43 protein-coding genes (1 of these 43 running past the window's edge) are annotated in these 57,671 nt (G+C 64.1%); 20 read left to right on the plus strand and 23 right to left on the minus strand.

Annotated elements, in window-relative coordinates:
• Nucleotides 1–71 precede the first annotated feature (71 nt).
• From pbpC to tssB, 15 genes are all read right to left on the minus strand, one after another.
• Entirely contained in the window at nt 72–2,354 is a 2,283-nt protein-coding gene (pbpC, locus tag VSR34_RS06295) for a penicillin-binding protein 1C (protein WP_342962124.1), read from the minus strand.
• Nucleotides 2,351–8,404, minus strand: coding sequence for an MG2 domain-containing protein (locus VSR34_RS06300; RefSeq protein WP_342962125.1), 6,054 nt, complete (start codon nt 8,402–8,404; stop codon nt 2,351–2,353). The genes pbpC and VSR34_RS06300 overlap by 4 nt, the downstream gene beginning before the upstream one ends.
• 409 nt (nt 8,405–8,813) lie before the next feature.
• The gene (gene tssJ / locus VSR34_RS06305; protein ID WP_342962126.1) at nt 8,814–9,344 is read right to left on the minus strand and encodes a type VI secretion system lipoprotein TssJ; all 531 of its coding nucleotides are present in this window, start codon (nt 9,342–9,344) and stop codon (nt 8,814–8,816) included.
• 14 nt (nt 9,345–9,358) lie between these two features.
• Nucleotides 9,359–10,483, minus strand: coding sequence for a type VI secretion system baseplate subunit TssG (gene tssG, locus VSR34_RS06310; RefSeq protein ID WP_342962127.1), 1,125 nt, complete (start codon nt 10,481–10,483; stop codon nt 9,359–9,361).
• The gene (gene tssF, locus VSR34_RS06315) at nt 10,480–12,294 is read right to left on the minus strand and encodes a type VI secretion system baseplate subunit TssF (protein ID WP_342962128.1); all 1,815 of its coding nucleotides are present in this window, start codon (nt 12,292–12,294) and stop codon (nt 10,480–10,482) included. The genes tssG and tssF overlap by 4 nt, the downstream gene beginning before the upstream one ends.
• A gap of 11 nt (nt 12,295–12,305) precedes the next feature.
• On the minus strand, nt 12,306–13,892 hold the full coding sequence (tssA, locus tag VSR34_RS06320) for a type VI secretion system protein TssA (protein ID WP_028213784.1): 1,587 nt from the start codon (nt 13,890–13,892) through the stop codon (nt 12,306–12,308).
• On the minus strand, nt 13,889–17,449 hold the full coding sequence (locus VSR34_RS06325) for an ImcF-related family protein (RefSeq protein WP_342962129.1): 3,561 nt from the start codon (nt 17,447–17,449) through the stop codon (nt 13,889–13,891). Before VSR34_RS06325 ends, tssA begins: the two co-directional genes overlap by 4 nt.
• Entirely contained in the window at nt 17,446–18,729 is a 1,284-nt protein-coding gene (locus VSR34_RS06330) for a hypothetical protein (RefSeq protein ID WP_028213786.1), read from the minus strand. Before VSR34_RS06330 ends, VSR34_RS06325 begins: the two co-directional genes overlap by 4 nt.
• A 3-nt stretch (nt 18,730–18,732) precedes the next feature.
• Nucleotides 18,733–18,990, minus strand: coding sequence for a PAAR domain-containing protein (locus VSR34_RS06335; protein ID WP_342962130.1), 258 nt, complete (start codon nt 18,988–18,990; stop codon nt 18,733–18,735).
• A gap of 39 nt (nt 18,991–19,029) precedes the next feature.
• The gene (locus VSR34_RS06340) at nt 19,030–21,303 is read right to left on the minus strand and encodes a DUF2235 domain-containing protein (RefSeq protein WP_342962131.1); all 2,274 of its coding nucleotides are present in this window, start codon (nt 21,301–21,303) and stop codon (nt 19,030–19,032) included.
• On the minus strand, nt 21,296–22,030 hold the full coding sequence (locus VSR34_RS06345; protein WP_238328007.1) for a hypothetical protein: 735 nt from the start codon (nt 22,028–22,030) through the stop codon (nt 21,296–21,298). The genes VSR34_RS06340 and VSR34_RS06345 overlap by 8 nt, the downstream gene beginning before the upstream one ends.
• Before the next feature lie 395 nt (nt 22,031–22,425).
• Nucleotides 22,426–23,391: a DUF4123 domain-containing protein gene (locus VSR34_RS06350; RefSeq protein ID WP_036020148.1), complete on the minus strand. Its 966-nt coding sequence runs from the start codon at nt 23,389–23,391 to the stop codon at nt 22,426–22,428.
• On the minus strand, nt 23,391–25,742 hold the full coding sequence (gene vgrG / locus VSR34_RS06355) for a type VI secretion system tip protein VgrG (RefSeq protein WP_342962250.1): 2,352 nt from the start codon (nt 25,740–25,742) through the stop codon (nt 23,391–23,393). Before vgrG ends, VSR34_RS06350 begins: the two co-directional genes overlap by 1 nt.
• Nucleotides 25,743–25,853: 111 nt before the next feature.
• A complete protein-coding gene (gene tssC / locus VSR34_RS06360) occupies nt 25,854–27,386 on the minus strand; it encodes a type VI secretion system contractile sheath large subunit (RefSeq protein ID WP_342962132.1) in 1,533 nt (510 codons plus the stop codon).
• Between the two features lie 73 nt (nt 27,387–27,459).
• Nucleotides 27,460–27,972 carry a type VI secretion system contractile sheath small subunit gene (gene tssB, locus VSR34_RS06365; RefSeq protein ID WP_342962133.1) on the minus strand — a complete coding sequence of 171 codons (513 nt, stop codon included), beginning with the start codon at nt 27,970–27,972 and terminating at the stop codon, nt 27,460–27,462.
• A gap of 539 nt (nt 27,973–28,511) precedes the next feature.
• On the opposite strand from tssB, the gene tssK reads away from it, so the two are divergent.
• The 6 genes from tssK to tssE all read left to right on the plus strand — a co-directional run bounded on the left by tssK (nt 28,512) and on the right by tssE (nt 36,273).
• Nucleotides 28,512–29,864: a type VI secretion system baseplate subunit TssK gene (gene tssK / locus VSR34_RS06370; protein WP_342962134.1), complete on the plus strand. Its 1,353-nt coding sequence runs from the start codon at nt 28,512–28,514 to the stop codon at nt 29,862–29,864.
• Nucleotides 29,861–30,601 (plus strand): DotU family type IV/VI secretion system protein, encoded by a 741-nt coding sequence (locus VSR34_RS06375; protein WP_081715903.1) that lies wholly within the window; start codon nt 29,861–29,863, stop codon nt 30,599–30,601. The genes tssK and VSR34_RS06375 overlap by 4 nt, the downstream gene beginning before the upstream one ends.
• A gap of 86 nt (nt 30,602–30,687) precedes the next feature.
• Nucleotides 30,688–32,358, plus strand: coding sequence for an OmpA family protein (locus VSR34_RS06380; RefSeq protein ID WP_202905073.1), 1,671 nt, complete (start codon nt 30,688–30,690; stop codon nt 32,356–32,358).
• A 92-nt stretch (nt 32,359–32,450) separates the two neighbouring features.
• A complete protein-coding gene (locus VSR34_RS06385; RefSeq protein ID WP_342962135.1) occupies nt 32,451–32,936 on the plus strand; it encodes an Hcp family type VI secretion system effector in 486 nt (161 codons plus the stop codon).
• 159 nt (nt 32,937–33,095) lie between these two features.
• Nucleotides 33,096–35,828 (plus strand): type VI secretion system ATPase TssH, encoded by a 2,733-nt coding sequence (tssH, locus tag VSR34_RS06390; RefSeq protein ID WP_342962136.1) that lies wholly within the window; start codon nt 33,096–33,098, stop codon nt 35,826–35,828.
• A gap of 13 nt (nt 35,829–35,841) precedes the next feature.
• The gene (gene tssE / locus VSR34_RS06395) at nt 35,842–36,273 is read left to right on the plus strand and encodes a type VI secretion system baseplate subunit TssE (RefSeq protein WP_342962137.1); all 432 of its coding nucleotides are present in this window, start codon (nt 35,842–35,844) and stop codon (nt 36,271–36,273) included.
• Here tssE and VSR34_RS06400 read toward each other — a convergent pair.
• The gene (locus tag VSR34_RS06400; protein ID WP_028230324.1) at nt 36,270–36,602 is read right to left on the minus strand and encodes a DUF4148 domain-containing protein; all 333 of its coding nucleotides are present in this window, start codon (nt 36,600–36,602) and stop codon (nt 36,270–36,272) included. The two genes, tssE and VSR34_RS06400, sit on opposite strands and share 4 nt — an antisense overlap.
• A gap of 260 nt (nt 36,603–36,862) precedes the next feature.
• Here VSR34_RS06400 and VSR34_RS06405 point away from each other — a divergent pair, with 260 nt between their 5' ends.
• On the plus strand, nt 36,863–38,257 hold the full coding sequence (locus VSR34_RS06405; RefSeq protein WP_342962138.1) for a selenium-binding family protein: 1,395 nt from the start codon (nt 36,863–36,865) through the stop codon (nt 38,255–38,257).
• A gap of 13 nt (nt 38,258–38,270) precedes the next feature.
• Nucleotides 38,271–38,903 carry a hypothetical protein gene (locus VSR34_RS06410; RefSeq protein ID WP_342962139.1) on the plus strand — a complete coding sequence of 211 codons (633 nt, stop codon included), beginning with the start codon at nt 38,271–38,273 and terminating at the stop codon, nt 38,901–38,903.
• A 9-nt stretch (nt 38,904–38,912) separates the two neighbouring features.
• Here the strand turns inward: VSR34_RS06410 and VSR34_RS06415 are convergent, their stop codons facing one another.
• Complete coding sequence (locus tag VSR34_RS06415) at nt 38,913–39,773, minus strand: oxidoreductase (protein WP_342962140.1); 861 nt, start codon at nt 39,771–39,773, stop codon at nt 38,913–38,915.
• 213 nt (nt 39,774–39,986) lie between these two features.
• Between VSR34_RS06415 and VSR34_RS06420 the strand changes: the two genes are divergently transcribed.
• The gene (locus VSR34_RS06420; RefSeq protein WP_342962141.1) at nt 39,987–40,844 is read left to right on the plus strand and encodes an NADPH-dependent oxidoreductase; all 858 of its coding nucleotides are present in this window, start codon (nt 39,987–39,989) and stop codon (nt 40,842–40,844) included.
• Nucleotides 40,845–40,908: 64 nt separating this feature from the next.
• Nucleotides 40,909–41,820, plus strand: a complete 912-nt coding sequence (locus tag VSR34_RS06425) for a 2-dehydropantoate 2-reductase (protein WP_028210739.1) — start codon at nt 40,909–40,911, stop codon at nt 41,818–41,820.
• A 21-nt stretch (nt 41,821–41,841) separates the two neighbouring features.
• Here the strand turns inward: VSR34_RS06425 and VSR34_RS06430 are convergent, their stop codons facing one another.
• From VSR34_RS06430 to VSR34_RS06450, 5 genes are all read right to left on the minus strand, one after another.
• Nucleotides 41,842–42,291, minus strand: a complete 450-nt coding sequence (locus tag VSR34_RS06430) for a PaaI family thioesterase (protein ID WP_028210738.1) — start codon at nt 42,289–42,291, stop codon at nt 41,842–41,844.
• A gap of 146 nt (nt 42,292–42,437) precedes the next feature.
• Entirely contained in the window at nt 42,438–43,697 is a 1,260-nt protein-coding gene (boxA, locus tag VSR34_RS06435; protein ID WP_028210737.1) for a benzoyl-CoA 2,3-epoxidase subunit BoxA, read from the minus strand.
• A gap of 54 nt (nt 43,698–43,751) precedes the next feature.
• Nucleotides 43,752–45,179 (minus strand): benzoyl-CoA 2,3-epoxidase subunit BoxB, encoded by a 1,428-nt coding sequence (gene boxB, locus VSR34_RS06440; RefSeq protein ID WP_028210736.1) that lies wholly within the window; start codon nt 45,177–45,179, stop codon nt 43,752–43,754.
• A 48-nt stretch (nt 45,180–45,227) separates the two neighbouring features.
• Entirely contained in the window at nt 45,228–46,901 is a 1,674-nt protein-coding gene (boxC, locus tag VSR34_RS06445; protein WP_342962142.1) for a 2,3-epoxybenzoyl-CoA dihydrolase, read from the minus strand.
• 117 nt (nt 46,902–47,018) lie between these two features.
• On the minus strand, nt 47,019–47,975 hold the full coding sequence (locus tag VSR34_RS06450) for a helix-turn-helix transcriptional regulator (RefSeq protein ID WP_342962143.1): 957 nt from the start codon (nt 47,973–47,975) through the stop codon (nt 47,019–47,021).
• Nucleotides 47,976–48,127: 152 nt separating this feature from the next.
• Here VSR34_RS06450 and VSR34_RS06455 point away from each other — a divergent pair, with 152 nt between their 5' ends.
• The 5 genes from VSR34_RS06455 (at nt 48,128) to VSR34_RS06475 (ending at nt 53,810) form a co-directional block, all read left to right on the plus strand.
• Nucleotides 48,128–48,598 carry a DUF4863 family protein gene (locus tag VSR34_RS06455; protein ID WP_028230315.1) on the plus strand — a complete coding sequence of 157 codons (471 nt, stop codon included), beginning with the start codon at nt 48,128–48,130 and terminating at the stop codon, nt 48,596–48,598.
• Between the two features lie 132 nt (nt 48,599–48,730).
• Nucleotides 48,731–50,320, plus strand: a complete 1,590-nt coding sequence (locus tag VSR34_RS06460; protein WP_342962251.1) for a benzoate-CoA ligase family protein — start codon at nt 48,731–48,733, stop codon at nt 50,318–50,320.
• 16 nt (nt 50,321–50,336) lie between these two features.
• On the plus strand, nt 50,337–51,158 hold the full coding sequence (locus tag VSR34_RS06465; RefSeq protein ID WP_028210731.1) for an alpha/beta fold hydrolase: 822 nt from the start codon (nt 50,337–50,339) through the stop codon (nt 51,156–51,158).
• Nucleotides 51,159–51,426: 268 nt separating this feature from the next.
• Nucleotides 51,427–52,788, plus strand: a complete 1,362-nt coding sequence (locus VSR34_RS06470) for a HAMP domain-containing sensor histidine kinase (protein ID WP_342962144.1) — start codon at nt 51,427–51,429, stop codon at nt 52,786–52,788.
• Nucleotides 52,785–53,810, plus strand: a complete 1,026-nt coding sequence (locus VSR34_RS06475) for a response regulator (protein WP_342962145.1) — start codon at nt 52,785–52,787, stop codon at nt 53,808–53,810. Before VSR34_RS06470 ends, VSR34_RS06475 begins: the two co-directional genes overlap by 4 nt.
• A gap of 113 nt (nt 53,811–53,923) precedes the next feature.
• Here VSR34_RS06475 and cqsA read toward each other — a convergent pair whose 3' ends face one another.
• Complete coding sequence (gene cqsA / locus VSR34_RS06480; RefSeq protein ID WP_342962146.1) at nt 53,924–55,225, minus strand: alpha-hydroxyketone-type quorum-sensing autoinducer synthase; 1,302 nt, start codon at nt 55,223–55,225, stop codon at nt 53,924–53,926.
• 118 nt (nt 55,226–55,343) lie between these two features.
• Here cqsA and VSR34_RS06485 point away from each other — a divergent pair, with 118 nt between their 5' ends.
• The 5 genes from VSR34_RS06485 to VSR34_RS06505 form a co-directional block, all read left to right on the plus strand.
• Entirely contained in the window at nt 55,344–55,616 is a 273-nt protein-coding gene (locus VSR34_RS06485) for a hypothetical protein (RefSeq protein ID WP_342962147.1), read from the plus strand.
• Nucleotides 55,617–56,050: 434 nt separating this feature from the next.
• A complete protein-coding gene (locus VSR34_RS06490; protein WP_342962148.1) occupies nt 56,051–56,326 on the plus strand; it encodes a DUF2795 domain-containing protein in 276 nt (91 codons plus the stop codon).
• Nucleotides 56,327–56,527: 201 nt separating this feature from the next.
• The gene (locus VSR34_RS06495) at nt 56,528–56,734 is read left to right on the plus strand and encodes a hypothetical protein (RefSeq protein WP_028210727.1); all 207 of its coding nucleotides are present in this window, start codon (nt 56,528–56,530) and stop codon (nt 56,732–56,734) included.
• A 123-nt stretch (nt 56,735–56,857) separates the two neighbouring features.
• Nucleotides 56,858–57,367, plus strand: a complete 510-nt coding sequence (locus VSR34_RS06500; RefSeq protein WP_342962149.1) for a PRC-barrel domain-containing protein — start codon at nt 56,858–56,860, stop codon at nt 57,365–57,367.
• Nucleotides 57,368–57,511: 144 nt separating this feature from the next.
• A protein-coding gene (locus VSR34_RS06505; RefSeq protein WP_342962150.1) for an SDR family oxidoreductase crosses the window boundary here: on the plus strand, nt 57,512–57,671 show its 5' portion. Its footprint extends 635 nt past the window's final position; only the first 160 of its 795 coding nucleotides appear in the window; it begins with the start codon at nt 57,512–57,514; its stop codon lies beyond the right edge, outside the window.

The following is a 57,671-nucleotide window of genomic DNA, read 5'->3' on the forward strand; positions in this document are numbered from 1 at the left end:
GAGGGGAACCAGCAGACACCGCAGCAGCAAGGGACGCAAACCGCGCCTGCCGCAGCGGCGGCGCAGCGTAACTAGCGGCGCCCGGGCGACGCGCCATCTCGTGCGGCTTCTACGCGCGCCGACTTCTGCTTCGCGTTCGCGCCGCGCACCTCGAAGCGCACCGTGTCGGTCACTTGCCCGCGCGCATCGACGAGTTCGAGCCGGTGCTTGCCCGGCCAGGGCAGCCATGCCACGCGCGCCGCGCCGCCCAGGGCCTTGCCGTCCAGCCGCCAGCTCACGCGTGTGGTCGAGCCGGTCGCGCGCTCGAACCAGACACGCTGGCGCTGCGCGGGAATGTCGGGATCGAGCGCGAAAATCGTGCCGTCCACGGGACTGCCGATCTGCGCAGGACCGCGTGCGAGATCGGCCGCGTTCGAGGCCAGGCCGACCTGCGGTGTGGCGGTGCCCGCGATGAACCATTCGTTGCGCGAGGGCTCCACCGCGTCGGCGAATTGCACGCGCACCCGTTCGACGCCAGGCGGCGCGGCGGGCGCAACGCTCGGCACGCGCCGATGCAGATAGCCGACGATCGCGGCCCACACGGGCGCCGCGCCGCTCACACCCGATACGTCCCACATCGGCGAGCCATCCGCATTGCCCACCCACACGCCTACCGTGTAGCGCGACGTAAAGCCCACGGTCCAGTTGTCGCGCATGTCCTTGCTCGTGCCCGTCTTGACCGCGGAGAACATGCGCGTGGCGAGCGGGCTGTCGAAGTCGAACGTGCGCGTGCGCGCGTTGTTGTCGGCGAGCACGTCGGTGACGATGAACGCGGACTCGCGGCTGAACACGCGCCGTGACGTGCCGCGCGCTGACGCATTCGCGGGCGGCGGCAGCTCCACGATCGGGCTCGCCATGCCGCCATTGGCCAGCGCGCGATACGCATTCGTGAGCGTGACGAGACTCACATCCGCGCTGCCTAGCGCGAGACTGTAACCGTAGTAGTCGCCCGCTTGCGTGAGCGGCAGGCCGAGCGCCGTGAGCGTCCTCGCGAAGCGATGCGGCGTGACCATCACGAGCGTGCGCACCGCCGGGACGTTCAGCGACGAACCGAGCGCCGTTCGCACGCTTACCCAGCCCTTGAAGCCCTTGTCGTAGTTCTGCGGCATATAGAGCCCGCCGCCCGCCGCGAGATCGAGTGGAGCGTCGTCGAGCAGCGAGGCCGTCGTCACGCGGCGCTCGTCGATGGCTTCCGCGTAGAGAAACGGCTTGAGCGTCGAGCCCGCCTGGCGCAGTGCGAGCGCGGCATCGACTTCGCGCGCCTTCGAAAGGCCTCCTGAGGAACCCACCCATGCGAGCACCTCGCCCGTTGCGTTGTCGAGCACGACGACCGCGCCGTCCTGCACGTTGCGCGGATGCGCGCGTTCATTGAGTTCGATGAGCGTGCGCGTGAGGGTCTCGCGTGCATAGCGTTGCAGGTTCGCGTCGAGCGTCGAGCGCACATGCATGCCGGGCGCGGGATGCACGCCATTCGCGATCTGGCGCGCGAAGTGCGGTGCGAGCTGTGGCGCGTTTTCGCTGCTGCCTTCGATTGACGGGTCCGCGGCCGTGACGGCCGGGCGCGCGAAAGCCATCTGCACGAATGCATCGAGATTCGTGCAGCGAGTGTCGGCGTTCGCGGCGCTCATGTCGCGCAGAATGCGGCACGCGCGCGGCGCGACCTTCGTATAAGGCGCGTTCGGCGCACGGATCAGCGCGGCGGCCACCGCCGATTCTCGTTCGTCGAGACCCGATGGCGCCTTGCCGAACAAGGTCTGAGAAAGCGCCGAAAGGCCCACCGCCTCGCCGCGGAACGGCACGAGGTTCAGATAAGCCTCGAGAATCTGGTCCTTGCGCCAGCTGCGTTCGAGCCGCAGCGCGTCCACCGCCTGCCCCGCCTTTTGTGCGAGCGAGCGCTGCCCGGAGTGCTTCGGATCGTCGTCCAGCAGACCCGTGAGCTGCATGGTGACCGTCGATGCCCCCCGCGTGCGCGTATTCCACAGGTTCGCCCAGGCCGCGGCTGCCGCGCCCCGCCAGTCCACGCCGCTATGCTCGTAAAATCGTTTGTCCTCCGAAACGACGATCGCCTCGCGCAACGCCGGCGAAACATCTGCAAGCGCCACCCAGTCGCCGCGCCGCGCCGTGTGCTCGACACGCGTGCGTTGCAGCGGCGTGCCGTCGCGGGCAAGCAGCACCCAGTCCGAGCTTTGCCACTGGGCGCGCACGTCGTCGAAACCGGGCAGTGCCCAGGCGCGCACCGGCAGCAACGCTACGCAAAGCGCCGCGGCGGCATGTGCCAGCGCAGCGCGACGCCGGGACGCGAACAGGGCGTTCATTGCGCCGCGGCCGTCACGACAATGGGCGCATTCGGCGCGACGCCGAACGTGGCCGGGGCATAGAGCGCCTCGACGCGCGTGGGCGGCAGCCCGAACGTGCCCACGTTGTTCAGACGCACTGTGTACTCCACCGATACCTTGCCCTTGGGCACAAACTCGTAATAGGCGCGGTAGCCGTCGAAGCCGCGTTCGACGAACGCGGGCCAGGGGCCGTTTTCGTCCTGCTTCTCGCCTTGCGTCGCCACAGCCGAGTCGCGCCCGAGGCCCGAGCCCAGGATCGTCGCTCCCGCAGGCACCGGGTCGTTCACGACCACCCACGTCATGTCGGTTTGCGCGTCGATATCGAGGCGCACGCGCACCACGTCGCCGCGCGTGTACACGCCCTTCACGGCAGCGCTCACCGGCGTGATCGTCTTCGTGATGCGATAGCCCGCTGCGAAGGGCGCACGCAGCGCGACGGCGGCCAGGCTCTCCACGGTCGCCCAGGGCTTGCCCGTTCCCGAGTGCGTGAGCGCGAGCGTCGCGCCTGCGTTCTGCTTCGGCCACGGCAGGAGCGTGCCGCGCGCCGGCACGTTACGTGTCGCCGCCGTGGCCCCGCTCGCTACGGCTTGCGCCGCCGCGTTCCAGTCCATCGTGCGGGATGTATCGCCCAGCTGGATCCTCGTCGTTCCCGTGACCGGTTCGTGCTCGAACACGCGCGAGAAGCGCTCGACCGCCAGCGAGCCATACACGTTCGCCGTCGTCGTGCTCCAGGCGCCGTTGCGCTGCAATGCGAGCAGGCCTGTAACGAGCCTCGGCATCTCGTCCTTCCAGGCGGGGTTGTCGACGAAGGCGAGCGCGAGGCGCGCGGCGTTCACCTCCGTGCCCGTCATGAGCCACCACAGATCGTCTCCGGCGGCCGTCGAGAACGTGAGCTGCGTGCCCTGCCACGTGAGACGCGCACGCAGGATCTGCTCGAGCTGCGCCAGTTTCGCCATGCGATCGGGCACGTCGCGCATGCGCGCAAGACTTTCCGCGTAGTCGATCACGGCCGACGTGGGCCACTGGTTCGGCGCAATCTCGATCGACCCGAACAGGCGCGCGTTCGCCGCGCCGTAGCGCGAAAGTGCGTCGATGGCGGCGAGCTTGCGCAGATCGAGGTCGCGGCGCGGCGACCACGGATTGCGCTCGATGCGGCCTTCGACGAAGCGCGTGAGGCCCTCCACCATCTTGCTGCGCAAGGCGTCGGGCAGCGCGAAGCGCGGATCGAGCTTCGACGCCTCGTCGGTGACCGTCAGCAGATAGGCGGTGAGCGCGGTGCTGCCGCGGCTCGCGCTGTCGTCGGCGGGCGGGAAGTAGTTCGCGAGACCGTCGCGGTCCAGATAGACGGGCAGACGCGCGATCACCGTTTGCCAGCGCGCCGGATCGCGCAGGCCGATTGCAACCGACGTCTGCTGTTCGAGGCATGAGAACGGGTAGCGCCCGAACCAGCGGCGCACGCCCGGCAGGCCGTCCGCGAGTTTCGGTTGCAGCGATACCGCTATGCCGCCGCTTACCACGCCCGCCTTCGTCGCGCTCGCGTTCGCGGGCGGCGCGACCGGGATCGAGAGCGTGCCGTCGACCTGCGCGAGCGTCGCCTGCTGCACCGTCACGGGTATCGCCGCGCTCACCTGCTGCGCGAGCTTCACCGCGTCGGCGGCGTGCGCCCCGCCCTGCTCCACCGCGCTCACGTTCCAGGTCAACGCGGGTCGATCCGCGTCGGCGAGATCGTCTGGTACCGCGACCGTCCACGCAATCTCACGCGACGCATTGGGCGCGAGGTCCACGGTTTGTGCGGGGAGCGAAAGCGGCGGCACATTGGGCGTAACCAGCACCTTCATGGCACGCGTGGTCGTATTGCGCAGCGTGAATTGCGCGCGGAACGTATCGCCCTTGCGCACGAGCGGCGGCAGACCCGATATCAGTTGCAGATCCTGCGCGCTCTCGATGCTCGCGCTGCCCGTGCCGAAGCGCGCCACCCCGCTCGCCGCAATCGCGACGATACGAAAACGCGTAATCGAGTCGTTGAGCGGCACGTCGACCTGTGCCGCGCCCTTCGCGTCGAGCGTCACGCGCGGGTTCCAGTAGAGCAATGTATCGAAGAGCTCGCGCGTGGCGGCGTGCCCGCCGCCGCCACCAGCAGGCACCGCCTTGCGCCCGAAGTGACGCCGCCCGACGATTTCCATCTGCGCCGTCGCCGTCTCCACGCCGTAAGCGCGTTGCTGCAGCATGGCGTCGAGCAGGTCCCAGCTGCGGTTGGGCATCAGTTCGAGCAGTGCTTCGTCCACGGCTGCCACGGCGATCTGCGTGCCCGCCGGCACCGGCTGGCCGCCGGGAAGTTGCACGCGCAACTGTACATGCGAGGTCGCGCGTACCGGGTAGCGCTTCGCGTCGGGCGTGACACTTACCGTCAGCCGGTGCGCCGCGTCGCCCACGCGGATTTGCGCGAGACCGTAGCGGAACGCGGGCTTCGAAAGATCGACCAGCGGCGTGGGCGCTTCGTACTGGCGGCCTTCGTACCAGAACGCGCGTGCCCATTCGAGCGGCGCCCTCCAGCCCCAGGTGAAGAACGAATACCACGGCACTTCATGAATGCGCCCGCGCAGCGCGAGCACCGAGACGTACACGTTCGGCCCCCACGTGTCGCTCACTTTCAATTTGACGGTCGGGTCGCGGCCGTCGAGCTTCACCACATGTGTTTCGATGATGCCCTCGCGCTCCACGGCCACGAGCGCCGTCGCGAAGCGAAATGGCATGCGCACCTGGAAGCGTGCGGTCTCGCCCGGCTCGTAGCTCGTCTTCTCGGGCAGCACGTCGATACGGTCCGTGTTCTCGCTGCCGAACCAGAGTTCTTCCTCGCGCGTGACCCATACGGAAGTCGTTGCCGTGGATACGCGGCCGTCACCGTCGCGCGCCGTGGCCACGAGTTCGATGTTGCCCGGCTCCTTGAGCTTCGCGTCGCAGGTGAGCAGGCCGTGGTCGTCGCTCGTGCCGCTGCACAGCGTGCCGAGATCGCGCGTTTCCGTATGGTTGTCGTACGCGTAGAAGCCGCCCACCATGCGCTTGCGCGACGTAGTCGTGATCTTCGCGACCCCACGCACTTCGAGCTTCACCCCCGCGTGCGGCTTGCCCTGCAGATCGAGCGCCAGCGCCGTCACCGGCACCGTCCGGCCCACCGAGACCCAATGCCCCGACTTGATGCCCGCCACCACGGCCGCGGGCCAGAGCGTGGCCGCGCCGCTGATGGTCTGCACTTCGCCGTTCGGGTCCGCGAAGGTCGCTTCGAGCGCGAGGCGCTTTGGTGCGTCCACGCTCGGGAGGTTCTTCAGCACGAGCGTGCCCGAACCATTGCGATCAAGCGTGAGCGGCTCCTTGTCGGCCACGAGCTTCGCGACTTCGGTGTCTTCTCGCGGCCCGTTGTCCTCGTCTTCGGATACGTTGTTCGCTCGCGTCGCGGCCACGTACGGCGCGAAGCTGAAATCGCCATACGTGCTCGCGAATGAAGGCGTGGTTTCCTTCACGAGCGCCGAAACCTGCACGGGAAGACCCGAAGCCGCGCCCCCCGACACGTAATCGATCTGCACCGCCACGCGCGCCTGACTGACCGCGACGAGCGGCGACGTCTTCTCGTTTTGCACGGCGATCGTGCCTTTGAGCACGGGCAAGCGGAAGGCTTCCACGCGGAAGCTGCCGCTTTCGTAGCTAATATGGATCGAGCCGGTGCTGTCGTCTGCGTTGTCGTCCGCGCTGTCGTTGCTTTCGGGTCCCGTAGCGGCGCTCACATCGCCGTCGTCGAGCGAGACGTCGTATTCGCCAAGCTTCGCTTCGGGCGGCAACGCGAAGGTGGAATCGGCCGTGTGGTCGGCCGCCCATTTGAGCGGCAGATGCCACGTCTGCCCGCTTCCGGCATGGCGTATCGTCACGCGCGTGGGATAGTGCTGCGGGAACGCGAAGCCATGCATCGTCTGCGCGCGGATGAAATGCTTCATCGACACTGTCTCGCCCGCGCGCAGCAACGTGCGGTCGAAGACGGTATGCGCGCGCACCGTGGGCTCCACGCTCGTATCGGTCGGCACGTTGAAGCGCCACGATTCGATGCCGCGATTCCAGTCCGACCGCACGAACGCCATGTCCGGGCCGGTCTTCGGGTCATCGATGCGCGCGGAAACGAACAGGCCGCCATAGCTGTTTTCGCCGCATTCCCGCCGGTTGGAAAGTGGACCATCTATGCTCAGCAGTCCGTGTGAATCCGTCTTGCCCGTGGCTAGCGTATCGCCGTTGCAGTCGGATACGTGCACCTGGGCGCCGGCCACGGGTTCGCCCTTGTCGAGCGTCGTGACCCACACCACGCTGTTCTCGCGGCCCTGCTTGAAATGCACGCCGAGGTTGGTGACGAGCACGGTCGTGCGCACGTACATTTGCGCGGGCTTGCCGAGCAACGATGCACCGAGCGACGGCGAAGCAAGCTCGATCACATAGAAGCCGGGTTTCGGCACGGGAATGCCTACCACCTCGAATGGCCGCAGTGTTTTGGGATCGGCCTTTGGCAGCGCGAGCGTCTGTACGCCCGGCTGGCCGTCGAGCAGCGAAAGCGAGCGCACGTCGATGATGCGCTCCTTCGTTTCATCGCCGCTCGTATCGCTGCCCTCGCCCGTTCGCGGAATCACCACGGGCGATTTCGCCCTCGCAAGCAGGCCCGGCATCAGCCTGTCGATCGACGTTTCACTCATGCCGAAACTGTCGAACTGGTCGACGAGACGCATCCAGCGGCGCATGTCGATATCGGACTGCACCGCGAGCTTCGCGAACCTGGCCTCGCCGGCATTGAGCCCTTGCACGTGCAAGTCCGCTTCGACATTGCGCAGCGTGACCGGGACGAGCGGGGGCGTGTCCGGCTCCGCGTAGCGTTCGATGATGCCGAACGTCGAGGACGGGAATTTCGCGAGCGGCGGCATCGGCGCGGTGGCCGTGCGCAGCGGGAACAGGTCAGCGTTCGCGAGCGGGCGCCCGCTCACGTCCTTGAGTCCGGCTGGTGCGGTGACCGCCAGCGTCGTGTGGTCGGGCAAGGGCGCGGCGAACGCGACCGTGCTGACTTCGTTATCCTTGTCGCCCGTCCGGAAGGTGGGCGCGATTTCGCCTTTCGGGCCTTGCAGACGGAACTTCTGCGCGTCGGCGCGGGTGATCGGCGCGCTGAGGTCGATACGCAGGGGCCGCAGCGGCGTGCATGGCGCCTTCGCGTTCTCGCGCTCGCAGCTCATGCTCGCCGTGAACGGCGCGCGCACGGTGAAATCGAAGCGGCGTTCATCGACATTGGGTGTGCCGTTTGGCCCCAGCACGCCCTTGCCGTACACGAGCTGCATCTTCGCGCTGGAGGGCAGCGTCTGCTGGCAGGTGAGCGTGAGCACGCTCGCGCTGTCCTTTTCGAGCCGGAAATGCTTGAGCAGCGCCGCGCGCGTGGGCGCGTCGGCAGACCGAACCGGGATGCGGTTGCCGAGCCCGCCCGACTCGCACCAGACGTGCTCGCGCACGGAATCCGCGGTCGCGGGACCATTGAGCTTGAGCACGAATACCTGGTTTTCCTCAATTTCGCTGCCGCCACCGGGATAGGGCCGCACGCTCACGGGAAACGGGCCACCCGTCGAGAACGTGAAGCGGCGCGCGCCTGTCACCGCCACGCCCGCGCGCGACTTGAGGCCATCGGCGAGCGCGACGCTGCATTGCACGTCCGGCGGCAGGTCGGCGGCGAAATCGTAGGCCCATGTCTTCTCGTCGATCCAGCGGCCCTGGCCCGCGCCGGCCGCCGCGTTACTGCATTGCACGCGTGCGGGATCCTTGGCGTCGGGGGCGCCGAACGCCACCATCGCCTCGTCGAATCTCACCACCACCTGACGCACCTGCGCCACCGTTCCCTGCGGCGACACGCTGACCGTGCGCGCGGCATGGGCGCGCCACGCCCATACCATGCACGCGCCCAGCGCGAGAGCAAGCGCCAACGTCCACCACCCGCCACTGCTTCGTGTTATTCGTTGCATCGACCGGTCCTCGTTTGCGCGCACGCGGCGCGGCCAATGCCGCGCGGCGTGCGGGTGTATGGTACAGCGCGGCGCGGACGCGCGCCCCGGGAATGGCCGCTTGCGCACGCTCAGGCGGGCGCCCCGCTGCGAATGCGGGCGCCGGCGCACAGCATGCCGTGACTGAAGCGCCGGCCATATCGGAAAGTGCTGAATTCTGCGGATGGGACGCGTCGCACGCCGCTTTTTCGTCCAGGGTCTCGTTCTATCCCTGACGGTCTCCGGCGGCCTTACCTGCTGGCTCACCCGCGAAGACTTCCCGCAGACGGGCACGAGCGATCCTGCGGTCCGGCGCATCGAGCCTGTCAAAGGTCCGCCAATGACTTCATCGCCGATGGCGCCTCACCCGAAGACTGTCTTGCCATGGCTGTTACCGGTTTGACTTTGCGCCCACGTCCCCTCCCGCAAGCAGGATCTGGTCAAGCAGCTCGAGCTTCAGTGGCTTGTCCGCGTCGAGCTTCTTTTTCTCGATCACATATTTCCAGCCGTCGCCGCTGCCCGGGTTCCGGTACAGCGCCACGACGGCCACGTACTTCGTATCGGCCTGCATCGGCTGCGAGAGGCTTGCCGACGCGCCGGGATTGAGCACCGCCGCCATGCTGTCCTGCAGATCCTGCGTGAGCACGGTGCGGTCGTTTTTCAGGAGATCGTCGTAGGACGCCTTGTCGAACAGCTTGCGATCCCTGAGCTGGTACACGCGCACGGCGACCGATGTCGGCCGGCCGCTGTCGTCGGCATTCAGGGCATCCCGTGCCGACAGATCGACGTTTAGAACCTTGACCTGTTTGAAGAACACGGCGTGATACGCGCTCGACGACGCATCGGATACGGTCTGCCACGCGCCGCACGCCGGAAGCAACAGCACGGACGCAAGGATGATAAGGGTTGATCGGATAGACATTCGGATTCCATAGGTTATGCGCGTTGAGAACTCAGATAGGGATTGGGCGGCGGCTTCGGGAAGGCCCCGCACACACCGAGAGGAATCCTGATCATGCGCTCGTCTTCGGCCGGCAGCACGGTTGTCCACCCGAGTCGTGGTGCGGGGCCTTCCGCTACCGAACCTATGGACGGCAGGGGCGCGATCCGCGAAGACACCTCCATGCGCAGATGAATATCCGACCGGGTGCCAACATAGAGCGTCACGAAAGCGATCAGTTCGCGATGCAGCCAGGCGCCGGGCAGCAGGTCGTGAGCCTGCCGCGCGTTATGCGGGCACAGCGTCGCCCGGGCGGCCCGGCTGCGATAGGCGAGCCTTCTGCCGAGCACATACCCGCCGCCGAGTCCGCGTCTTGCGCCGCTGCCTGATGTCGATCCGGGTGCCGCTGGCTCCGAGGTGAGCGGGCGCGGTTCTCCTGTACCGGTCATCGCCGGAAAGAATTCGTCGACGCGAACCTCGACGCCCGGAATCGCCAGCGCGATCACACCCGCGAGCCCTTCCGGCGTGCGGGTCTTCTGCGCGAGCAGACCCAGCAGCGCCAGCATGCGGCAATCGGGCAATCCAGCGCGTTCCGGCTTGCCGCCCTGGCCGAATCCGACCAGGGTCAGCAGGTTCCGCGAATGGGCATCGCGCCCCCCCGCGAGGAAGCTTTCCGGGTAGCGGTACTTCTTCCACGCCCGGTACAGCAGCGTGATGAGGCGGTGATCGTACTGGTCGAGAAACCGTTCGACGACCTCATGCCCTTCCTCACGCAGCACGATGTCGTCGATCAGGTGCGGCGGCATGGCCGCATCCACGCCGTACAACCCCATGAAGGTCGTCCGCACGACAGGCGGCGCGGGCGGACCATAGTCGTCGTCGTTGCCGCTGTATTCAACCGCAGCGATTTCACCGGCCGGAAACCCGCTCCGCCGCCACGATCCGAAGCGCACGGGCTCCTGTTCAGCCGTATCGCGCGAGCCGAATCCGGCGCCATCCGTCGTACCCGCCTCGAGCAGGCGGCACAACTGCATGAAGCTCATCTGCGGTGCCCGCGCAAGCAGCGAGGCGACCAGCGGCTCGAGCCTGGCGTTGCCTTCCCCGTTGTGTTCCATTTTCATAGTGGCGAGCGTTCCGCCTTGCTGCGCGGCCAGAGCGTGCGCTTTTGCGATGGCAGGCTCACGATCGAGAGCCTGGTGAACAGGTTGATCTCCGCATACATCGCAAAGAAGCGGTGCAGCATCTCGCCAAAGAGCATCACGTCACCTTCGCCCGCAAACGCCTGTGAATCGAGCGTCACCTCGATCAGGACGCCACGCTCGACCGAGCCGCCCGACACCTCCTCGAGAAGTTCCTCCGATACCCACAGGATGCCGGCCAGGCGCCTGCGGTTCAGCTCGTCATCGGTCCAGTCGTAAAGCGCGAGCGTCCCGCGCAGCACTTCCGCGTTCATCAGCGACAGAAAGTTCGCAGCGAGGTGAGAGAGCACACGCCACTGGTACCGGTCATCGGTGGGTGGATAGAGCGGCAGCGTCGGAGCGACGAGATTGCGCACACCGGTCACGTTCGGGGTGCTCGCCGCAAGCTCGCTCAGGCTGGCTTCGCGCAGGCCCTTGCGCGGCAGCATCCCGTTCGTGCCGGTCACGCGAAGCGACAGACTTTCCTCGGGCAGGTCCTCCATCGTTTCCCAGGCATGGCCGCCGAGGACGATCCAGGTCTCGTGCAGCCCCGATACCCCCGGACGCACGCGCGCATGGAAATACCGCTCGGGCGCTTCGTGACGCAGCATGCCGCCGCGATGCCGGAACGTGGCAAACGGCACGTATTCGTAGCGTTCCGCCGTTTCGTGATCGAACGCGGAGACCGCATCGACCGAGTATGTTTCGACGTGCTCGCCGTGATGGCCCGCGGGCACGACGCGATACTCCGTTTCGTGATGGTTGATCTCGACGGGTTCGGCGTCGAGCTCGAAGAGGTTGATGACCGGCGAACAGAACAGGCGGACATTTTCCCGCGTAAAACGCAGATCCGACGGGTAGGCCTCCTTCAGCACGATTTCCAGCTCGAACCGGGTGGCGCCTGGCGGAAGCTTGGCGACGTCCAGCCCGCAGAGGTCGACGAACAGAAACTTCTCGCGGAACGAAAAGTATTCGAGCAGGAGCTGGTAGCCCGAGAACGCGGCATCGGCTTTGGGCCACAGACGCTCTTCTGTCGAGAATCCGGCGGGCTCGATCGTGATGCCAGGCAGCGGCACGGCTTCGCCATCACGCACTTCCGGGATGCGCCAGAGGATGCTGTCGACCTGGCGCGTGAGGGCAAGATGCATGGCGAATGCCACGGGCAGATCGGCGTTCAGGTGCAGACGCAGCCGCGAGAGATCCGTTTCCTCGCGCCGCGCAGAATGGTGCAGTTCGAAAGCCAGCCGGATTACCGAACGGCCGTCGTGGCGCACAGTGGGCGCTGCGTGCGTAATCGAAACCGGTTGCAGCGTGACGGCCTGCGTGGTGCGGTAAAGGCACTGCACCGAACCCGATGCCGTGCTCCCGGCATCGTCGCCCTGCGGCACATGGATGGGAGCCGAGCGCACCGGCACGCCAACCGGCACCACCTCCGTTCGCTGGAGCTTCTCCCGCAGCGGCACGAGCTCGGCGATCGACAGCGACGGAATCATGCGCAGATAGTGCGGCCACAGCAGGCTCACCAGCCCTTCGGTGAGTTCCGGCAGTTCGTCGTCGAGCTTCTGCTGAAGGCGTCCCGTGAGGAAGGCGAAGCCTTCATGCACGCGTTCGACATACGGATCGCGGTCGCCTACCCGTTCAAGGTTGAGCATGCGTGCCCGGTCAGGATGGGCCCTCGCGAAAGCCTTGCCGGAGTCGCGCAGGTAGCGCATCTCGGCTTCGTAGTAGCGCAGGACTGGATCGTCTTTTTCCATGGGAATCCGTTCTATGAAAGAGTCAGCGCGCGTGCCGGGTCGAGCACCGTGAGTTCGGTCTGAAGCTCGGTGATCCGGCGCACGAGAGCCGGCCTGTCCGCATCCTTGCGGTTGCTGGCCGCCTTCACCGCGCGCAGCAGCTGGAGCTTGACCTCGAACACCAGCGCCGGGTCCCAGCGCGCAAGCGGCAGTGACTTCGCCGCCGTATCCAGTTCGAGCAGCAGCGCCGTGGCCGTATCCGCGCGTTCGGCGTTCTGCGCGAGACGCGCCATCACGAAGCGCTGCAGATAGCGATGCCGCTCCGTCTTCATGCCGGGCAGCCCGTCGAGCCACGCGAAGGCGGCTTCGATACCCTCACGCGCAGCAAGATCCCTGGCCTGCGCCTCGATCTCCGGCCAGTCGCCCACTCCGCCTTCCTCGCTGTCGGCCGATACCGGCAGCGGGGCAACGGTCTCACCGGCTTCGAGATCGCGCACGACCGCGTGCCGGGCGATCCATTCGAGCGTCGCATCATCGGCGAACGCCGTGCCGTCGTTGAACGACAGCCGCTCGATGCCGGGTAGACGTTCGAGGAACAGCGCGAAGTCCGCGCGCAGTTGCTCGCGCCATGTGTCGTATGGCGCACCGGCGTGATCGAGCGCGACGTGCTGGAAATACTGCAGGTCGAACCAGAGATGATTGACGCCCTCCATGAACGCGCCCTCGACACGCTCGAGCAACTCGTGCCACTGCTTCTGCAACACGAGCCGCTTCATCTGCTGGCGCAACTCCGGGCGCGGTGCCGCAAGCCGCGTATGCGAGGCGGTATTCGTCGGCGGCACTTCATGCACGGTGTCCCAGCGAACGCAGCGCACGAGCCGCACGGACGACAGATAGCCCTGCTCCTGATCGCGCAGCCACGCGGCCATCACGCGCGCCTGTTCGAGCAGGTCGCGCGTCGAGGCGATGGCACCGCCTGCCATGCCAGCCGTGGAGGGCGAGGACACCAGGGGCGGCTCGGCATCGCCGCCGCGCACCTCTCCTTCCTTGCGCTCGAACCTCGACACCAGCGGCTGCAGGTTCGGCCGTGCCGCTTCGGGCCATGCGTGCGTGAGCGTCACGAGCACGTCGAGCGCGGCCAGTGCGCGTTCGAGATCGGCCGGCGCGAACGCACCGCGGCTCTCGAGCAGATCGATCACGCGCGTCGTCGCCAGCATTTCGAGCGCGGCCTTCCTGGCCTCGGCGCGGGCGGGCAGCACGGCTTCCCCGAACCGTTCGACGAGGGCCGCGGCAAGCTCCAGCCCGTCGGCCAGGCCCGGGGGCCCATCCTGGCGCAGTCGTGCAAACGCGTAATAACCCGCGAGGCGCAGGTCCTTGCCGGTCTCCTTGAGCAACTGCTCGCAGGAACGTGCGATCAGGCTTTCGTCGATGTCCGAGAGCTTGCCAGCCTCGTCCCGGAGCGTGAAAAAAGCATCCTCGTAACCGGGATCGCGACCTACGCCCGCATCGCCCGAAAGCGGCTGCAGCCACGACGCCCATGCGTCGAGCCGTGCGCGCGCAAGCTCGCCCGTATCCTCGCGTGCGGGAAAGAGGCTTCGAAAAAGTTCACCGAGCTTCATTCGGCCTCCGGGAAGGAACCATGCGGCAACGGGATGGCCGCTTGTTTCGCGGCCGCAATCGCCGCCGGCGGCAAAGGCGGCGGTGTAGCGGAAGAAAGCCCGGGAGCGGACTTCTGACCGCCGGTTGCAAAGATGCGGGTGGGCAACGCGAAGTGGCGCAACTGCAGCACATCTAGCGGCCCCGCGCCCGCGTCACTGCGCAACTGCATTCGCAGCGCGATGCCCGTGCTCGCATCTGGCGCCCACGTGACGAGATAGCGCGCGTTGTCCTGCTGCGAGGTCTTCGCACGCTCGAGCAGACGGATCAGCCCGAACCTTCCCTGCGCGTCCATGGCCGAGCGCAGGCCGCCCTGCTCGGTCTGCCATTCGATATGCGAGCGGTTTTCCAGCGTCTGCCCCGGCCATTCGAACGGCACCCATTCCTCGCGCTGGTTGAAGTAGTGCAGCTCGCTGCCCGGCAGCACCACCCGCATATCGGTGATGCCCGGCGTGGCGACGCCGCGCAGGTCGAACCGCACGTGCGCGTCGCCGGCCGGGAAGATCACGGTCGAAACCCGCATCAGCCGGTTCAGTCCATCGAGAAAGCCGGGTTCGAGCCTGAGCGAGCCACGGTCGGCGCCCTGCGCCGCGACCCAGCGATCGCCCTGACGCTCGACGACGCCAGCCAGCTGCGTCGCGACGAACTGGGCAATCACGCCGTTATCGGGCCGCATGAAGCGCGCCATTTCGGGCAACGAAGCATCGTTCTCCGAATCGGCGAACGGATAGCGGCCACCGAAGGTCCGGTTCCAGTCCGCGAGAATCGAGGTGCGCCAGATATCGTTGAGGCTTGCCGCCGCGGGCTGCACCACGGCCTGCCAGGTCTGGTCGAGCGGCGCCTCGAACAGCTGGCCGAACCCGGCCCACTGCTCGCCGAGGCTCGCGGCCACCCGGCTCGCGTAGTCGCGGCTGTCCGCGATATCCGAACTCCTGCCCTGCAGCACCGACTGCGCCGCCACGCGCGACATCGCATCGGTATCCGGGCTGGCCAGCATCTGCTGGACCTTCAGGCGCATTGCCGTCACGCGTTCGAGGTAGCGCGCAAGGCTCAGGTCACCCGATGCGGCGATCTGCGCAGCAGCCTTGCCGGTCTGCGCCGGTGCCGCCGATGCGAGGTCACTGCCGGCCAGGCGCAGGATCGGGCCGAATGCGCCCGCGAGCGGTGCGGGCGCAGGCTGCGCCTGCTTCGACGGGTCTTTCTGGTCGGCCCCGACCAGCTGCTGCGCCTTGCTGATGAGCGTATCCGAGAGCGACTGTGATGCCGCGCCGGCACCCGCCTGATACACGATCATGTTCATGAGCGCGACCATCGGCGAACGCTGGGGGTCGCCGAGCAGCGAGAGCTGGTCGGCGGTGGCGGACAGGGTCGAAGCGGACTGCCAGCGCAGGCTGTTGAGGAACAGCGCCCACGCCCGCGCGTAATCGTCGAAATAGCGCTGACGCAGTTCGGCTTTCAGCGTCGATGGTGCCGCGTTCGCAGCTGTCGCATCCGAGAGCACCCAGTCGCCCGCGATGTTGCCGTGCTCGCTGGCCTCGTCGATTGCCTTCGAGATGCGTTGCTCCCATGCATCGCGTGTGAATACGCCGGGGATCGTTTGCGTCGTGTTGAACAGGCCGCGGCCGGTGGTGTCGCCAAGCAGCGTGGCGAGAGACACCGGCGGGTATTTCGGCTTCGCATCGTCGAGGATCTGCTGGTAGACCGCATCGGTCGAGTTCTGGATGCCGCGCACGCCGATGATGGTCTGGCGTGTGGACGCGACCAGACTGCCATCCGGGACGATCGCAAGCGATGAGCCGTTCGCCGGCGTCCCACGCCCCAGGTGGTCGGCGAAGAAGGCGATGGTGTGCTGGCGCAGGTCTTCCCACGTGCCGGAGGTCAGCGGTGAATTGAGGGGGCGCGAGGGGACCGTGGTCGCAATCAGTTGCGGCGTCAGAAAGGCGGCGGCGGCGCGCTCCGGTTTTGCGAGCATCAGATAGGCCTTGAGCGTGTCGTAGGCGGCTTGGACCTGGGTGCTGCCGCCGCTTGCGATCTCTTCATCGGACATCGAGGCGAGTTGGCGCAAACGATCTTCCACCTTCTCGCGGATGGGCCCGACGAGAACGCGGCCTGCGGCATTCTGGTAGCCGGGCCAGATTGCGGCGAGCAGGTCGCCGTCGCGGTTCAGGCCGAAGCGCGTTGTCCACGGCGCGCCATCGCGCTGACGTGTTTCGAGCGTGTCGATCTGTTTGTCGAGGCTGTCGAGCGTTTGCATCGCCTGCGTAGGATCCTGGGTGCCCGAGAGCTTTGCGAGCGTGTCGGTTGCGTTGCCGATCGTGGCGCGGTTCGAAAAACCCGATACCGCCATGCCGACGATCCAGAGACCGACGGCGGCCGTTGCAAGCCATGCTGCCGTTGCTGAGAGCGAGAAGCCGACGCGGCGGCCGTGAATCTTGCGGCTGTGATCCGCAATCGTTTGCCACACTGAGCGCTGCTGTTGGGTGATCGGATCAGCACCCCCTTCCGTCTTTGCTTGATCGTCAGGGTTGCCGTCAGCCATCTCTTCGAGTTTCGCCGGTGGAAGTTCGCGGTCCCTGAAAAGCGGTGCGAACAGGAGCCCGTGAACGGACTGGCGCCAGTAACGTGAATTCGCCGTCTTCAGTACCAGTCCCGACAAGGCATCACCGAGCCGCTCGATATGCTGCGAGAGTTCGGCGGGATAGCGGTCGCGATTGTTGCTTGCGAGCCGTGCGACGCCTGTGTCCGCAAGGTTGCGCATCATGCCCTGCAACGATGTCTGGATTTGATCGGCGTTGACCCGCGCGTTCGCCCATGTAAAACCGAATGCTTCATCCGGACCTTGCGGCTCGGTGCCGAAATCCGTCACGTTCAGGAGATACGCGGGTGCGGCCCATCGCAAAACCCTGGCGTGACGTGCCAGACGTTGGGCAAGTGCATCAGCATCGAATGGGGCCTTGCCCGAGATGCTGTTGGCTGTCACAGCCACAATCGCATCGATCGGGCGGCGACGGCGCATCCGGCGAATCTGGTCAAGCCAGTCAACATCGAGGGTGTTGCTGGTCTGCTTCGCATAAAGCAGGACGGTATCGCCGGTGATGGCGTAGCCGGTGTCGGCAAGCCCTGGCGCGAGACGCTTGACCAGAGGCAAATCCCCCGCCACGACGACCCAGCGATCACCGTAACGCCAGCCCCGGCTATGCCGGTCAACGAGCTGTTGCTTTAGTGCTCCAAGTCCGTCAGTCGCTGTATTCGCCTTGCCAGCGCCTGTCGTCAGCCATCGCGGATGGCCGTGCTCCGTTACCCACTGCCTGACTGCCCGCCACGCCATGGCGGGCCGGGACGAGTCGCCGAAGCTGAAAGCAAGCAACAGGACCACGAAGATGGCACACAGCACGGCAATGGCCAGGCCACGGTTCGCAGGGGCGATACCGAACCAGACTGGCCGCAACCAGATGAGCAGTCCTGGCACACCGACGGTAATGATGGCCGACAAAAGATCGAGCTTGAATTTCCGGTTCATGCGGGGCTTGAGACGTGGTTCATTTCTTCGTCGTGCTTTCTCACGACGGCGATTACAGTATGGTCGGCGCAGCGCTGGGTAACGAGTTGAGGCGCTGGTGCCTGCGACGCCGTTTGCACGGCACACGCAACGGCGAGCCAGCCTGCCGCAGGCCCCGCGTTGCCCACGGCACGGTCGAGGTCAAATTCCGGCAGCGTGTCCTTGCGTGGGGTATCCGCGCTCACATGACCCAGTGCCGTGTGGAGCGGTCCGACAGTCTCTCCGTCGAACCCGGTCATCCATGCAGAACCCAGACTCTGCACGCCGGCACTCCCCCACCGAAGCGCACTGGTCATCGGGTGATCCAGATTGTCATTCGCGGAGCGCACCGGGCGGTGTATCGCAGCGATCGGATGCAAGCCATGCCGACTGGCGATCCGGGTGGAAACCATCAGCAATCCTGTCCCTGCCTCGGCTGATCCCTCTGGCGGAACGCCTTCGAGCAGGGCGTTCAGCGAGATGGACACGAGCAGCAGTGCGCCCTTGTCCAGCGGCCCACCCTGATCGTCCAGCCATGAGTCGAGCACCATCGGTCCGGGTGTGTCTGACGCCGGAAAAGCGCGGGCCGAGCGCAGCTTGTGGGCCCGCCATCTGTCGTTCCACAACGTGAGCGCATCAACCTCGCCCCTGTAGCCGGATACCTCGAGCCGGATGTTCAGACCCAGTTCCATCGGGAGTGTGCTGACCGGCCTGGTCAAATCCGTCTGCAGACAGTCATAGAGCCATTCCAGAACCAGTGCGTGGCGCTCGACATCATCGGCTGCAAGCCGTGCCTCCAGTGGCTCGATCCAGCGTGCGGACACCGATTCGTTCTCCTCGTGATCTGACGCCTGGGCATCAAGAGTCAACGTGCCATCGGCGATCTGCCCGACCGCATCCGCTTTGTCGTCCCCCGTTACCTGCAATGCGGAACCCAGCACGAGCACCGGGATGCTTTCGCGACTGAACTCCTCTGCGTTATAGCGCTTGCAGGCCTCGTTCCATTCCAGCGCATCAAGCCGCCGTCCCTCGTACACGCTGTAGCGCCGCAATACCGCGAGCATAGCGATGCCAATGGGAACGACGGTCACGCAGATCCAGAACAACGGGGTACGCGTCGGCTCGTCAGCGGGCCACAGCATCAGGACCGCGAATATGCCAAGAAGCGTGAGCACAAAAAACACCACCGTCCACACAAAACGGGACGGCGGCGTCTCGGGAACCGGCTTTTCGGGTGGAAGCTTCGAGAAGTCAAGCGCCATCGTCTAGCGGCGTCCGCTGTTCGGAAGCGATGAAATCAGCCTGCATCCGCATTCGCACAGGTCATTGTGCTGTGCCACCTCAATGCCGTCGTCGAACGCGCCCGAGGTTGCGGTGCTGATGCGATTGTCTCCATGCTTCGGGCATGGGACCGGATCATGCAGCCGTGCGATCGCACGCCCCATGAAAAAGCGGTCGCTCGAACCGGCCGAGACTTTTCCGCCGCCGGTATGGTCGTCTCCGACACGAATGATTCCTGCCATGATTGTGATCTCCTGTTCCGTAGCAGCCCGCTGGTATGGTCACTGAAGCGCGGGGGATCCCGTGTAGCCACCCAACCGTTGCCGGCTTTGCTGGCTCGCCTGGTCGATGCGTGCCGCCACTGCGTCGTCCTTCTTACGCTGCTTGGCTTCCCCAGCGAAATCGGTCGAGTCGAATACGTCCTTTTCGCGAGTCCTGAAGTAAAGATGCGGGGCGAGAACGTGGTCGTGCCAACTCGTTAGCAGCGTGTCGTGCACGAGCATGTCGAACAACGCATTAACGTCCGGCGGTAGCGGGTGCTTCCCGTCCAGTCCGGCCTTCCACGCCTGAATGAGCTCCATCTGGGCCGGTGGCAGCATGACTGACTCGACAGCGTCCGCGCTGACCTGCTTGTCCGCGTCAGAAATCAGGTCGGTATTCCGGATCAGGTCAACGCTTCGCTTCAGACCGTCCTGAAGAGCGGTCTGACGCAGCATCTTGTCGGATTCGCTTTGCAGACGCGCTGACACGCTGGTGTAGTCATTCGGTGCATTGCCAGCCAGTCCCTGATATCGCTGCTGGGCAGCATCACTCGCGGCCTTCAACTGCCGCAGCTTTGCCTGATCGGCTGGGCTCCGGCTGGAGAGCATGCGCATGTCAACACCCTGTCGCTGCATTTCCCCGTCGAGTCGCGCTTTCGCGGCCTGACGCTGGGCATTCGCCTCAGACATCTGCTGGTGCCAGTCGGTCACTGGTGCGGAAAGCGATTGCTGGAATGCAGGATCCCGATACCGCGTCGCCATCCATTGAAGAAACACCTTCGAATGGGGAAGAAAGTCGACGCCGGGTTGGCGCGGAACGAGCGCGCAGTATGCATCGACCAGCTTTCTGATGCGGTATTGTTTGCCATTCGCACTGATTGGTTGGGCAATGGTGAATTTTTTAAATGTTTCAAATTTGCCAACCTTGAGATCTTCCATTGTATCTATTGCCGTACCTGCCTTTAGTGCTTCCATCAACATGTCGCGCAATGGAATCCGCATTAGTTCTGCGTTGAAACCGAGCGAGCCATTGGACGCACCGCCCACGATGTCGCAACTCGTTCCCGGATAGAGGAACTGCTCGCCACGAGTATTTTCGAGACTGTCGAGTCGTTGATAAAAGCGCATTTCGTGCGCCGCCGCGAAATGCACGCAACGCTGCACGCTCGCCGGAACGGCGAGGTTGCGGTCCTTGTAGTTCGGTTTGATCGCGCCAAGGTACGGCATCATCCCGATCAGTTCTCCTGCCTCTTCCGACATGATCGACGACACTGCATCGAACAGGCCCATGAACTTGATGCGGATCGGTACACCGTCAATGGCCAGATCCTCATCGTCCTTACGCTGGTACGTTTCTGCGAGATCGTTGACAAAAGCACGCGCCAGAACGCAGCCCCGCTCGGCGCCAAACACCGATACTTCGATCATCCGAACCTTGGGCATCTGCTTTTTTACGGCTTGGTACGCGGCCTCAAACTGGTCTTTCGCTGCAATCAGGCGAGTGTCAACGCCAGACCCGAAATATTCGGACATGACCGCGTTGTCACGCACGATCGGCACGTTCTCCACCGCTAGGCCCACGAAAAGGTCGCGGGCAACGACCGCAGCAGTCTTGATCGGGTTGCCCACGATGTGAGTCTTGAGATCGTTCGTGGTCGTTCGCCACAACAAGACCCCCGTGGCCGAAGTCCGCTTCCAGAGCCGTTCAGGCGAAGCGTTCAGCACGTTTGTAATCCGCCTTGCCTGGGCAGGAACGCTCTGGATATCCTTCTTGAAATCCTCAAACGCCTTGGCGATTGGTCGGAAAGAGAATTCCGAGGCAGCCTCTTTCGCCGCACTCTTGAGACGTCCACCGATGTCTGCTTTTTCCAGTGGCGTCTTGACGCGCGCGAACGACTTTCCCACTGACGTGGCTGTGTCGAGTGCCTTTTTACCGCCCATCTTGGCTGCGGCGACACCTGCATTGATCCACTCGTTGGACTTGGCGTCCTCATTGAGTGACGTACCCAGCCCGGAGTAGTAGAAACGATGCCAGAACTGATTTACTGGCCTTCTCCTATCGTCGTTAGCCCGATGCGCCTCCCACAAACGACAGATGTTGGAATACTGGGAACTGGACTTGTCGTCGATATCTCGGTTGCGACCGAAGGCATCGAAAAAAAAGCCCATGCGGATCGTTGCCCCACACGGTATGCAGTCGCCCTTCGGATATATGCTCGCGTCCTGGCAGACCAGTTGCATATAAACAGACATCGGGGTTGCGTCGTCCGGATCAAGTTTAACTCTCTCAGCCATTCTGCTTCTCCTCTCCGCGCGGTGGCGGCAACAAGCCATCGGGAATGGACGGCACAGATACCGCCGTGAAATGGTCGCTTGTCAGTTCAGTCATCACACTTACAGGCAACGCCTGAATTGCCTTGGCGAACGCGCCGGGTTGACCATGGGTCTCCTGAAGGATGCGCTGGACTTCGGGGTATGCATCAAACCGACTGTTAACAAGCAGGTTGAAGTATGCGTACTGCTCAAGGTCGCTCTGATCGGTCAGCCGGTATTTCAGCCAAGCCGCAGCGACAACGCGTGAGATGCGACGATGCGATTGTGCCCAATTGTCGTCATACTTCCTGTCCAGTTCTTTTTGATAGTGATCTGCCATCCACCGCGATACATCAACAACCGGAATGCGCGATTCGTCAAGAAGTTCTCCTGGAAACTGCATCTCGACGTGTCGGTCCGGAAAGAAGTGAACTTCTAGAATCCGCGTGCCAACATTTTCGGGAACTGGCGAGGGGGGCATCACTACCTTGGCCTCGGCGTGAAACATTTGCTCTTTTCCTGCAATCGCTTGGTCCACATCGTAGTAGTCCCACTTGACCGTGAATTCGGTACCCTTGAGCTTGTAGCAGCAAGCCAGACTCCCCCCACCTGCCCCCGGTGGGTCGTCGCCGCCCCCGCTCGCCTTGTTGCCGTAGGCATCGGTTACTGTAAAACCGTTCATGTTATAGGACAGGTAATTTCTGCCCATAGTCGAGATCCCACTGTATGTAGGCACAGACTTGCCACATGCTGCCACTGACAGCACCGACGCAACGACCAACGCGGGTCGCCACAATGCTCGAAAAAAACGGTTGTTGGTTGTGCTTTTCACGTTCTGGTCTCTATATGTTGGTGCGCGGCGGCGGCAACAAGCCATCAGGGATGGACGGAACGGATACTGCCGTAAAGTGACTACCGCTTAGTTCAAACATCGCTCTTGCCGACAACGCCTGCATCGCCTTCGCGGATGCACCGGGCTGACTGTGCGTGTCCTTTACAGAAATCCCACTGTACACAGGCTCGGATTTACCGCACGACGTCACTGCCGCCGCAAGCAGGCAAACCACAGCTGCCCAGACTATGAGGAACGCCAATTGTTTTTCTTTATGCACTTGTACTTTCTTCCCGAATGGCGTCCCAAACATGATCCGACACTGCACTCAACGCTTCGGCAAGTTGAGCTTCCCCCCTGGTCACCGCCAGCAGCCGATCATGAATCTCGGGGTGTTCATCAAAATCCGGTGCGCTCAAGACGCCGCACATGACGTAGGTTAAAAGATCACCCTCCGAACGGATACGGTATGTGCCGGCCCGCTCCAGCAGCCCGCTCACTGAGTGATAGAGCTGGTCTGGCGTGAGGTGATCAAGGCGTACTCCACAGGTGGTCCGAAGATGGAGGGCGAGCTTGTCCGGATATCCGAGTTCGATTAGTTGTTGATGTTGCCCTACCGACAATGACGGTACCGCCTCGCTTGCCTCTGTCCGCACCACGGATTCGTTTGTCCAGGTGACATCTCCAAGCAGCCTGTCCGTGTACCAGATCTCGGCACACGGTTCGATAAATGCTGTTTGCTCCGCAGGTGTCCACACCTCGCGAAGACGCGCGAGGATGCGATTGTCGTAAAAGTGCAGATAAAACTGGCGCCTGTCAGGCAAGGCATACGTGCAATAGCGACGGTAGTGCTCCCCCAGCATCTCAATCGAGAACGGAGACCACATCCACGTCAGCATCCGGTGTGCCGGGTCCTCGCGCCAGAGGCGCCGGATGAGGCGGTGCGGCAACGAGCGCGCATCATCAAGCGCGCCACGCTCAATCGCGAACAGATATGGCGCGACGTCGGAATACGTCTCGATCGCCGAGTCGCGCCACAAGGACGCCCATTGAAGCCCGGGAACCTGCTCCAGCAGCTTGTTGATTCCCGGATTTCCCCGCGAATCAGCAACTACGTATAGATGGCAGGGGCCTTCGCGTTCGTCGTATGTGCGGGCACCACCACGCAGGCGCTCAAGCCATGCCTGCCACGCGCTGTCGCGGTGGTCGAATCGTTCCGCTACTGATATCACGTCCACTACGCGACCTCCGTCATCGACTCAACACCTGCGCGTGCACTCAACAGACATTCCTTGCACGTGCCGATTGGCATTTCAGGCATCGGCAGGGAAAGATTGCCCGGCCCGGTCCAGTGGAAGTTCCCGCATTTGAGCGTGATGTCACCCGGACAGCCGAGTTCGATGTTGCCGTTGTCGATCTTGATATAGGCGCCGCCGCTTGAGAGCATAAGTGCCCCTTTCGAGACTGCGGTGATCGCCCCGCCGGTGCTTGTGAGCTGCATGTCCTTTGAGGAATCGAGGGTCATGCCGCCGGTTCGCGCCTGCGCAACGATGTCCTGCTTTGCCGCAACGAACCGCATACCCTCCGCCTGCGCAAAGAGTGCCACCTGCCTGCCCGCAGCAACAGTGAAACTGCGCATGGTTCCTACGTCAAAATTACCACCCGCCGTCGCGATCAGGTTCTGCTCGGCATTTATGTGAAAATGATCGCCCGACGTCAGACCGATACCCGACGGCCCGCTCATCAGGATCCCGGCCTGCTTCAAGCCATCGAGCGTCTGGGCGTAGAACTCTTTCTGCTTCTGCAACTCGGCCACCGTTGCCTGCGCCGCGCTGACCGCCTCGGTAAGCGATTGCATGTGCTCGATTGCACGCTGCAACTGTTCTTTGGCTGCAGTCATGTCAAGCTGCTTCCCTGATGCACCAGGCTGTGCCTCGGCAGAAACCAGCACGCCCTTCGCCCCGCGAACGGCTATGTGCTCATCCGACCGGAATTCCCCGCCCCGTCCCCTTTCCTTACGCTCCCCATCGACCATATGCCCCAAATTCAGCTCACTGGTCTGAAACGGCGTAGTCAGATGGATATGCTCGATCCCTTCCTTGTCCTCCATCCGCAGCTCATTCTGCGCAGCAGTACGAATGAGATTGCGCGTATGGTTGAGGTTGTTGACAAGATCCGGGTGCAGGCTGTCGTGCATCGCACCGATAATCACGGGACGATTCGGATCCCCCGCCGTAAAATCGAGCGCGACCTCCGCCGAATCGATCAGCGGAAAGTGTTGACCATAGTTGTCGCCGCTATAGGGCTTGGCAAAGCGTACAGGCCGGCTCGTGCCACCCGGACTCCACTCGTCAAGATCGAATGGCAGCTTGATGACATACCAGCCTTGCTCCGTCAGATACGCATATTTGTAGTTTCCGGGCGACGCAATACGGGCCGGCAAAATGCCATCGATCACGGGTTTTTCGATCGTGTCCATCGAAGTTCGCCACACCCGGTCCGACGGAATGCCCTCGAACTTCACCCGATACGACTGGTTGCGCGCGCCATACGAGCGCACGGACGTGATGAAGATCCCGTGCTTCGCATCGACCTGCACCGGGTCGACCTGCATGACCTCGCCGGCTTCGAGCCAGAACGGATTGCCGGTTCCGATAAAAGTGATCTGGCTGGCCAGATACGCCTCGTGCCGCAAGCGCGCAATGTTCTTGCCCTCTTCCGGCGTTTCGTAGTGCTCACCCCAGTGGTAATCGACCGCATCGGTAGTCTTGTCGCCCTTCGCTGTATTTTCCTCGACGAGCAGCGACACATCGGCCTGCCGATGGTTGTAGTCGTGCAGTCTCACTGACTCCGGTACCCGCCGGGTGCGCCGCCGGAGCGTCTTGATCGAGTCGGCGCCGACACTCTCGAGCCCCGAGTCACGACGGTAAGGCACCGTACGCGGCTTGCGCGCATACGCGTCCAGATCGTCGCCGAATACCAGCACCGCGTAATCCTTCTTCTGCTCCCAGCGGAACCAGATGCCCTCTTCCGCGCAAATACGCTGGATGAACGCGAACGTGGTCTCGTGGTATTGCGTGATGTATTCGTGCCGCTTGTACTGGCCACGCAGGTTGAACCTGAAATCGACACCCGCGCGGTAGCCTTCGTGCCGCAGCGTATCGGTGACGATCTCCTGAACCGACTGGTTCTGGAACAGGCGGCTCGTCCGGCCACGGTTGAGGTCGGCCATCGCGGGTTCGAGCGTCGCCCGGTAGCGTGTCTCGTCCGCCGAGCTTTCCAGCTCGTCGAACTTCGTGATGATGCCGTGGATGGTTTGCGCGGGCGGCTTCCTGCTGAACTTCTGTGCGTTCTCGCCGAACATGCGTTGCAGGTGCGCCATGCCCGGGTCGATCGGGTCGATCGTGAATCTCGCCGGGCGCCCCAGCACCTGATCCATCGGCAGACCCGCCGTGGGGCTTGTGAATTCGATCTCGTACCAGTAAAGCTGGCTGATGCGGTCAAGACCACCAAATTTCAGGATCGAGAACGGCGCCGGGTGCGGCGCCAGTTTTAATTCATAAGCCTGCAACGGCATGACCATCGACATGGAGTTCCCCAGGATACGAATAACATCAGCAACGACAGCAAATGCCACCGGAGCGTCCGTAGACGCTCCGGCGGCTGATACAGCTCACGTCAGATCAGTTGGCTGGCTTGATCAGCTCTTGGCCTTCGGCATCTGCGACACGAGCGAGAGCCCGATGTCCATCCCCTCGACCTGGAAGTGAGGGATCACGTACAGCTTGATGCGGAAGAATCCCGGGTTGTCCTCGATGTCCTCCACCGTCACCTTCGCCTCGCGCAGCGGGTGCGAGGCCTGAAGCTCGTCGCCCGGATCCTTCATCTCGGTCACGAGACCCTTGATCCAGTTGTTCAGTTCCAGCTCGAGCAGGCGGCGGTCCTTCGTAGTGCCGATGTTCTCGCGCTGGATCAGCTTCAGGTAGTGCGCGATGCGCGAAAGCAGGAAGATGTACGGCAGGCGCGCATTGATGCGGCTGTTGGCAGTCGCTTCCTTCGTCTCGTACAGCGCGGGCTTCTGCGCCGAGTTCGCCGAGAAGAAGCACGCGAAGTCGTGGTTCTTGTAGAACGAGAGCGGAATGAAGCCCAGGTTCGCGAACTCGAATTCGCGCGTCTCCGGAATCAGCACCTCGGTCGGAATCTTGGCCTGAACACCCGTACCCAGGTCATACAGATGCAGCGGCAGGTCGTCGACCTTGCCACCCGCCTGGGGGCCTCGAATCTGGACACACCACCCGTTGTTCACGAAGCTGCGGCTCATATTGGCCGCAAACGCGAACGAGGCGTTGACCCAGAGATACCGGTCGTGGTCCGGTCCCTTGACCGCTTCCTCATAGTTGAAGGCCCGCACCGGCACCGTGTCCCTGCCATACGGCAGGCGGCCCAGCACGCGCGGCATGACGAGCCCGACGTAGCGGGCATCGTCCGTGTCACGGAAGCTCTTCCACTTGATGTATTCGGCGCGGTCGAAGTAGTTGCCGATATCCTGGATCGCGGCCACTTCCTCCATCGACTGCTTGCCGAAGAACGCGGCGCCCACCGAGCCGATGAACGGCATGTGCGCGGCCGCCGCCACCTTCGAGATGTTGCGCAGCAGGGCGATGTCCATCGGCGAATTCGCGAACTCGAAATCGCTGATCATGGCGCTGACCGGCTGGCCACCCGGTGTGTCGTATTCCTCAATATACGTGAGGCGATAGAGGCCGCTCTGGATCAGCTCCGGCGTGTCCTCGAAGTCCCGCTGCAGCGCTTCTTTCGACACGTCGAGCACTTCGACGCGTGCGTTGCGGCGGAAATCCGTGCGCGAGACGAGCATCTTGAGGCCGCGCCAGCGTCCTTCGAGCGCCTGGAATTCCGGCGAATGCATCACCGCATCGAGCTGACGGCTGATCTGGCGGTCGAGCTGGCCGATATGGAAATCGAGCAGCGACTTGTCGAGACGGTCGACCGGCTGGCTCGATTTTGCGACGAGTTCGAGAAAGGCGCCCATGCCGCGCGCAATGCGCTCATCGGCGGAGGCTTCGGACAGCGTGTCGCTGTCGCGGAAGGCCTCCAGCGGGCGCGCTTCGGCGACGGGCTTCAGGTTGATCTTGTTGCACAGCGATTCGTACACGCTGTCATGTTCCAGCACAACGGTCTGCGTGGTGCCTTGCTGGGATTCGTTCTGGTTCATCGGGTGTCCTGTCTGGTTCTGTAACACTGCCTGGTTGCGAAACGCAGTGAATGCCTGCTTGGGTCGCGACCGTTCAGGCATGGCCTTCCGGCTGCGTGGCTGCCGTCGCCAGTTGGGCCAGCTCGCCGCGCAGCTTGTCAGTCAGACGTTTGTCCTTCAGGATCTTCTCGAACTCGCGACGGAACGTCCCGTTATCGAGCAGGTTCGATTTCAGGTCGCGCAGCAGGTTGCGCATCGCCAGTAGTGCCTGGAGTTCGGGGATCTGGCGGGCCACCTGCTCCGGCTCGAAGTCCTTCATCGAACGGAACGACAGGTTGACCGGCAGTTCCGTGCCGTCGGCGGCCAGCGTGTTTTCTGCCGCGAACTTCAGGTCTGGTGCGTAGTCGGCGAGCACCGAATCGAAGTTGTTCTTGTCGATATTGACCTTCCTGCGTTCGGCCAGCGGCGCCTGCTCGCGGCCCTCACTGAAGTCGCCCGCGACCAGCAGCTTGAGCGGCAGCTCGATCTTCTTCTGTGCGCCACCCGTGTGCAGGTCCAATGTGATTGAGACGCGCGATTTTGGGATTTCTCTCTGAAAGCTGTCCATCCGGATTCCTTCTCAAATGACGTTCGCGATTCCCGCTGAAGTTCCCCGCAGCAATGGGGTATCAACCGCGCCCGCGTGTTCATCCGTCACAGCTTCGACGAGAGAGTCATGCTGACTACGCCCCATTGTGTGGCCTCCGTTCATGCGGCCTTTTACTTCTGCGTAGTAAAACGGATTATTTTCATACCGTCAAAAGAAATCGACGACTGAATGAAAAATCTTACACACATTATCAATATAAGGATTCAGGCTACACAGGACCTGAACTTTTCCGACACATGACCTACCATCATCCGTCTCGGAACTCCACAACGAAATCTTCCTTGATTGAAGGCACTTTCCTGACCAGGATAAGACATCCATTAGCTATACTTGGCAATATTAACGAGATACGCAATTCGCATGAATTCGCAGTCGTTGACGTTATTTAACAGAATTCATCACCATGATTATTTGGGTACGGGGTATACATTCCGCCGATATCGTGTTTAAAATCCGCCGACCGAATTCAGTAAAAAAATGCGCTGGCGACCATACACATGCGAATAGACAAACCCCTGTGGCACGACGGTCTCATCCTCACGCAGCAGCATTTCCAGCAGCAGGACCGGTGGACGGAATTCGCCCTGCAGCAGTTCGCCGCCGCGGCATTTTCCGACCCGTGGGGGATACTTTCCGCCGAAACCGACGAGGAAGCGCTGGCAACGGGGCGGCTGAAGCTCACGCGCCTGAAGGGGCGCTTCCCGGACGGCACGCCGTTCGACACGACGGTGGCTGATGCCCTGCCGGGAGCGCGAGATCTGAACCAGAGCATTCCCGCCGACCGTCAGAGCGTTGTCGTGTTCGCCGCGCTTGCACTGCTCGATGCCAATGGCAACAACTGCCGCTTCGACGAGGCCACGCTCGCGCGGCCAAGGCGCTCTTACCGGGAGTTCACGAAAGTCACGGACCTGAACGGCACGCACGAGGCCGAGATTGCGGCCGAACGTCACGCCATTCGCCTGCTCTTCGATTTCGAGCCGCACGCCGATGACACCGTTTGCGCCATTGCACGACTCACGCGTGCCACCAACGGGCAGTTCCAGATCGATCACCGTTTCGTGCCGCCATGCCTCACGCTGGGCGCACACCCGCTTCATGGTGAACGGATCAATCGCATCGCCGACATTCTGCAGGCGAAGAGCCTGGCGTTGGGCTCGCGTCGCAGCGAACGCCTCGAACAGGTCGCGGAATATGGCGTTGCCGATGTGCAGCTGTTCTGGCTGCTGCACTGTATTCATGCGGCGTGGCCTCAACTGCGGCTCTATGCGTCCCACCCGGCGCGGCCGCCCGAGCAGCTTTACGTCACGCTCGCCCAGCTCGCCAGTTCGCTGATGACGTTCTCTACGGGCGCGCAGCTCACGGATATCCCCCCATACGACCATGCTCGTGCCGATGAGGTCTTCGGCAGGCTCGAGGCGACAATCCGCGGGTTGCTGGACGCCATCATTCCTTCTCGTGTTGTCTCGATCGGACTGACGCGCAGGAGTCCGACGACCTGGACGGGGCAGTTTCTTGACGAACGCATCATCGAGGGGACTGCGGACTGGTATCTGTCGGTCAACTCGGCGGCGCCGGCATTCGAACTCGTCGAGCAGTTTCCGAGGCTGTGCAAGATCGGCTCGCCGGACGATGTAGAACTCATCGTCAATTCTGCACTCCTTGGCATTCCGCTGAAGGCTGTCCCGCGTGTTCCCGGCGCCATTCCGGTGCGCCTCGACAACCAGTATTTCGCGCTGGATGCCACCAGTGAAGCGCACGCCAGAATGCTCGCTGCGCGCGCGTGTCAGATCTATCTCCCGGCGTCGATACCCGACGCCTCGCTTGAACTCTATGCGGTGCTGCGCACATGACGACTCTCGCCCTCCCGCGCAGCCTGCCTGCCGCGACGAATGTCCCGCACGAAGACGATCGCGCGGTCGGCAGTGGTATCCGTGATCTGCTGCGCGACACGGCCCTGCTCGTCACTTCGCTCGGTGAGGGCGGTACGGTGCCGGATGCAAATGCCTTTCGCGAACGCTGCCGCCAGATCATCGCCACCTTCTCGGACGCGCTCACGCGGCGCGGCTATCCTGCAGACGTGCGTCGGGAAGCCCTGGTTGCCCAGTGCGGCCTGCTGGATGAAACGGCGCTGGGCTTTCTGCCGGCTGAAAGCCGTTCGAACTGGGAACTGAAACCGCTGCAGGTCGAATGGTTCACCGTGCATGACGCCGGCGAGCAGGTGATCGACTGTATCGAGGCGCGCCTGCGTGAGACGCCGGCCAATGCCGACCTGCTCGAATGCTACGCCGCCATCCTCGGCATCGGATTCAAGGGTCGTTATGCCCGCGATGGCGAGCCCCAGCGAGCCGCATTGCTTTCAGCGCTCAATGCGCGCCTGGACAAGCTTCGTCCAGCGGCAGGGCAGCCGTTCGTCACGGACCAGGCTGGGCGCAGGCTGTCAGACTGGTTCCACCGACTTTCGCCGTGGGCCGTGGCGGGGCTGCTGTGCATCGTTGCCGCGATCGTCTGGGGTGTGGGCCGTGTGGCACTCGATACCCAGATTGCCCAGATCGTCCCCCTCGCACCCGCGCAGGGCGGTCAGCCGTGAAACCCGATCTGCCTGTGCTGGATCCCAGACCGACCCGCGCGCGGGCGACCCGTCGTCATGAGGGACCAGGCTATCCGTTCCGGCTGATGGTCGTGATGGCCTGCGTACTCGCGCTCGCGGTGATCTGGCTCGTGGCGCAGCCGGGCGCCGCCATGGCCTGGATGCTCATGGGCGCATTCGTCATCGTTTCCGTGCTGCTCGTGGTCTGGCGTACGAGCCGGCTTTCCGTGTCGCGCAGCCAGGGTGCCGATGTGCTTGCCGAACTAGGAGAAGCAACCGCCGAGATCCCGGTCGGGCTGCGCACCCGCATGCCGCTCGTGCTGGTGATGGGTGACGAGTTGCCCGCGCTGTTCAACCGCGACGGGGAGGAGCGCTTCGTCTACGTCGGCGACGGTGCGATCTGGCTGCGTATGGACCGGGCGCACGATGTCCCGCGCCTCGCCGTCGCCGTGAAGCAATGGCGCGATGGCCGGGCACCGGACGCCGTCATGCTGTCGGTCGTACCGGCCCGGTATACCGACGCCGAGGTGCTGATCCAGTCGTTGCGCCTGGCGCGCCAGGCTGTGGCCGATGCCGCCCGACGACTGGGCTCCCGGCCTCTTCCCGGATACGTCGCGGTCTATCAGCGACTCACCGCCGTCCCGGCGGACCTCTCGATCCCGCAGTGGTACGGCGTTTCATCCGCCACGCGTCTGGTCGACGCACAGCGTATCGAGGCTGTCATCCGCGCGGCAGAAGATGAAGTTGGCCGCACCGCCGAAGATAGCCGTGTATCGGCTGCGCGTGCCGCCGCTCTCTCATCGGTCGCAAGCTGGACGCAGCGTGTTGTCTTCCACGCGCTCACGGACGGACAGCAGCCCGCCCGTCCCTGGGCACTGTTCGGTGCCGGCTGGATCGACTGCGGGCCGCAAAGCGGTTCGGGCAATCCGTGGGAACGCGATGCGCGGATGTGGACCCGCGTCGATCGCGCGGCGGCCAGTGCCTCACCGAAGCCGTGGCCGCTCCCCCAGCCGCTGGTCCAGGCTGTGCCCCAGCGATTCTGGATGTCACCGCGCCTTCTTGCATTCGCTCATGCCGTGGCCTTGCTCGCGTGCGCTGGCGCCGTCGCATTCTTTTTCTCGGCCCGCCACAATCAGGCGTTGCTCACGCGCATCGGCGCGGATCTCGGCCGCTATTCGATGATCCGGCCTGACCACGATGCAGCACGCCACGAAGCGTTGAAGGCGCTCGTTGCCGATCGTGACGAACTCGAGCGTTACGCGCGCACCGGCGTGCCGTTGCCGCTTTCGTTCGGCATGTACCGTGGCGCCCGGCTGATCCCGCCACTGAACGATGCAATCGCCTCGTACCAGCCGCCGCCGCCACCGCCCGCGGTGGTGACGCTCGACAGCATGTCGCTGTTCGACAGCGGCAAGGCCCGGCTCAAGGACGGCTCGACGCGGGTCATGGTGAGCGCGCTCGAAATGATCAAGGCCCATCCCGACAAGCGGATTCTCGTCGCGGGCCACACCGACAACGTGGGCAACCCCGACAGCAACCTGAAGCTCTCGACCGCGCGCGCCGAGGCCGTGCGCGACTGGCTAGTCGACGCGTCCGGTATTCCGGCCACGCAGTTCGCGATTCAGGGCTACGGCGACACGCGCCCCATCGCGCGTAACGATACCGACGCCGGGCGTGCAAGAAACCGGCGCGTCGAAATCACGCTCGTGCCCGATGTCGCGCCGCAGACGCCGCTCACAATGGGTCAGCCCGGATAACACGTTTAGGTCCCCGAAGCGCCTGCTTCGGGATTCTGTCGCCCGGGGACCGACTCCGGGCGATTGTCGCTGCAAGAAGAAGGGAGTGGTAAATGGCAATTCCGTCATACATGTGGCTCAAGGACGATGGTGGTGCGGACATCAAAGGCTCGGTCACTGTCCAGGGCCGCGAAGGCAGCATCGAAATCACCTCGTTCGATCACAGCCTGCATATTCCGACCGACGGCAACACAGGCAAGCTGACCGGTACGCGCGTGCATGCGCCGATCACGCTGATCAAGGAAACCGACTCGTCGACGCCCTATCTTTACAAGGCCGTGACGAGCGGCCAGACGCTGAAGTCGGCCGAGATCAAGTGGTACAAGATCGACGACGCGGGCAAGGAAAAGGAATACTTCAACACGAAGCTCGAGAACGTGAAGGTCGTTGCGGTGCGTCCGAAGATGCTCGACATCAAGATCCCCGACTTCGAAAAGCACAACCACCTCGAGGAAGTCGAGCTGCGCTACGAAACGATCACCTGGTCGTACAAGGACGGCAACATCATCCACAAGGACACCTGGACCGAGCGTTCCTGATACCGGTGGTATGAAGGCCGGCCCACCCTCCCTGGCGGGTTTCTCTCCCGGATTCACCGGCCTTCCTTTCCAGTCCGCGCAAGCGAACTGTTTTTTTTACTGCAAGGGGCGGCAACATGCAGCCGGGCCGCCCCCTCCCACACGTGCGAACAGCCGACCATGACCGTGCTCAACGATCGAAACCGCCGCTCCCGTGACACGGGCCAGATCCTCCAGCGGCTCAATTCTCACTGCGCCAGTACGCTTGAAGCCGCGGCGAGCCTGTGCCAGGGACGCCTCTCGGACGAAATCACCGTCGAGCATTGGCTGCTCAAGCTCATCGAGGCCGGTGACGGAGACATTCCGGCCATCATGAGCCACTACGACCTGAACATCGACGCCCTCTGGGATGCGCTGCTCAGGGCCATCGGGCACACGCCCCGCAACCTGCGTGGCCGCCCCAGCCTCTCGCCGCAACTGGCCGCCGTTCTCGAGGATGCCTGGATGCACGCGTCGAACAGCGACACGACCGGTGATCCGGCGATCCGTTCGGGCCATGTCCTGCAGGCCATCATCGACGCACCGCACGTTCTTCGCGCGAACCATGCGTGGCAACTGCTGTCCATCAGCAGCGCACAGATCCCGCGCCTGCTTGCGCGCCTCGGGCCACGAACCTGCGAGAACCCGCAGGAAGAGCCGGAAACGCTGCCCGAACGATCCGATGCTGCAGCGGGTGCCGTTCATCACGCGCCGGACGGGAAAGCGACAGGGCAAGCAATGCAGGCGATCAAACGCAATGTGGAGGGCGACGCCCTCGCACGTTTCGCGATCGACATCACGGCGAAAGCACGCGAGGGCAAGATCGATCCCGTGTTCGGCCGCGATCGCGAGATCCAGCAAATGGTCGACGTGCTCGCGCGCCGACGCAAGAACAATCCGATTCTCGTCGGCGAGCCGGGCGTGGGCAAGACCGCGCTCGTCGAAGGTCTCGCGCTGCGCGTGGCAACGGGCGCGGTACCGAACGTGATCCGCGACGTGCGTATTCTCACGCTCGATCTCGGATTGCTGCAGGCGGGCGCCGGCGTGAAAGGCGAATTCGAGCAGCGCCTGAAGAACGTGATCGATGAGGTGCAGGCATCGAGCGTGCCGATCCTCCTGTTCATCGACGAAGCCCACACGCTGATCGGCGCTGGCAATGCCGCCGGTGGTGCCGATGCGGCCAACCTGCTCAAGCCCGCGCTCGCGCGCGGCGAGTTGCGCACGATCGCCGCGACCACCTGGGCGGAATACAAGGAATACTTCGAGCGCGATGCCACGCTCGAACGCCGCTTCCAGATGATCAAGGTCGACGAGCCCGACGATGCGGCCGCCTGCCTGATGCTGCGGGGCCTCAAGGACCGCTACGCGAAGTACCACAACGTGCACATCCGTGACGAGGCACTCGTGGCCGCGGTCAGACTTTCGCGCCGCTATATCCCGGCACGTCAGTTGCCGGACAAGGCTGTCGATCTGATCGACACGGCAGCCGCGCGCGTGCGCATGGGCCTCGAATCGCCTCCTGCGGAACTGCAGCGCGCCCGCGCTGCAGTCGCGGCGATCGAGCTGGAGCTCACCACGGTTGAAGACGACGAGCGTGCCGGTATCGCGGATGCGGAAGGCCGTCGTGCCGCGCTCGATACCGCGCTCAACGAAGCGCAGGCCCAGATGGAGACGCTGCAGCAACGATACGGACAGGAACTCGCCCTTGTGCAGGCGGTGCTCCAGCAGCGGGACACCATGACGCCTGGCGACGACACCTCACTGGCAAAGACACGTGAAGCCCTCGCGCATGCGCAGGGCAAGACGCCGCTGATCTTCGCCGATGTGGATGCGCAGCCAATCGCTCGCGTGGTGGCCGAGTGGACGGGCGTACCGGTGGGCAACCTCCACGAGGACGAACTACAGGGCTTGCTCACGCTAGAAGCTGAGCTGGCAAAACGCGTTGTCGCGCAGGACGGGGCGCTGGCCGCGCTGGCGGAAAGTCTGCGCACCGCGAAGGCAGGACTGAAGAGCGAACATGCGCCGCTCGGTGTATTCCTGCTCGCGGGACCTTCAGGCGTGGGCAAGACGGAAACCGCACTTGCGCTGGCCGACCTGCTCTTTGGCGGCGAAGCGGCGCTCACGACAATCAACATGTCGGAGTACCAGGAATCGCATACGGTATCGCAGCTCAAGGGATCGCCTCCGGGTTATGTCGGCTACGGCCGCGGTGGCGTGCTGACCGAAGCGGTACGTCAGCGCCCGTACAGCGTCGTTCTGCTCGATGAGGTGGAAAAGGCCCACCGCGACGTGCTCGACATCTTCTACCAGGTGTTCGATCGCGGCACGATGCGTGATGGCGAAGGCCGGGAAATCAATTTCCGCAACTGCGTGATCCTGATGACGTCCAATCTCGGCAGCGCCCGGATTGATGAAGTGACGACAGACAGTCCGGATATCGCGCAGGCAGCGCTGCTCGAAGCCATCCATCCCCAGCTCGTCGCACATTTCCAGGCCGCCCTGCTCGCCCGCTTCCAGACGCTGGTGTACCGGCCGCTCGATGTGGCCGCGCTCGCCGCGATCGTTCGCATGAAGCTCGCGAAGGTTGCCGAGCGCCTGCACCGCCAGCACGATATCGAGCTGGTCTGTGACGACTCGCTCATCGGCGCGTTGGCGGAACTGTGCCTGGCGCGCGAATCCGGAGCACGTAACGTCGATGCCTTCCTGAACCAGCGCATCCTGCCCACGGTTTCGCGTGAGCTTCTCGCGCGCATGGCGGACGGCGCCACGCCGGGCAAGATCGTCCTGTCCAGTTCGGCCGAAGGCAACCTGTCGATCGATTTCGTCGATCATGGCCAGCCCAAGACCGTTACATCGGCGTTACCGGTCGCCTGAGGAGAACGACGTCATGCCTGCCGGACCGTCGCTGTATGACATGCTGCTTGGCCAAATCGATGGCGAGCCGCTCGAAAATCACGATGACAGGACACTCGAAATCCTGAGTGTCCAGGCGAATATCAGGCGGATCCTGAATACGCGGGCCGGCGCACTCAAACACGTCCCCGACTACGGATTGCCGGACCTGACCAACGTCTACCGGAATCTTCCCGCCTCCGTCAATGACCTGCGCAACCAGATGGAAAGTGTGCTGCTCAAGTTCGAACCCCGTCTGCGTTCCATCGAAATCGAGATCAACGAGAATCCGGATCCCGGGTTGCTCGTGAGCTTCACAATGGTCTGCACCCTGAAAAAGGCGGGGCTGGTGAGATTCGGGACATATTTCGAGCCACCCGGACGCATGCGTCTGGAACGGCTCGCCAATCGCCAGCGCGCACCTTAACGCGCGTTATAGATCGGCGGCGAGTAGCTGCTAACCGCACCATCGCTACGCCCGCCGCTTTGCGACGAGCCGCTCGTGGCGGGGCCATAGCCGCTTGTCGGCGCCACGGCTGCGGTTTGCGCGTTCACGCGGGCCTGGGCCTTCTGCAGATCATCGGGGTAATAGAGATCGTTCACGGACGGACGATAGCCGGCCGCTTCGAGTTGCACCAGTTCGTTGCGGACCTGGGCCCGTGTAACGGGTCCGTTGTTGACTTGCGCCTGCGCGAAGGAAACAGCCGGGACAACCAGCACGGCAGCGAGCGCAACAGTCTTGACGAGCGATTTCATGACCAACCTCCAGTAACTTGATCGAATCGGCGCAGCGGCAATCTCTGCATCCGTTGCTTACAAGTCTAGGAAGGTGGGTCGCGCGAATAAACACCGCGAACGCGAATTCACTGTTTTCCCAAAGCAGACAATCATGGCCTGGCGTCATCGCTCGACTGCATAAGCTTCTATCCAGCCGGAATAAGGAACACGCGCGCCACACATCATCGCACTCTGGTGCATGATAGGGTCTCTTCCGAATCTTCGATGAGGGGGCAGCAATGGCGACGTGGCAACCCGATCCGACCTTCTACCCTTCCGCGCGCATGGCGGGCGAAGCTCCGCCGGAAACGCTGGCGTACGTGGCGAGCTTCGATCCCACGCGCAGCGTGCCCGACTCGCTCGATGTGGTCGATCTCGACCCCGGCTCGCCTGACTTCGGGCGCATCGTGCATCGGCTGCCAATGCCCAATGTGGGTGACGAACTCCATCACTTCGGCTGGAATGCCTGCAGTTCCTGCCTGTGCCCAAACGCGCCTCATGCGCATACCGAGCGGCGCTATCTCGTCGTACCCGGGCTACGCTCCTCGCGCATTCATATCGTCGACACGAAGCCCGACCCGCGCCGCCCGCATATCGCGCGCGTCCACGAACCCGAGAGTGTGGCGCAGCGCGCGGGCTATACACGACCTCATACCGTGCATTGCGGGCCGGATGGCATCTACGTGACCTCGCTCGCAAATGCGCGAGGCGAAGCGCCCGGCGGCATCTTCCTGATGGACCACGAGAGCTTCGACATACTCGGCCAATGGGAGATCGACCGCGGGCCGCAGCAGCTGGCCTACGACGGCTGGTGGCACCTTGGTTACGACACGCTCGTGACGAGCGAATGGGGCCTGCCCGCGACGTTCGAAAACGGCCTCGTGCCCGAAGTCCTGCTCGGCGGCCAGTATGGTCACCGTCTGCACTTCTGGGATCTGCACACGCGCCAGCACAAACAGGTGCTCGATTTCGGCGCGGAAAACCAGCTCGTGTTCGAGCTGCGGCCCGCGCACAATCCCACGCGGCCTTATGGTTTCGTGAATTCCGTGATCAGCCTGAAGGACCTCTCGGCCTCGATCTGGCAGTGGTATCGCGATGGCGACGCGTGGGCCGCGCGCAAGATCATCGAGATCCCCGCCGAGCCCGCCGACCCCGAGCATCTGCCGCCCATGCTCAAGGGTTTCGCAGCCGTGCCGCCGCTCGTCACCGATATCGCGCTCTCGCTCGACGATCGCTTCCTTTACGCGGCGTGCTGGGGCACGGGCGATTTGCGCCAGTACGACGTGTCCGACCCGGAGCACGCGAAGCTCACCGGTTGCGTGCGCATAGGCGGCATCGCGGCGCGCGCCGCGCATCCTTTTGCGCCGGCGCGCGCGTTGAATGGCGGTCCGCAAATGGTGGAAGTGAGCCGCGACGGCCGCCGCGTCTATTTCACCAACTCGCTCTATGGCGCGATCGACGGGCAGTTCTATCCGGAAGGCATCGACGGCTGGATGGTCAAGCTCGATGCGGCACCCGATGGCGGCCTGGCGTTCGACGAACGCTTCTTCGTCGAGTGGCCGAAGTCGCATCGGCCGCACCAGATCCGGCTCGAAGGCGGCGACTGTTCGTCTGATTCGTACTGCTATCCATAAGCCGGAGCCTGCCATGGAGGACGTGTTCGGCGCGCATTGGGGCGCGTGGGCAGCCGTCGTGGGCAGCGGCATGTTTCACGGCGTGAACCCGGCGATGGGCTGGCTGTTCGCGACCGCGCTCGGTCTGCAGCGCGGAAGCCGGGCGGCGCTGCTGCTCGCGTTGCCGCCCCTCGCGCTAGGCCATGCTGCGTCGGTTCTGCTGTTCACGAGCTCCACGGCGGCGCTGGGCGCACACTTGCCGGGCGCGGCACTGCATTGGGGGCTGGGTGCGCTGCTGATCGCCTGGGCCGCGTGGCAGCATGCATATGGGCACCGGCACCGCGTTCGCGTGGGCATGACCGTGGGCTTCGTCGGGCTCGCTGCGTGGTCTGCCTTGATGGCGACACTGCATGGCGCGGGGCTCATGCTGATGCCGGCCATGCTGCCGTTGTGCGGCGCCGTGGGGGGTGCCGCGAACCCGCTCGCGCTTTCGCTGGCGTTCACCGCACTGCATACGCTCGCCACGCTTGCCACCACTGGCGCGGTCGCCCTGCTCGCCTACGAGTATCTCGGGCTCGGCGTGCTGCGGCGCGGCTGGATCAATTTCGACTGGCTCTGGCGCGGGGCGCTCGTCGCCACCGGCACCTTGATGATCGCGACGGCATGAACCGCGAGATCAGCTCCCCGCCGGATAATCGGTGCCAAGACTCAACTCACGCCACGCTTCGACATCGGCAAGCGCCGCGCGCAAGCGGTTACTCACCGCCTCCACGCCGAATGCGCCCAGCACGAGATGCCGGGGCGGATTCTCCACTTCGGCGATGCGTATCATCGCCTGCGCCGCGCGCACGGGGTCGCCAGGCTGATGCCCGCTGCCCTCGGCCGTGCGCTTCATGCGTGCGCCGGCCGTTTCGGCGTAGTCGTCGATGCGGCTCGCCGTCTGCACGAGCGAGCGGCCTGCCCAGTCCGTGCGAAACGGCCCCGGCTCCACACATGTCACCTTGATGCCGAGCGGCCCGGCCTCCGCCAGCAACGAATCCGAGAAGCCCTCGACGGCGTGCTTGGAAGCCGCGTAATACCCGGAACCCGGAAAGCCCGCGAGCCCCGCCACCGACGTGATGTTGATGACATGCCCCTTGCGGCGCGCACGCATGCCGGGCAGCACCGCGCGCGTAAGCGCGAAGAGGCCAAATGCATTGGCATCGAACTGTGCGCGGATCTCGCGCTCCTCGCCTTCTTCGATCGAACTCTGATAACCGTAGCCCGCGTTGTTGACGAGGACGTCGATGGCGCCGAACTGCTTTTGCGCGGCCGCGACGGCGGCATCGATCTGCGCGGCGTCGGTTACGTCGAGCGAGACACGCAGCAGGCGCTCGCCGGCCTCGGGCGCGAGATCGTCCAGCGACGCCTTGTTGCGCGCGCTGGCCACGCAACGCCAGCCGCGCGCGAGCACCGCGCGGGCGAGCTCGCGGCCAAAGCCGGTCGAACAACCGGTCACGAACCAGACCGGCGACGCATTCGGGGATTCAACGGACATGGGACAACCTCCTGAAAGAAGGGGCAGACAAGCGTGCAGAAGCCGGGCGCAATTGCAGATAATAGCGGCGGCACGCAAAGTCTGCTGACGAGCCCTTTGGGCGAATCAGTGCGCCAGCGCGGATCGCCCGACCCATGTACCATACGGCGCCTGGCGCCACGACAGACTTGCACGCGCGCCGATTCAACCGCCCTCTGCCGGAGAAGAAATCCGATGTCCACCGCCACCACGCCCGCGTTCCCGGAAACCGACATGACCGCCGCCATGCGCGCCCTCGAAGCGCGCTACGGCACGCCGTGGTCCGAGCCGCTGCCGGCATGGAACGATACGCTCGACACGCTGCTCGCGCATCGCTCGGTGCGCAGCTACGCCGACCGCGCGCTGCCCGACGGCACGCTCGAAACGCTGATCGCCGCGGCGCAGTCGGCCTCGACTTCCTCGAACCTGCAAACGTGGAGTGTGGTCGCCATCGCGAACCCCGAGCGCAAGGCGCGCCTCGCAGAGCTCGCGGGCGGCCAGTCCCACGTTCGCGCAGCGCCACTCTTTCTCGTCTGGCTCGCCGACCTCGCGCGCCTCGAAGCCGCCGGTGCGCGCAGCGGCGCAAGCGTCGAAGGCCTGCATTACATGGAAACGCTGGTCGTCGGCATGATCGACGCCGCGCTGGCCGCGCAAAACGCCGTAGTCGCGCTCGAATCGCTCGGCATGAGCGCCGTGTATATCGGCGGCATCCGCAACCAGCCCGAGCAGGTGGCCGCCGAACTCGGCCTGCCGCCGCGCGTGCTGCCCGTGTTCGGCCTGTGCGTGGGCTATCCTGACGAAACGCGTCCCGCGGATGTCAAGCCGCGTCTGCCGCAGGAAGTCGTGCTCCATCGCGAGCAATACGACGCACCCTCGCAAGTGGCGCCAATTGCGCAGTACGACGAAGTAATGGGCGGCTTCCAGACCGCCCAGGGATTGAGCGCGGCAGGCTGGACCTCGCGTTCGCTCGCACGCTGGCGCAGCCGCGAGTCGCTGCACGGCCGCGACCGCCTGCGCGACGCGCTGAACGCGCTCGGCTTCGAGCTGCGCTGAACGCCGCCGAACACCGCTTGACACCACGAGCGACGAAGTACGACGCCACTCAGGAGGAACGCAAATGAAAGTTGCCGTCATGGGCGCGGGCGCAGTGGGCTGCTTTTTCGGCGGCATGCTGGCACGCGCGGGACACGATGTGGTCTTGATCGGCCGCCCCCAGCATGTCGAGGCCATCGCGCAAGAGGGGCTGCGCATCGAAGCGCGGCAGTTCGACGAGCGCATCGGCGCGCCGCATCTCACCGCCAGCACCGAAGCCTCCGCTGTCGCCGGGGCCGAACTCGTGCTGTTCTGCGTGAAGTCGACCGATACCGAAAGCGCGGGCGCCGCGATCAAGCCGCATCTGCGCGCCGACACGCTCGTGCTCACGCTGCAGAACGGTGCGGATAACGCGGAGCGCCTGCGCACCGTCATCCCCCAAGACGTTGCGGCCGCGGTGGTGTACGTCGCCACCGAAATGGCGGGCCCCGGCCACGTGCGCCATCACGGACGCGGCGAACTCGTGATCGAGCCGTCGCGCGCGAGCGACGCCGCCGCGCGCTCACTCATCGAAGCGGGTGTGCCCACGGAAATCTCGCCCAACGTGCGCGGCGCGCTCTGGGCCAAGCTGATCGTGAACTGTGCGTACAACGCGCTCTCAGCCATCACGCAACTGCCTTACGGGCGCCTCGTTCAGGGCGTGGGCGTGAGCGAGGCGATGCATGACATCGTGGCCGAGTGCGTGGCCGTGGCCCAGGCCGACGGCGTGACGCTGCCACCGGACATCGAAGGCGCAGTCACGCGCATCGCGCAGACCATGCCGGGCCAGTACTCGTCCACGGCGCAGGATCTCGCACGCGGCAAGCGCAGCGAGATCGATCACCTCAACGGTTATGTCGTGCGCCGTGGTGTGGCGAAGGGGGTGCCCACGCCCGCGAACCGCCTGCTGCAAACGCTCGTGCACCTTATCGAGGACAAGGCGCACGCGGCGATCTAGCACCCGTGCACTGACGAGGAATCAGCGATCGAACACGAGCAGCGTGGACGTGGCGGATGCGTAGAGCTTGCCCTGCGCGTCCGTGATGCTGGCCTCCGTAAACGCGGCTCGGCGGCCGATGCTTAGCACGCGACCTTCGGCGCGCACCGGCCCCGTATCGGCCGTCATGGGCCGGTGATACGCGACCTTCAGTTCCAGCGTGGTGTAGGCCTGATTCGGCCCGAGACGCGAGTGTGCGGCGCACCCGCAAGCGGAATCGAGCAGCGTGGCGGCATAGCCGCCGTGCACGGTGCCGATCGGGTTGTAGACGTGAAACCCGGGCGTGCTGGCGAACACGGCCCGGCCCTCTTCGACCTCGACCAGTTCGAATCCGAGCGTTGCGCCAATGGAGGGGCCACGGCCCCCTCGCAGCATGTGCTGCAACTGTTCGAGGCCGGTGAGGCCGGCGGGCATTTCAGCAATGAGGTTCATCGAGGCAGTCTCCGTTCTGACGTCGCGCGTCTGGTCGCGCCTGTGGATACGCCACATCGTAGCGCTTTTAGAACGGTCGTGCTTAAATTATCGCAGCCCTCGATTCAGTCCTCGATTCATTACAACGAGGCGGGGCACCGGACGTTTCAATACGTCTCCAGATGCAGCCGCCCTTCGCGCTTGAGGCGCTCCCACAACGCCTCCCACCCCATCCCGTGGTTCTCCGCGATCTCCTGAAGCGTCTGCAGCACGCCATCCTCCATGCCTTTCAAGCCGCAGACGTAGATATGCGTGTTGCCGTCCTTGAGCAGTTGCGCGACGTCCACGGCGCGCTCGCGCATGGCGTCCTGCACATAGCGCTTTGGCTGGCCAGGCGTGCGCGAGAAGGCCAGATTCGTATCGATGAAGTCCTTCGGCAGATTCATCAGCGGTCCGAAATAAGGCAATTCCTCCTGCGTGCGCGCACCGAAAAACAGCATAAGCTTGCCCGTCGCGCCTTTGAGCCTGCGGCGGCGCCGATATTCGGTCATCGCCCGCATGGGCGCGGAACCCGTGCCGGTGCAGATCATCAGCAGATGCGAGTTCGGATGGTTCGGCATGAGGAAGGTATTGCCGAAGGGGCCGATCACCGTCACCACGTCGCCCTTTTTCAGGTCGCAGAGGTAGTTCGAGCACACGCCGGCCGTCGCGTTGCCGCTGTGATCGCGCGTCACACGCTTCACCGTGAGCGAGACGTTGTTGTAGCCGGGACGCTCGCCGTCGCGCGGGCTCGCGACCGAATACTGCCGCGCGTGGTGCGTGCGCCCCTGGGCGGTCGCGCCGGGCGGCAGGATGCCGATGGACTGACCTTCCAGCACAGGAAACGGCATCGCGCCGAAGTCGAGCACGATGTGATGGATGTCGCTCTGCGTGGCGTCGTTGGTCAGGCGGTAGTTGCCGACCACGGTCGCCGTAGTGGGTGCCTTGTGCGTGTAGAGCTGAACGTATGGCCGCGCCGCCGACCACGGCGGCACGGTCGAGCCGCGCACCATGTCGGAGCCCGCGATCGGTACGTCGGCAGCATTCGGCGCGGCTGGCGCGGCAGACGTTGCGCCGCTTGCCGCCAGGGTTTCCATCGGCGCACCCACCGAGGGATTCTGAGCTGGCAGTTCATCCCACGTGAACTGTTCGTCGATTCCGTACGCCTCGCCCTTGAGCACGTTGCGCCAGTTGTCGATCGCGCCGGTCGGGCATGGCGGCACGCAAGCCATGCAGGCGTTGCAGACATCGGCCTTCACCACATAGTTGGTGCCGTCGTGCGTGATCGCGTCGATGGGACACGTTTCCTCGCAGGTATTGCAGCGTATGCAGATTTCAGGATCGATCAGGTGTTGCCTGAGAATTTCCATGGGGACCGGACCGTTCAAAAGTGTCTCCCGCTGCGGCGCGCGATCCGGATGCCGATCGCCTCGCAGTCGCCTTCAGTTGAAGCGCACGTATTCGAAATCGATCGGCTGCCGGTTGATGCCCATGGCCGGCGGCGCGATCCAGTTGGCGAATTTGCCCGGCTCGACCACGCGGCCCATGAGCGAAGCCACGTAGGCGCGGTCTTCCGCAGTGGGCAGCCAGTTCGCTTCATTCGCAGCCCACTCGGCCTCGCCGATCACGCGACCGTCAGGGGAAACGCGCACGCCCGCGAAGGTGCCGATCTGGCGGTTGAACGCCTTGTGCGGGACGGTGAGCCGATAATCGATGCCGGCCTTTTCCAGCACCTTGTTCCAGCGGTTCACGCCCGCAATCGAGTCCTTGATGTAGTCGTCGCGCAGCACCTCGTTCATCGCGTTGAGCATCGGCACCTCGCGCTCGACCAGTTTGCCATCCTGCACGTCGAGCAAGCGGTATTGCTGGCCTTCGAGCTGGTGATCGTCGTCGCGTTTCGTCTCTTCATAGCGGCCCTTCAGGCCCGAGCTGTAGAAGGTCGCGGCATTCGACGACTGATCGGCGCCGAACAGGTCGATCGTCACCGAGTAGTGGAAATTCAGGTAACGCTGGATCGTTCCGAGGTCGATCACGCCCGCAGCGCGCAAGCGGTTCACGTCATCGGTCTTCAGCTCGTTCATGACCTGCGCGGTGCGCTGCACGACCCGCGAGATGCCCGATTCGCCGACGAACATATGATGCGCTTCCTCGGTCAGCATGAACCTGGTCGTGCGCGCGAGCGGGTCGAAGCCCGATTCGGAAAGCGCCGAGAGCTGGAACTTGCCGTCGCGATCGGTGAAGTACGTGAACATGTAAAACGCCAGCCAGTCGGGCGTTTTCTCGTTGAACGCGCCGAGAATGCGAGGATTGTCGTCGTCGCCGGAGCGCCGCTCGAGCAATGCTTCGGCTTCCTCACGACCGTCGCGGCCGAAGTAGCGGTGCAGCAGATACACCATCGCCCACAGGTGCCGGCCCTCTTCCACGTTCACCTGGAACAGGTTGCGCAGGTCGTAGAGGGAGGGCGCGGTGAGGCCGAGATGACGCTGCTGCTCGACCGAAGCGGGCTCCGTGTCGCCCTGCGTGACGATGATGCGGCGCAGGTTCGCGCGATGCTCGCCGGGCACGTCCTGCCATGCGGCTTCGCCCTTGTGCGCGCCGAAGTGGATCTTGCGGTCGGCTTCGCCCGGCGTGAGGAAGATGCCCCACCGATAGTCGGGCATCTTCACGTGATCGAAATGCGCCCAGCCGCCCGCGTCCACGCTCACCGCCGTGCGCAGGTAGACGTCATAGCCGTGCGACCCGTCCGGACCCATGTCGCCCCACCATGAAAGGAAGTTGGGCTGCCACTGTTCGAGCGCGCGCTGCAGCGCGCGGTCGTCGGCCAGGTTGACGTTGTTCGGGATTTTTTCGCTGTAGTTGATCGTGGACATTTCGGTTCCTTGCGGCGTGTTCGGCCGATGCGGCGGCGAATGCGGATATCAGACGCGGGCGACGTCGAACTGCGCCTTGCTGCCCTTGCCATATACCTTGAGCGCGCCCTTCTCGCCCACGGCGTTGGGCCGGTTGAAAATCCAGTTCTGCCACGCGGAAAGGCGCCCGAAGATGCGCGTCTCCATCGTTTCCGGCCCGTTGAAACGCAGATTGGCTTCGAGGCCCGTGAGGGCATCGGGCGACATTGCGGCACGCTCTTCCAGCGCGAGGCGAATCTCGTCGGGCCAGTCGATGTCGTCTGGCGAGGCCGTCACGAGCCCGATCCGCTCGGCCTCGACCGGCTTGACCGCTTCGCCGATCTTCTCGCGCACTGCCTCGATCGATTCGGCCTCCTCATAGAATCGCCGCGCGAGACGCGATTGATGCGTGACCATCGGATAGAGACCGAAATTCGCTTCGGATAGCGTAATAGACGGCTCCTCCTCTTCGTTCGCGGGCAGCGCGGCCATGTACGAGCGATCGGCGGCAAACGCGAGTTCGGCGAACGTCCCGGCGAAGCACGAGCCGGGCTCGATCAGCGCGAACAACGAGCGCGACGAGACATCGACGCGCGCCAGCGTGCGGCGCAGCATGCCGATGGTTTCGCGCACGAACCAGTGATCGCGGTGCGCGAGGAGCGCGGCGTCGGCGGCCAGTACGTTGCGCGCGTCGCCTTCGGTTTTGAGAATCCACGTGCCGATGTCCAGTTCGTTGGTGCGCATGGAAAGGATCGCGTCGTCCAGCTCGCGCGCGAACTGCAGCGGCCACCAGGATGCGCCGGCGGCAACGATTGCTTCGATATCCGAAACAGGCGCGGTAGCGGGCGCTTTCGCCGTAAACGTCGCAGTGCGTTTCGCGCGGTCGATCGTCACGTCGACGCACGCGTAGCTCAAGCCGTTGACGTGCTCCACGCGCTCGATGGGCGTGAGTGCAATGCCCTTCGCGCCGACCGGACGATCACTCGCCGCGGCCAGTTCGAGCGCACGCGCCTGCACCGCCTGGCCGAACTGGTTCGGCTTCACCACGTCGTCCACGAGGCGCCAGGCCTTCGCACGCTCGCCGCGAATGCCTTCCACCACGGTGCAGAAGATATCGGCGCGATCGTGACGCACCTTGCGCTTGTCGGTGAGGCGCGTGAGGCCGCCCGTGCCGGGCAGGACGCCGAGCAGCGGCACCTCCGGCAGCGCGACCGACGACGAGCGGTCGTCCACGAGCATGATCTCGTCGCAGGCCAGCGCCAGTTCATAGCCGCCGCCGGCACAGGAACCGTTCACGGCGGCAATGAACTTCAGGCCCGAGTGGCGCGACGAGTCTTCCATGCCGTTGCGCGTTTCGTTGGTGAACTTGCAGAAGTTGACCTTCCACGCATGGGTGGAGAGGCCGAGCATGAAGATATTGGCACCCGAGCAGAACACGCGGTCCTTCAGGCTGGTCAGCACGACGGTGCGGACCTCCGGATGTTCGAAGCGGATGCGCTGGAGTGCATCGTGCAGTTCGATGTCGACGCCGAGGTCGTATGAGTTCAGCTTCAGCTTGTAGCCGTCGCGTATGCCCCCGTCCTCGGCGATATCGATGCCGAGCGTCGCGATCGCGCCGTCGAACGTGAGCTTCCAGTGCCGGTATTGCGAGGGATCGGTGCGGTAATCGACCCGCTGGGGGGCGACGGCGACTTCGGCTGACATGAGCGTCTCCTTTCTGCACTTCGTTTCAATGAACGATAGTGCAATCGAAAACTCACGTAAAGCACTTTAATGCACTTTAATGCAGACAGCGGGAAAACCCCGGGGCGTCCCGCCCGCTCAGTCGATGCCCGGTGCCTCGGCCCCGAGCCGGGCAGCCAGACGGTCGCGCAGCTGCAGATAGGCGTCGGCGAGCGTCTTCTCGCTGGTATCGAACGTCATGTCGGCGCGGCCATAGAGTTCGCTGCGGCCGGCCAGGATGCGCTTGAGGTCATCCATCGCCTCCGAATTGCCCGACATGGGCCGCAGGTCGCCCTGTGCCACCACGCGCCGCATATGCTCTTCCGGCGTCGCCTGGAGCCACACGGTGAAGCAGTGCGCGAGCAGCACGTTGAAGGTGGCCGGCTCGGAAACGAGGCCGCCCGGCGAGGCGATGACCGCGCGCGGATGCTCCGCGACCACGGCCTCCAGCGCGCGGTGCTCGTAGCGGCGATATGCGCTCGCGCCGTACAGCGAATGGATCTCGGAAGGCGGGCAGCCCGCCAGCTGCTCGATCACCCTCGTCAGCTCGACGAACGGCACCTTCAGCTCCTGCGCGAGCATGCGCCCGAGCGTGGACTTGCCCGCGCCGCGCAGGCCGACGAGTGCGATCCGCTCGCTGCGGTGCGGGTCGGCACTCGCTTGCGAAAACATCCCGGCAAGGGCAATGCGCGCACGCCGCAAGGCGGCCGGGTCGCGCCCCTGGAGCAGCTCGCGGATCAGCAGCCACTCGGCAGACGAGGTCGTGACATCGCCGATCACCTCGGCGAGCGGGCAGTTCAGCGTGCTCGCGATCTGCCGCAACACCAGCACGGACGCATTCCCCAGACCCGATTCCAGATTCGCCAGATGGCGCTCCGAAAGCCCCGTCTCCGCCGCCAGGGTCTTGCGCGTCATGCCGCGCCGGGCGCGGAGCATCCGGACCCGCTCGCCCATGGCGGTCAGGAACGGATCGCGTTCGGTGCGCTCGCCGCGCGCGGTGTCGTCCGCGGCGCCGGGAGCGCTCGCCGGATGCTCGGCAAGGTAAGTTTGCTTCATCTTAAGGAATCTCTGTAGCCGTGTTTATGTACTATAGTGCTTGACATGCATTTTACTAATGCGCTAATTTTCCGCCAAAAGGTGGATCGACGACAATTCCGGTCGACAGGGCTCACACGCGATGGGTAGCGCTGCCGATAGAGGAGACATGCATGTCACCGCAAGACTTCGAGCGCCTCGTCGCAGGCGTCACCGCGCAGATCAGCACCCGTCCGCTCGATGATGCAATGGACGCATGGCTCAACGCCACCTGGCCAGAAGGCAGCCCGACGTTCGACGCACTTGCGGGGGCCTGCCGCACCGGCGTGGCCGAGGGCTGGCTGTGCAACCGCGAGGCGGGCGGTCTGCGCTACGGACGCATCTTCAAGGCGCTGCCGGCCACGCACGGCTTCTCCGTCGACGTCGTGAGCATGAAAGATATTGCGGGTCCGCATCACATGCATCCGAACGGCGAGATCGACCTCATCATGCCGCTCACCGAAGGCGCGACCTTCGACGGCCGACCGGCAGGATGGTGCGTTTACGGCCCGGGCAGCGCACACCGGCCCACCGTCGCCAACGGTTCGGCGCTGGTGCTCTATCTCTTGCCGCAAGGTGCAATCGAGTTCACGCCTGGGTCGTAACGCTTCCCGCGTCGGTCGCGGCGCACCTTCCAGCCGTCACGCAAACCGTTTCGACTTCCAGCCGATCGAGCCAGACAGAGCGGAGACCACACCGTGCCAATCCAAGCAGTGTCGCCTGACCACGCCGCGGCCATGCCGCCGCCCACGCAATTCAATTTCGCCGCGCATCTGTTCTCGCTCAATGCCGCCCGGGCCGCCAAGCCCGCCTATATCGACGACACGCTCACGCTGAACTACGGCGGGCTCGAAACGCAGGCTCGCCGCTTCGCGACCGCCATGCGCTCGCTCGGGGTCCGCATGGAGGAGCGCATCATTCTGCTCGTGATGCTCGACACCGTCGAGCTGCCCGTCGCGTTTCTCGGCGCCCTGTATGCCGGGATCGTGCCGGTGGTCGTCAATACGCTGCTCACGTCGGCCGACTATGTCTACATGCTCACGCACAGCCGCGCGCGGGTGGTGATTGCGTCGGGCGCGGTGCAGTCCGTCGTGCGTCGAGCGCTGACGGATGCACAATGTGAGGATTGCCATCTAATCGTCTCTCAGCCGCTGGCGAACACCGGCATCGAAACCGGCGCGACCGAACGTCAGCAGGAACCGCAATACGTTCTCGCCGATCTGATCGCGCGCGCCCAGCCCACCGCGCGAGCCGCGCAAACGGGCTGCGACGACATCGCGTTCTGGCTCTACTCCTCCGGTTCGACGGGCAAACCGAAGGGTACGGTGCATACCCACGCCAATCTCTACTGGACCGTCGAAACTTATGCAAAGCCCATCCTCGGCATACGCGAAAGCGACATCGTGTTCTCCGCCGCCAAGCTGTTCTTTGCCTACGGGCTCGGCAACGGCCTCTCGTTTCCGCTCTCGGTAGGCGCGACGACGGTCCTGATGGCAGAGCGCCCCACCGCCAACGCCGTATTCGCGCGTCTCGTGAAGCATCGGCCTACGGTGTTCTATGGCGTGCCTACGCTCTATGCGAGCATGATGGCGTCGCCTGACCGGCCCGCACGCGCCGAGGTCGCATTGCGCGTCTGCACCTCAGCGGGCGAAGCGTTGCCGCGCGAACTGGGCGAGCGCTTCAGGGACCACTTCGGCAGCGACATTCTCGACGGCCTCGGCTCGACGGAAATGCTCCACATCTTCCTCTCCAACCGCCCAGGCCTGGTCGAATACGGCACCACGGGCCGCCCCGTACCCGGCTACGAAATCGAGCTGCGCGACGAGTCCGGCCGTCTCGTGGCCGATGGAGAAATCGGCGACCTCTTCATCCGCGGGCCGAGCGCGGCCGTGATGTACTGGTGCAATCGCGAGAAGTCGCGCGCGACCTTCCTCGGCGACTGGGTGAAAAGCGGCGACAAGTACCGGCGGCTGCCGGGCGGCGCTTATGTCTATGCAGGCCGCAGCGACGACATGCTCAAGGTAAGCGGGCAGTATGTGTCGCCCATCGAAGTGGAAATGGTGCTCATGGAGCATGACGCGGTGCTCGAAGCCGCTGTGATCGGCGTCGATCAGGGCGGGCTCGTGAAGACCTGCGCGTTCGTCGTGCTCAAGGACCCGGCTTTGAATACCTTGCAAGAAACCCTGGTCGAGGAGTTGAAGGCGTTCGTGAAGACGCGGCTAGCGCCGCACAAGTATCCGCGCGACATTTTGTTCGTCGATGACCTGCCGAAGACCGCGACGGGTAAAATCCAGCGCTTCCGCCTGCGTCAGCAGTTTCAGTCGTAATAGCCACCCCGTCACCATGCGCCATAGCGAATTCGCCGACCTGCCCGCCACTGCCACGCGCGATGCGTTGCGCATCGAATACCGCTGGGTCGGCGCCGCAGCCGCAGACGCGCCGCTCGCAGTGTTCCTGCACGAGGGCCTCGGCTCGATCGCGATGTGGAAGGACTGGCCGGGCGCGCTGTGCAAGCGCCTCGGCATGCGCGGGCTCGTCTATTCGCGTCCCGGCTATGGGCGTTCCACACCACGTGCGCACGACGTGAAATGGCCCGTCGATTTCATGGCGCGCCAGGCTCGCGACGTCTTGCCCGCGCTCCTCGATGCACTCGGTACGAGCCCCGCCGAACGCGCGCGCATGTGGCTGATCGGACATAGCGACGGCGCCTCCATCGCCCTGCTCTATGCCGCCGCTTTTCCCGACGCGCTCGCGGGCGCCGTCGCCATTGCGCCGCACGTGTTCGTCGAGGATATCTCGGTCGAAAGCATCGCCGAAACGAAGGTTGCGTACGCAACGACCAGCCTGCGCGAGAAGCTCGCACGTTATCACGACGATGTCGATTCCGCGTTCTACGGCTGGAACGACATCTGGCTCGATCCGGACTTCCGGTCCTGGAATATCGTCGCCGATCTGGCATCGATCCGCGCCCCGTTGCTCGCCGTGCAAGCCACGGACGATCACTACGGCACCATGGCGCAGGTGGAGGCAATCGGCGCCGCCGTGCCGCACGCGCGTGTCCACGCGCTCGCGCAAGGCGGCCACTCTCCGCATCGCGACGCGCCCGGGCCACTCGACGACCTCATCGAACGGTTCATTTCCGCCCAACGCAAGCCTGCGGCCTGAAAGGGGGCGTACCGCCGCACCGCACGCTCCCTTTGCAGGCGCGCCGTTCATGCATCATGCATAACGCAAGCTCGGTCGTGAATCGTCGAAGGCCATCCATGGGCCAAACCAGCCGCATCGCCGCAATCCTTTGGTGATATTGTCTTTCTTTGCCGGCTGCAGACGGGGTCGGACCACACGAGACTGCCGGCAAGGAAACCAAACGGCGCAGGGGACCCAGGGCGAGACAATGGCCAGTCCGGCCGGACCGCGCGCGCCGACCAGAACGATGAGCGATTCCATTCTGATGAACGTTTCGAGAACTTCGGCGCGGCTGAGGAGAGCCTGGGCTTCGATGCGTCCGCGCCTGGTACGCGCGTTCGCGCCCGCGCTACGCAATCTGCAGTACGTGAAGCGCCGCATGCGACCGCTCGCGGTCGTGGCGAGCGTGGGCTTCCCGCTCTACTACTACGTCTGGAAAGACCTGTTTCCGCAGCCTTATGAGAATCTCGCGCTGCGCCTGATCGGCTCCCTTCTTTTCCTGCCGATTCTCGCCTTCGAGCATTGGCCCGCCGCGTTGAAAAAATGGCTGCCATGGTACTGGTATTCCGCCACGCTGTATGCGCTGCCGTTCTTCTTCACGTTCATGCTACTAAAGAACAATGGCAACGAAGTCTGGGTGGAAAGCGCTTTAATCGCCGCGTTCGTGATGGTGCTGCTGCTCGACTGGCTCATGCTCGTGCTGCAATTTCTCGTGGGCATCAGCCTCGCGGTGATCGCGTACTGTCTCACCACCTACCCCATCGTGCTCGGTCCGAGCTACCTCACGCATCTGGCGATCTTCTCGTTTGCCGTAGCGATCGGCGCGCTGGCCAACTACGACCAGGATCGCATCCAGATCGAGCAGGAGCGCGCCATGCTCGCCACGGCGGGCAGCGTGGCGCATGAATTACGCACGCCGCTCGTGGCGATACGCGTAGGCGCCGCGGGCCTCATGCGCTATCTGCCCGCGCTGCTCGAAACCTATCAACTCGCCCAGCGCAACCGTTTGCCCGTACCGAAAATACGCGTGGCGCATCTGCATTCCATGCAAGGCGTGGTCGGCCGCATCGAGCAGGAAGCGCTGCATTCGAACGCCATCATCGACATGCTGCTCGCCACGGCGCGCTTCACGGGCGGCAACATGCAAAATGCAAAGACGTGCTCGATCGTGCATTGCGTCGAAACGGCACTTGCACGTTTTCCGTTTCGCGAAGGCGATCGCCGCAGGGTAATCTGCAACCTGCGCCCCGATTTTGAGTTTCACGGATCCGAGATGCTGACCGTTCATGTGCTCTTCAATCTGCTGAAAAATGCGTTCCGGCATATGGGCAGCATCGACGATGCGCAGATTTCGATTCGTCTTGAATCAGGACAACGGTCCAATCGACTGATTTTCAGCGATACGGGCACCGGTATTTCTCCCGAGGTATTGCCGCACATCTTCACGCGCTTCTATACTTCGACAACCGCCACCGATGACGTGTCGCTCGGAGCAGGAATCGGGCTGGCATTCTGCCGCGATGTTATGCAAGCGATGGGAGGGGCAATCACCTGCTCCTCCGTAAAAGGCGAATACACCGAGTTCGTTTTGACATTCCCAGCGCCATGACGAAAGCCATCCAGCCGTTCTCCTATCCGACCACCGTCGCGTTCGTCGACGACAGTGCCGCGTTCCTCTCGAACCTGAGCCTGCAACTCGACCCCGACCTGGCCTTCCGCCTGTTCAGCTCCCCCACCGAGGCGCTCAAGTTTCTCAATGAACGTGCCGGGTCGGGCTGGGCCGCGGAGCCCATCTTCAGCCCCTATCTCGACCGCACGGAAGAAAACGATGCGCATCAGGTCATTGCCATGCGTGTCGACGCGATACGTAGCCTCGTGCACAACGCTTCCCGCTTCGAGTCGGTTTCGGTCGTGGTGGTCGATTACGACATGCCGGAAATCAACGGCATGGAGTTTTGCCGCCACATCACCGACCCGTCTATCAAGAAGATCGTGCTGACCGGCAAAGCCGACGAGCATGTGGCCGTGAAGAGCTTCAACGAGGGTTTGATCGACCGTTTCATCCGCAAGCATGAAGTCGATGCCGTGGAAACGTTGAATCAGGCAATCGGCGATATGCAGCGCGCCTGGTTCGACCGCTGCTGCAGCACGGTGCTCGATGCGCTCGCGGTATCGGAATATGCCTTTCTCAAGGATCACGCGCTCGCTGCCCACGTAAGAGGCATTGCCGATTCATTGGGCATTGTCGAGCACTATCTCTCGTATCAACCGCACGGACTGCTGATGTTCGACGGCGTCGGCACCGCGTATCTGCTCGTCATCCACACGGACGAATCGCTGCGTGGCGTGCGTGAAATCGCCGTCGAACAGGGTGCGCCCCTGAGTTTCCTGGCGGAGCTGGACAGCCGTCGCAGCCTGCCCTATTTCTGGCGCACGGAAGGCTACTACCCGGCACAGTGCGTAGAATGGCAGCCGTATATGCATCCGGCATCCGAATTTCACGGCGACCGCCGGTACCTGTACGCGATCGTGAAAAAGCCGGCGGGGCTCGCGCTCGATAACGTCGTGCCCTACGACCGGCATCTCGATCAACTGGACCGCGAAATCCAGGCGGCGTGGGACTCGCCCTGATTGATTGATGGCCCCGATCTACGGCGTTATTTCCGCCAGCCGCAATCGGGCCCACATCCGGCACACCCCACGCTATCGCTGTCTCGCTCCATGCCGCCCCGGCTGCGCGATGCTCAAGCCGCCACGGCCACCATTGGCATGTTCACCACCGCCTGAGGCGCGCGCACCCGCGCACGGCCTGCGTTGCGCTCATTGCGGCGCGTGGAAGGCCAGTTCCACATCTGCACCTCGTCGCGAATTTCCGCGCAAACGTCGACAAGGCGCTCGAGTTCCTCGTCGCACAACGCCGCATTGAGCGAGAGCCGCACGAGCGAGCGGTTCTGCGCCGTGGCGGGCGCGCAAAACACGGAACCGAAGATGCCGCGTGCTTCGAGCGCGTCGCGCAGCACGATCGTCTGCGGTTCCGGACCGGCTTCCAGCGCGATGATTTGCGTTTCGCTGCCGTTCAGGTTGTAGCCGAGTTCGGCAAGCCGCGTGCGCACGTAACGCGCGTTGGCCGCGACGCGCGTGCGACGCCAGTCTTCGCGCTCGATCACGTCGAGCGTTGCCGCGAGACCCGCCGTTTCATGCGGCAACAACGTCGAACTGAAGATGGCGGGCAGCGCCTCGCACTTGAAATACTCCTGGAAGCGGCGGGAACAACTGATGATGCCGGCGCGCCCCGCAAATGCCTTCGCAAGGCTCGCCGTGCGGAAATGCACGCGGTCTGTGAGGCCGAGTTCGACCACCATCCCCGCACCATGCGGGCCGTGCGTGCCCAGCGAATGTGATTCGTCGACGACCAGCACGCAGTCGTGCTCCGCGCATACCTCGGCGATCGCGGCAAGCGGCGCCACGCTGCCGTTGGTGCTGTACACCGAATCGACGATCACAATGCCCGCCCCGTAGCGCTGAATGCGCTGCTCCAGGTGATCGACATCGTTGTGGAAGAAACTAATCGCACGCGCGCCGGCGCTGCGTATGCCTTCCCACAGCGACATGTGCGCCATCATGTCGACGTAAACCGGCGTTTGCGCATTGGCGATCGACTGAATAAGACCCGTGTTGGCAGCAAAACCCGACTGGCATAGTACGCTCGCTTCGGCTCGCATGTATGCCGCAAAACGGTCTTCCAGCGTGAGTTGCGGGCAATCGTCGCCGTGCAGGAATACGCCCGACATGAGCAGCCCATTGCCCTCCGAACGGATGCTCATGCACATTGCATCGAGAATCTCGGGGTGACGTGCGATCGAAAGATAATCGTTGCTGGAAAGGTGCAAAGCATCGGCATTCGCAACCCGGCCCTTCATGATGTGCCCCCCGGCCCAGCTTTCCTGCACGCGTTCGGTGTAATAACGGTCTACGCGAGCAGCGAGGAATGCGGGCAATGCCGCGTCGTTGTTGTGTGCGCTACGCCAGTTGCTACCAACTTTCATCTCAGGCTCCTTGTGGTTGAAGACCGCCCCCGGTGGCGACCTGGCTGGTCAGAATGGATCCCGGGGGCGGCCCGTAATGCGCCCGCAGCGGAACGACACGCATAACGAGGCATGACGTGTGCGTTCCGGCAACGGACTTTTGAATGTGGGTGCTGCAAAGGCTGGCGAGCGCGTGAGTCGCGGCGCGCGGCGGGAGACGGGAGACGGCCCCGGCCGGCGGCGCCAGAGCGCGCTTGAGTACGATGCGAATTCCAGCAACTGCGCGGACAACTGCGCAGACAACTGCGCGGACAACCTGAAGGACAACAGCAACGGCACGCGCAAATGCGCGAATCAGTGCGCGCGGCATGCGTTGCCAGTTCGAAAACCAATGCGGGCGCTGAGCGCCTGAAGCAAGCGCCTTCATATCCGTACGAATCCCGCATCGCGTGATCGCCACTGGTTACAAGGGAAGAAACGCCTGCTCGAAAATTATCAAGGCGCGCCACGCAGGCGATCGAGGCCATGCACTTCATGCAGCGAAAGCGCCTTCACGCTGCACATCTGTCGCGCCAGTGATAATTATCGTTTAAAAAACAGGGCTGTTATGCGTTTCGGGCCGCGCAACTATGCGTGGCGCATGGAGATTTCACAAGGTCTGCGGGTTGCCCCGCCGATGGCCGGAAGCGTTCATTCACGACGCATAGCCCGCTTGAAGCGAAACGGCGCATCGCGGCATGCGGCACAACCCGATCGCGCCCGCGTGAGTTGGCGATGCAGGGTGCGGCCAAACGGCGGCAGGCATGGCAAGTGCGCACGATGTCCCGGCCTTTGAAGGAGACGCCGATGAAGCCCGCTCCCGCTAGTGGCGCGATGCAAGCCGAGCCTTCCAATCAAGCTCGCGCCGATGCCGAGGCACTGGCCGAGCGCGTGCGGCACACCCTTGAGCGCGTGAACTGGCCCGCGCATCCCGGTACGCTGATCGAAACCGCTGAACGCAGCGGCGCATCGCGCGACGTAATCGACTCCTTGCGCCGGCTGCCCGACGAAGCGTTCGGCAGCTTTTACGAAGTCTCGGCGTCAATCATCGCGGCGCAACTGCGCGCTCACACACCGCGTTGACGCTGGATTTTTCGGCCTTACCCGATCAATGCGTGTGAGCGCGCCGCCTTTGCTCGATTCGTCATCCTCATCGATTGGCGGTCGTCGCATCTCGTGGCACGAGCAATGCGCCGAAATCGAAGCGGCCGGCCCTCGCGCCGGCAGGGTTCGAACCCTCATCCGCGTCGCATCGGGCGATGCGCTCACCTTACGGAGATCGATATGGGCGAATACGCAGGCCGTTCACACGACGAACGCGTAGCACAACGTAAGCGCGAGAAGCAGCGCGCGCAGGAACCGCCGGGCGGCGATATGGCCGTGAGCGGCACCGAACCGGACGCCACCCATAGCAGCGGCGAAATCTCTCAGCGAGGCAAGGAAGTATGGCGCAAAGGCGCTGGGCTGGACGGCGGCGGCAAGAGCGATTGATTCGCGTTGGCAAGCACCGCCGCGTGGTACTTCGTTGTGACCTCACCCTTATGAAAATCGGCGCGCGCCGTGTGTTGAGTGGACGCATGGCGCTCGCGCCTTTTCACGAACACGGAGAAGATCATGGCCTGGTCGCAGACCCCCAGCCGTTCGGCCGCCCCCAGCGGCAACGGCGCGCGCATCGTCGGCCGCGACCGTTCGGCGTCGGAGGGCCCGGGCCCCGACGTGATGGCGGCCAGCACGCTGGATGGCGACCGCGTGCTGAGTTCCGACGGCGACGAGGTCGGCAAGGTCAAGGAGATCATGCTCGATGTGAAAGCCGGCCGCATTGCCTATATGGTGATGTCGAGCGGCGGCTTTCTCGGCATCGGTGAGAAGCTGTTCGCGGTGCCGTGGAACGCACTCGCGCTTGACGTGGACCGCAAGTGCTTCGTCATCGCGCTCAACGCAGAGCGCATGAGGGACGCACCCGGCTTCGATAAGGAGCACTGGCCCTCGATGGCCGATCCCGCGTGGTCTGGCTCGGTGCACCAGTACTACGGCCGCAAGCCGTACTGGAGCGACGACACCACGAGCCTGCCGCTGGAAGATCCTGGCCGCGAGCCTCCGGAAGCCGCGGGCGTGAAGCTCTGACCAACACGCGAGGCGCGCGCGGCTCGCGCGGCTCGCGCGGCTCGCATGAGCCTCCATTCACTGAATTGACAACACGAGGAAAAGACGCCGGTTTCCCGTGCGAAGTACACTGCCGGTTCACCTCTTCGCCCTCAGGGAGCCAGGATGAAAATCGATCTGACCGGAAAACTCGCGCTCGTCACCGGCTCAGCCGCCGGCATCGGCCTCGCAGCAGCCAGGGGCCTCGCACTCTCGGGCGCCGACGTGATCGTCGGCAGCCGCCATGCACAGAGCGTGCGTGAAGCCGAGGCCACGTTGCGCACCG

Origin of the sequence: Paraburkholderia sp. JHI2823, assembly GCF_038900695.1 — a bacterium.
GTDB classification, from domain to species: domain Bacteria; phylum Pseudomonadota; class Gammaproteobacteria; order Burkholderiales; family Burkholderiaceae; genus Paraburkholderia; species Paraburkholderia mimosarum.

What these genes read in the sequence shown, in the direction of transcription:
- tssJ (WP_342962126.1), bottom strand. Translation starts at nt 9,344, where the DNA reads ATGTCTATCCGATCAACCCTTATCATCCTTGCGTCCGTGCTGTTGCTT.
- cqsA (WP_342962146.1), bottom strand. Translation starts at nt 55,225, where the DNA reads ATGAAAGTTGGTAGCAACTGGCGTAGCGCACACAACAACGACGCGGCA.
- tssH (WP_342962136.1), top strand. Translation starts at nt 33,096, where the DNA reads ATGACCGTGCTCAACGATCGAAACCGCCGCTCCCGTGACACGGGCCAG.
- VSR34_RS06425 (WP_028210739.1), top strand. Translation starts at nt 40,909, where the DNA reads ATGAAAGTTGCCGTCATGGGCGCGGGCGCAGTGGGCTGCTTTTTCGGC.
- VSR34_RS06420 (WP_342962141.1), top strand. Translation starts at nt 39,987, where the DNA reads ATGTCCACCGCCACCACGCCCGCGTTCCCGGAAACCGACATGACCGCC.
- VSR34_RS06335 (WP_342962130.1), bottom strand. Translation starts at nt 18,990, where the DNA reads ATGGCAGGAATCATTCGTGTCGGAGACGACCATACCGGCGGCGGAAAA.
- VSR34_RS06465 (WP_028210731.1), top strand. Translation starts at nt 50,337, where the DNA reads ATGCGCCATAGCGAATTCGCCGACCTGCCCGCCACTGCCACGCGCGAT.
- VSR34_RS06500 (WP_342962149.1), top strand. Translation starts at nt 56,858, where the DNA reads ATGGCCTGGTCGCAGACCCCCAGCCGTTCGGCCGCCCCCAGCGGCAAC.
- VSR34_RS06450 (WP_342962143.1), bottom strand. Translation starts at nt 47,975, where the DNA reads ATGAAGCAAACTTACCTTGCCGAGCATCCGGCGAGCGCTCCCGGCGCC.
- tssF (WP_342962128.1), bottom strand. Translation starts at nt 12,294, where the DNA reads ATGGAAAAAGACGATCCAGTCCTGCGCTACTACGAAGCCGAGATGCGC.
- tssG (WP_342962127.1), bottom strand. Translation starts at nt 10,483, where the DNA reads ATGAAAATGGAACACAACGGGGAAGGCAACGCCAGGCTCGAGCCGCTG.
- VSR34_RS06475 (WP_342962145.1), top strand. Translation starts at nt 52,785, where the DNA reads ATGACGAAAGCCATCCAGCCGTTCTCCTATCCGACCACCGTCGCGTTC.
- vgrG (WP_342962250.1), bottom strand. Translation starts at nt 25,742, where the DNA reads ATGTCGATGGTCATGCCGTTGCAGGCTTATGAATTAAAACTGGCGCCG.
- VSR34_RS06495 (WP_028210727.1), top strand. Translation starts at nt 56,528, where the DNA reads ATGGGCGAATACGCAGGCCGTTCACACGACGAACGCGTAGCACAACGT.
- VSR34_RS06410 (WP_342962139.1), top strand. Translation starts at nt 38,271, where the DNA reads ATGGAGGACGTGTTCGGCGCGCATTGGGGCGCGTGGGCAGCCGTCGTG.
- VSR34_RS06380 (WP_202905073.1), top strand. Translation starts at nt 30,688, where the DNA reads ATGGTCGTGATGGCCTGCGTACTCGCGCTCGCGGTGATCTGGCTCGTG.
- VSR34_RS06490 (WP_342962148.1), top strand. Translation starts at nt 56,051, where the DNA reads ATGAAGCCCGCTCCCGCTAGTGGCGCGATGCAAGCCGAGCCTTCCAAT.
- tssE (WP_342962137.1), top strand. Translation starts at nt 35,842, where the DNA reads ATGCCTGCCGGACCGTCGCTGTATGACATGCTGCTTGGCCAAATCGAT.
- boxC (WP_342962142.1), bottom strand. Translation starts at nt 46,901, where the DNA reads ATGTCAGCCGAAGTCGCCGTCGCCCCCCAGCGGGTCGATTACCGCACC.
- tssC (WP_342962132.1), bottom strand. Translation starts at nt 27,386, where the DNA reads ATGAACCAGAACGAATCCCAGCAAGGCACCACGCAGACCGTTGTGCTG.
- VSR34_RS06375 (WP_081715903.1), top strand. Translation starts at nt 29,861, where the DNA reads ATGACGACTCTCGCCCTCCCGCGCAGCCTGCCTGCCGCGACGAATGTC.
- VSR34_RS06385 (WP_342962135.1), top strand. Translation starts at nt 32,451, where the DNA reads ATGGCAATTCCGTCATACATGTGGCTCAAGGACGATGGTGGTGCGGAC.
- tssK (WP_342962134.1), top strand. Translation starts at nt 28,512, where the DNA reads ATGCGAATAGACAAACCCCTGTGGCACGACGGTCTCATCCTCACGCAG.
- VSR34_RS06455 (WP_028230315.1), top strand. Translation starts at nt 48,128, where the DNA reads ATGTCACCGCAAGACTTCGAGCGCCTCGTCGCAGGCGTCACCGCGCAG.
- VSR34_RS06470 (WP_342962144.1), top strand. Translation starts at nt 51,427, where the DNA reads ATGAGCGATTCCATTCTGATGAACGTTTCGAGAACTTCGGCGCGGCTG.
- VSR34_RS06405 (WP_342962138.1), top strand. Translation starts at nt 36,863, where the DNA reads ATGGCGACGTGGCAACCCGATCCGACCTTCTACCCTTCCGCGCGCATG.
- VSR34_RS06415 (WP_342962140.1), bottom strand. Translation starts at nt 39,773, where the DNA reads ATGTCCGTTGAATCCCCGAATGCGTCGCCGGTCTGGTTCGTGACCGGT.
- tssB (WP_342962133.1), bottom strand. Translation starts at nt 27,972, where the DNA reads ATGGACAGCTTTCAGAGAGAAATCCCAAAATCGCGCGTCTCAATCACA.
- VSR34_RS06460 (WP_342962251.1), top strand. Translation starts at nt 48,731, where the DNA reads ATGCCGCCGCCCACGCAATTCAATTTCGCCGCGCATCTGTTCTCGCTC.
- pbpC (WP_342962124.1), bottom strand. Translation starts at nt 2,354, where the DNA reads ATGAACGCCCTGTTCGCGTCCCGGCGTCGCGCTGCGCTGGCACATGCC.
- VSR34_RS06330 (WP_028213786.1), bottom strand. Translation starts at nt 18,729, where the DNA reads ATGGCGCTTGACTTCTCGAAGCTTCCACCCGAAAAGCCGGTTCCCGAG.
- tssA (WP_028213784.1), bottom strand. Translation starts at nt 13,892, where the DNA reads ATGAAGCTCGGTGAACTTTTTCGAAGCCTCTTTCCCGCACGCGAGGAT.
- VSR34_RS06340 (WP_342962131.1), bottom strand. Translation starts at nt 21,303, where the DNA reads ATGGCTGAGAGAGTTAAACTTGATCCGGACGACGCAACCCCGATGTCT.
- VSR34_RS06430 (WP_028210738.1), bottom strand. Translation starts at nt 42,291, where the DNA reads ATGAACCTCATTGCTGAAATGCCCGCCGGCCTCACCGGCCTCGAACAG.
- VSR34_RS06300 (WP_342962125.1), bottom strand. Translation starts at nt 8,404, where the DNA reads ATGCAACGAATAACACGAAGCAGTGGCGGGTGGTGGACGTTGGCGCTT.
- boxB (WP_028210736.1), bottom strand. Translation starts at nt 45,179, where the DNA reads ATGTCCACGATCAACTACAGCGAAAAAATCCCGAACAACGTCAACCTG.
- VSR34_RS06345 (WP_238328007.1), bottom strand. Translation starts at nt 22,030, where the DNA reads ATGGGCAGAAATTACCTGTCCTATAACATGAACGGTTTTACAGTAACC.
- VSR34_RS06325 (WP_342962129.1), bottom strand. Translation starts at nt 17,449, where the DNA reads ATGAACCGGAAATTCAAGCTCGATCTTTTGTCGGCCATCATTACCGTC.
- VSR34_RS06400 (WP_028230324.1), bottom strand. Translation starts at nt 36,602, where the DNA reads ATGAAATCGCTCGTCAAGACTGTTGCGCTCGCTGCCGTGCTGGTTGTC.